Below are 54,269 nucleotides of genomic sequence, written 5' to 3'. Positions count from 1 at the left end.
CGCTGAAGAAATTACAAGCGACGCATCATCCGATGCAGGAGCGGCAATCCGCGTGGCACGCGCGATGCTCGATAGCGACATGCCGGCTGCGCGCCGGTGCCCTGTCGACACCGAGGAGGACGATCATGATCCCGACGCACGCGACAAACGCGACACCGAACGACGACGATATGACCGACACGCCGGACATTCCGCCACCGGAGCGCGACGACCGTCACGACGACCTGCCCGACTTGCCGGACCCGACCGAAGTGGGCGAGGACGGTTAGCACGCACGTCGCCGCGGCGCGCGTTGCCGGTCTGCGCGTCGCGCGAAGCGAAGTGCGCGGCCCGCATCACCTTACTGCTTGTTGCCCGGTTCGCGCGTTCGCTCGCCGTACGTGTCGTTGCCGCAATGCGGGCACTTCGGGATCGGGTGCCCCGCCTGCACGTGCGTCGACCGGTTGCATTTCTCGCATCGAAAGTCCCCGGTCTTTTCCGCCTTTTCGCCTGCATGCGCCGTCATCGTCGTCCTCCTTCCGGCTCTGCCTTACCCGCGCTTCACCGCGTACGCCGCCTTTCATGCGCGACCTCGCCGGTCGGCACCGCATCGACGTCCTGCAGCGGGTCGCCCGGAATGCGGCGCTTCGCGGACTGATCGACCGGCGAATCGGCCGTCTGCCCGACGCGCCCGTCCGCGCTGCCGCCCTCGGCATCGAGCTGCTGCTCGGCGCGCTGCCAGTATTCGTCGGCCCGGCCGTCCGGCGCGCCATCCGCCTGCCACAGCCGATACGCACGCTCGCGGACCTGCGTTTCCCTGTCTTCGTTCATGTCGTTCTCCGTGTCTGTCATGGCACTTCACCGATCCGGGCGCGCCGGCGCCGACACCGCGCCGAGCGTCGACGACATCGCGCCGTCCGCGGCCGTCGCCAGATCGCCCAGCGCGACGATGCCGACCAGCCGCTTCTGCCGGTCGACCACCGGCACGCGGCGAATCTGCGCATCTTCCATCTTCTTTTGCACCACTGAAATGTCGTCGTCCTCATAACACCAGTTCGCGGGTCCGCTGACGACGCCCTCGATCGACTCGTTCGGCGGCACGCCCATCGACACCGCGCGCACGACGATGTCGCGATCCGTCAGCATCCCGATCAGCCGCGTGCCATCGCAAACGGGCAGCGCGCCGACGTTCAACTCGCTCATCAGCCGGGCCGCCTCGCGCAGGCTCTGCGTTGGGCCGATGGTCGCGGCGTCGCGTGTCATCACCTCCGATACACATGTCATGTTTCGCTCCTGGGTAAGCCGCCCACGGCGGCCTGCTGCACGAGCATCGCGCGTTCCAGCGGCCGCGCGCGTCAGTTCTCCGTCGAGCAACGGACCGACGTCAGGCCCGCGGATTCGACGATCCGCATCAACTGCTTCAGCATCACGTCGGCGCTGGCCGCTTCGCGCCACTGCACGAACAGTTCTTCCTCGCGCACCGTGCGTGCAGCCGTTTCGCAAAAGCTTTTCGTCCGGCACGTGAATCCCGCCCCGCACAATTTCGCGATCAGTTGTTCGCGCGCAACCGAGCCCGGCGGATATTCGATCGTGACCAGCGCGGTCCGGACGCGCCGCAAACGCTGCTCGACCAGCCGCAGCGGCCAGACGACGAGCAAGGCGAGCACCAGCCCGAGCGCGCCGAGTGACAACTGGCCGCCGCCGACGCACAGCCCGATGATGGTGACGAACCACAGCGTCGCGGCCGTGGTGACGCCGGATACGAGGCCATCGCGATGAAGGATCGCGCCGCCGCCGATGAAGCCCATTCCGGTCAGGATGCCGAGCGGCAGCCGCATCAGATCGAGCACCGAAAACGCCCCCTCCGGCTTGCCCGCCTGCAGCAGCAGCGCATTGACCTGCAGCATCGACAGGCATGCGGCGAGACAGACGAGGATCGTCGTTCGCAGCCCGGCCGTCTTGCCGGATTCGCTGCGATCGAGGCCGATCAGCCCGCCCGCGACGAGCGCCAGCGCGATCCTGACGAGAACGTCGTGCCACTGCAGTACGACCGGCATCGGTTCCATGCGCGCCTCCCGTGCAAATCGTCATGTGGCGGGGCGCGAACGCCGCCGCCGACGCCTGCCCGGCGCAAGGACCGGGCCTGCTTTTCGGGTGCGGCGGCGCCTGTAGTACGTCGGACGGAATTGTAGAAAGGGCGTGCGGCGCGCACCGTGCCACGGTGGTGAAGGTGTTCGGCGCTCGTCCGCGGAATGATCGTGCGTCGCCACGCCGGGCGCAGACGGCGACGAACCGACTGCCGCCCACGAACACCGCCGGGCGCTCGCTCCGTATCCGATCAGATACGGGAACGGCTCTCAACGGCCGTTTCCAGACAATCTGTTCCCGATCGGGTACGAAATGCCGTCCCCCGGGCCTCGGAAGCATCTGTTCGTTCCCGTGCGAATACGAATCACCGCTCGACTTGGCGAGTTATGCGATACTGTTCCCGCTCAGATACGAAGCACGGAGAACGTCATGTCGGAGTCCCGGTCCGTCGACACGATCGGCGCGCTCGCCCACCTCATTCGCTCCGCGCGGATCCAGCAGGGGTTCACGCGGGACGAACTCGCCAACGCGACCGGCCTGTCGCCGAAATTCATCAGTCAGGTGGAAGCCGGCAAGCCGACCGCGCAAATCGGCAAGGTCATGCTGCTGCTGGCCGAGCTCGGCGTGCACCTGTACGCCGAGTCGTCGGTCGAGATATCCGAAGCCACCGCGCTGAAGGCCGCGCAACGCCGCAGGAGCAGCCATGGCGGCTAGAACGCTGATCGCATCCGCCAACGGCGTGCGCATGGGCACGCTGACCGACGATAAAGGCATCTGGTCGTTCGCGTACGACCTGCAATGGCTCGCGTCACCCGCCGCGTATCCGCTGTCGCCGGCGTTCCCGCTGCGCGCGGGCGTGTTCACCGACACGTCGACCGATCGTCCAGTGCAGTGGTTCTTCGACAACCTGCTGCCCGAGGAAGGCATGCGCACGTCGCTCGCGCGCGAGGCGAAGGTCGATGCGGCCGACGCGTGGGGCCTGCTCGCGTACTTCGGCCGCGAATCGGCCGGCGCGCTGACGCTGCTGGCCGATGGCGAACGCGAAGCGCCCGGCGGCCTGCAGCCGCTGCCGCTCGACGAGCTCGAACGGCGAATCCAGGCGATGCCCGAACGCGCGCTGACGGCTACCGCACCCAAGCGCATGTCGGCGGCCGGAGCGCAGCAGAAGCTGCTGCTGGTGCTGCGCGGCGACGCGCCCGACTACGCGCTGTTCGAGCCGGTCGGCAGCGAACCGTCGATGCACCTCCTCAAACCCGACATGCGTGCTGCCGGCTATCCGCATTCGGCGATCAACGAGTTCTTCTGCATGCGGCTCGCGAAGAAGATGGGGCTCGACGTACCGGACGTGCATTTCCTGCGCGCGCCGTCCGCGTGCTACGTGATCGACCGGTTCGACCGCGATGTCGCGTCCGAACCGGCCGCGCGCGTGCATACGATCGACGCGATGCAGTTGCTCAACTACGACCGCGGTTTCAAATATCAGCGGGCGAACGCACAGGAACTGGCCCGCGCGATCGAGCGCACCAGCACGAGAGCGCTCACGCGCCTGTCGGTGTTCCGCTGGACCGTGTTCAACGTGGTGGTCGGCAATGCCGACGCGCACCTGAAGAACCTGTCGTTCTTCGTCGACGCGCGCGGCTATCGGCTCGCGCCGTTCTACGACATCGTCAGCACGGTCGTGTATCACACGCCGACGCACCGGCCCGACCATCGCGGCGATCACTGGCCGCACTGCGAGCTGACGATGCCGCTCGGACATGCGACGCGGTTCGCCGATATCGACATGGACGCACTGGTCGTGTTCGGCCAGGCGCTCGGGCTCAGGGAGAAAGCGGCCGCCAGCGAACTGCGGCGCTTTCTCGAACCGCTCGATCGTCTCGTCGTGCAGGCGCTCGATGAAGTGCGGCACATCGCGCATCCGGACGCCGGGGAAATGCGATTGCTGAATTCGATCGTCGCGATGCCGATCGCGGAGATGGGGCGCGCGCTGCGGTAGACGTGCGGATAGGCTGCCGCGCGCGGATGTCGTGCCGCCGCCGGATACCCCCGCGGCGCCCGGCCCGGCGAATACCTAGGCGTCAGCGCCGCACGGCAAAGGCATCGACGCCCGTCGCGGCCGCGGACCACGCCCACAGCCGCGCCGCTTCCTCCGGATCGATCGCATGCGGCCGCACGCCTGATTCCTCGTTGCCGCGCGTCACTGTCGCGACGTCGCAATCCTCGCAATAAACACCGCCGAGATCGGCAACGCGCGGCGACGTCGCCGCCCATACCTGGGTTGCCGCACCCTGCTCAGGTGTCTTGAAAGTCGGATCGATCGGCACACCGTGCTCGTCCACCCAACCTTGCGCCATCATTTCCTCGCGCGTCAGATGGCGCTGCAGCGGCGTCGCGATCTTGCCGGGATGCAGCGAATATGCGCGAACGCCGAATGGCGCACCGAGCACGTCGAGCTGCACCGCGAACAAGGCGTTAGCGGTTTTCGACTGTCCGTACGCCAGCCATTTGTCGTAACCGCGCGTGAACGCGATATCGTCCCAACGGATCGGCGACAGCCGGTGCCCGAGCGACGACACCGCGACCACACGTGCGCCGTCGCCGTGCGCGAGCGCAGGCCATAGGCGGTTGACGAGCACGTAGTGACCGAGGTGATTGACGGCCATCTGCGCTTCCCGACCGTCGCCGACGCGGGTCTCGGGGCAGGCCATGATGCCCGCGCTGTTGATGACGATATGTACGTTGCGCCGCGCGTCGACAAACCGGGCCGCGAATGCATCCACGCTCGCGGGGTCCGCGAGATCGAGCGTCGCGATCTCCACGCCGGCGATGCCGCGCGTCGCCTCGCGCGCGGCCGCGACGCTCCGCGCGCCGACGACGACGCGCGCGCCGGCTTGCGCCAGTGCACGCGTGGTTGCGAGCCCGAGACCCGAATGGCCGCCCGTGACGATCGCGGTCTTGCCGCGCAGGTCGAGACCGGCCAGGACGTCGCTCGCCGTCGATGCAGCGTCGAATCCGGAATAAAGGGGGTGCTGCCTGCTCGTCATTGAAAGCTCCAGGAACGGCGTGCGAAGCACGCGGCCGCCCATCGGCCGCGTCACTGCATGAGCCCATTCTCCGGCCGCGCATCCGGACTGTGAATGCAATAGAATCCGGTTTTTCGTCGAGATCGTCCGGGATTGCGCGTGGACCCGCTATCGGAAGTGCTGTCGCTGCTGGAAACGCGCGACTCGTTTTTCACTGGCCTGCGGGCCGGTGGCCCATGGGCCGTCGACCTGCCCCCGCCCGACGGGATCAAGTTCAACGCGGTGGTCGAAGGCAGTTGCTGGCTGACCGTCGACGGTGCGGGGCCACCCGTCCGGCTGCGCACGGGCGACTGCTTCCTGCTCGCCGCGCCGCGGGCATTTTCGCTGGCGAGCGATCCGTCGGTCGCGCCGGTGCCCGCCGCCGACGTGTACCGACATGTCGACCGCGGTATCGCGCACTATGGCGAACCGGCCGATTGCTTTCTGATCGGCGGCCGCTTCGCCTACGAAGAACGGATGCCGCTGCTGCTCGGCAGCCTGCCGCCCGTGGTGATCGTGATCGGCGACTCCGAACCGGCGGCGGTACTGCGCTGGTCGCTGCAGCAACTCGCACGGGAGTTCGTCGCGGCGTCGCCGGGCGGCTCGCTGATGGTTCGGCATCTCGGACACATGATGCTCGTGCAGATCCTGCGGCGCTATGTGGACGCCGGCGCGAACGGCGACGTCGGGTGGCTGGCCGGATTCGCGGATCCGCGGGTGAGCGCGGCGCTGGCCGCGATTCACGCGGCGCCCGAGCGACGCTGGACCGTCGACGCGCTGGCGGCCTGCTGCCATGTGTCGCGTTCGACGTTCGCGCTGCATTTCAAGCGGCGGCTCGGGTTCGGCCCGCTCGAATACGTGCTGCGGTGGCGGATACAGCTGGCGATGCGCGAACTGCGCCACTCCACGGCGTCGATCTCGGCGATCGCGCAGCGGCTCGGCTACGACTCGGATAGCGCGTTCGGCCATGCGTTCAAACGCATCGTGGGCTGCTCGCCGCGTGCCTATCGTCATGACGTGACGAAGGGATCGGGCAACTAGCGTCGTTACGGCCCTCCTCGGGCACGCGGTGGTGCGAATACGTCAACGCCCGGCACTTGCATCGCGGCCATCGGGATAAGTATTCTTATCACAATACACCGATTCCATTTACAAACTCGGCCGAGCAGCAATGCGTCGGCGCATCACCCGCTCGTATGCCGCAATTCCCCTTCGATGTGCTGCGGCAGCCTCAGCAAATTGAAGATCGGGCACACCGCTTCGACCGCCTGATGCAACGCCCGAATGACCTCCGGCGGCTCCGGCGACACGATGTCCAGCGTATAGCGGATGTTGTGCGGGAATACCGGAACGTGCTCGAACCCCGGCTGCTGCGCGAGCGGATGCTGGTCGCCGGTGACTTCGACTTCGATCGCGTCGATCTTCAGGCCCCGCTCCGCGGCCTGGATCAACGTGATGTGCGTGAGGCAACTGCCGAGCACGCCCAGTTGCAGTTCCGGCGACGCAGGCCCGAGGTTGTAGCCCGCGAAATCGGGCGGGCTGTCGCTGATCACCTGGAAGTCGCGAATCCGGATCTCGCGCACGCCGCTGCGACCGAGCGCGCGCACGGTCGCCTTCAGCGGCGTCGCCTTGAGATCGGGATCGTTGCGGGCGGCCTGCTGCTTCGCTCGCCAGGCGTCGCGCTTTTGTACGAGATAGTCGTTCAGGGTCGTCATGGTCGAGTCATGGGTAGGCGGCACGCAGGCGACGGATCGGTTCGTTGCGCGCCAGGGCGATTACTCGGCCGCCGGAATCCACGCGGCCGTCGCCGCGTCGCTCGCGCGGAACGCCGGAAACCTCGCGCCGAGTTCGGCGACGGTATGAATGTCGTTCTTCACGAGATCGTCGCGCGTAATCAGCGTCGGCTTGACCGCGATGCGCGCGCCCGGGTTTTGCCCGGCCACCAGCAGCGCCGCGGCTCGGACCGACACCGCGCCGACGACCGCCGGATTGGTCGCGGCCGTCGCGACCCACGCGCTGTTCGGCGCGCGAATCGCCTCGATGTCGGCCGTCGATACGTCCGCGCTGTAGATGCGCAGCTTCGACGACAGCCTGGCCTCGTCCGCCGCGAGCTTTGCGCCGCGCGCGAACTCGTCGTACGGCGCGAACACCACACGAATGTCGGGATTGGCGCGATACGCCGCGGCCGCCTGGTTCGCGACCGATTGCGCGATCGGATTGTCGACGGTGCCCCAGCGCGCCTTTTCCTTCACCTTCGGGTGCGCACGCTTGAAGTCGCGCCACGCGGCATCGCGCCGGTCGAGCGGCGCGAATCCGGCCACGTACACGTACCCTGCCGCGAACGCGTCGCCGTTGTCCTTCACGGCCTGATCGAGCAGCAGGTTTGCGAGGTCGCGATCGTTCTGCTCGATCTGCGGCACCTTCGGATTGGCGAGATCGACGTCGAACGCAACGACCTTGATGCCTTTGTCCAGCGCACGCTGAACGACGTCCTTCAGCGATTCCGGCAAGCCGTGATTGACGATGATCGCGGACACGCCGATGCTGATCGCCTGCTGAATCTGCTCGCGCTGCTCGGCCGCGTCCTGCCGGCCTTCGTAGATGCGCAGATCGACGCCGAGCGCACGTGCCTGCTTCTGCGCGCCAGCTTCGTAGGCCTGGAAGAAATCGCCGGTCGACAGGTAGTTGACGAGCGCGATCTTCACGCCGCCCTTGTCGAACGGCGCCGGCGCGCCCTTGAGCGGGCCGGCGTACGCCGCGGGCACACCCAGCACGAGCGCGACGCCCAGCGCGAGCGCGCCGAGTTTCGGTTCGATGCGTGACTTTCGGCGAAGCAATGAGCGCATGGCGCGTCTGTCTCCATATAGAACGATATCGGTTCAATCTATCAGCGCGACACGCAAACTCAAACCGACCGATTCGGCAATCGATATTACTTTGGATAACAAACAGCCCAGCCTGAAGATTCTTCGAATCCGTCCATGCCTGATCCGAGTCTCGGCGACCTCACCCATCACGCCCGGGCATCCGCACGCCGCCCGATGCCGAACGTAAACGCCAAGGCCAGCACGAGCAGCACGCCCTTGATGAAATCCTGCATGTAGTACGGTGCGTTCAGCATCGTCAGCCCGTTGAGCAGCACGCCGACGAACACCGCGCCGACGACCGTGCCGAACACGTTGGGCCGCTTCGCGCCCCACACCGCGTAACCGATCAGCGCGGCGGCCACCGCGTCGAGCAGCAGCGAGTGCCCCGCGCTCACGTCGCCGCGGCCGACCCGCGCGGCGATCAGCACGCCGCCCAGCGATGCGATCGCGCCCGACACGACATATGCGGCGACGCGGTAGCGCGCGGCCGGTGCGCCGGCCAGCCGCGCGGCCGTTTCGTTGCCGCCGATCGCATAGATCACGCGCCCCCAGCGCGTCGCTTCCATCGTGATGCAGGCCAGCACCGTCACGGCCGCAAGCACCAGCACCGGCAACGGTACGACGTCGAACACGCGCAGCCGGCCGAGCGCGAGAAACGCGTCGGGGAACACGCCCGTCGCATCCGTGCCGTCGGGCAGCACGGAGCCGGTCGCCAGCGAACGGCCGCCGGTGGGGATCAACTGCAGGCCGGCCAGCAGGAACAGCGTGCCGAGCGTCGCGAGCTGGTCGGGCACGCGCAGCCGCGTAATCAGCAGGCCGTTGAACAATCCGGCGGCCACGCCGAGCGCGACGCAGGCGATCACGGCCGCCCACGCGCTGCCGTGCCAGACGACCAGCACGTAGCTCGCGACCATCTGCGCGGTCGCGGCCACGCTGCCGACCGACAGGTCGAAACCACCGGCCGCGAGCGTGACCGTCACGCCGACGCCGAGCAACGCGACGATCGACACCGCCTGCAGGATGCTGAACAGGTTGTCGAGGTTCAGGAACGCGGGCTCCCTGATCGCGAACACGACCACGAGAGCGGCGAGCACGAGCAGGATGCCGGTTCGTTCGAGCGCATCGCGGATGCGCGCCGGCCCGGCGCGCGACGATCGTTCGACGGATGCGGCATGACGTACATCGGAAGAAGTCACGGGTTTCATGAGCAAGCACCCACGATGGGAGCAGTCGGAGGCAGACCATCGAGCGTCGCACGATCGAACCGCACGATACGGTCGGCGATCTCGGCGGCTTCCTCGAGATCGCTGACGAACACGATCGTCGCGCGCTCATGCGCATGACGGCGCAGCGTATCGACGATATCGGCGCGCGCGCCCGCATCGATGCCCTGGAACGGTTCGTCGAGCAGCAGCAGCCGCGCCGGTTCGGCGTGCCAGCGCGCGAGCACGACCTTCTGCTGGTTGCCGCCGGACAGGTGCGCGACGCGATCGTCGGGCCCCTCGCAGCGAATGCCGAACCGCGCGATCGCTGCCGCGGCCGCCGTGCGTTCGCGGGCTCGGCGCACCGCGCCGCTCGCGAACCAGCGCGACAGGAACGGAAAGCCGATCGTGCCCGCGATCGACGCGAACGGCACGCTATCGGGAAACAACGACGTGCGCCAGCGATCCTCGCCGGCCAGGAATACGCCGGCGCGAATCGCGTCCGCCGGCGAACGCGGCCGCCACGGCCGGCCGTCGAGCGTCATCTCGCCGGCCGCCGCCCGCACCGCGCCGAAGATCGTCCGTGCGAAGCGCGACTTGCCCCCGCCGACCGGGCCCGCGATCGCGACGATCTCGCCGCGCCGGACGTCGAGATCGAACGGCGTACTGGTCGGCGTCAGCCGGATCTGCCGCACGCTGAAGCCTGAACCGACCTCGGCCCCAGATCCGGCCAGCCCGGCACGCTCCGGCGCCGCCGCACGCGTACGCGGCAGCGGCCGGCCGATCATCGTTTCCACCGCGGCGTCGAAATCGATCGGCGCGGCCAGATCGGCAACGATCCGGCCGTCGCGGACGATCGCCGCACGATCGGCGATGCGACGCAAATCGCCGAGCCGATGCGATACCAGCAGGATGGCGACGCCATCGCGGCGCAATGCGTCCATCAGGACGAACAGCCGTTCAGCCTCCGCGGCGGACAAGCTGGCGGTCGGCTCGTCGAGAATCAGCAACGACGGCTGCCCGGCCAGCGCGCGCGCCAAGGTCACGCGCTGCTGGTCGGCCAGCGACAGCAAGGCCAGCGGCGCCGCCAGATCGACGTCGAGCCCGACCCGTGCGGCGAGCGACCGCGCCGCGGCACGCCGCGCGGCCGGCGGCACGCGCCACGGCGAGGCCGGATCGCACAGCCGGTCCAGCAGCAGGTTGTCGGCGATCGACAGCGTTGGCACGACGGCATCGGCCACCGACTGGTGCACGGTCGCGACGCCGAGCCGCTTCGCCGCGTGCGGCGAACCCGGCCGATACGGTTCGCCGTGCAGCGTCAGCGTGCCGCTGTCCGCTTGCAGCGCGCCGCTCAGGATCTTGACAAAGGTCGACTTGCCCGCGCCGTTCGCGCCCATCAGCGCGACGACTTCTCCGGCGCCGATCGACAGATCGAGCGCCGCCAGCGCGACGGTCGCGTCGAAGCGTTTCGCGATGCCGGCGGCGCTCAGGACGGGCGGCGACGCCGATCGATGCGATCGATCTTCGCGCCGCGTCGTGTCCATGGTTTCGTTCATCGCGCCATTCATGCCCGAAGATTCCGGTCGGCACGATGCGGTTGCAGCAGGAACAGTACGTCGTCGGTCATGTCATGCAACTCCGCTGAGAGTCGTCCGGTATCGATCTGCCGGTCAGCCCGCTTCCGGCACGGGAAACCGGAACGAAGCGCCGTAGGCCGTATCCGGCAGGCGGTCGCGGCCGCCCAGCCGTGAACGGAAGGTGCCGCTCGCCGGCGTCGTGCGGTACAGGCCGCGCTTCTTCAGTTCCGGCACGATCAGTTCGGCAAAATCGTCGAGCGTGCCGGGGCTGATCAGCGGATTGAGCATGTAGCCGCTCGTCGTCGACTGCCGCGCATGCTCGGCGAGCTGGTCCGCGATTTCGTCGGGCGAGCCGACGAGGATCAGGTCGGTGCCGCGCGTGACGCTCGCGAACTTGCGCCGCACGTCGCCGGCGGTGAGCGGCTTGCCGCTGCCGTCCGGCCGCACCACGTAGGACGTCAGCCCTTCCGTGTGCGTCGTCAGCGGCTCGTCGTCCGCATAGCGGTCGATGTCGATGCCGGTGTCGCCCGCATAGCTGACGAGTTGCGCGTGCCGGTGATAGTGCTGCTGCAGCGTGTGATATTTCTCCTTCGCGTCGCTCGACGAGCGCGCCGTCACGATCCGCAGCACCGTCAGCGACTTCACGTCGTCCGCCGCCCGGCCGCGTTCGGCCGCGAGCCGCCGAATCTCGTCGAGGCCCGCGCGAATCTCGTGCGGATTCGACTTCGCGACGAACACCACCTCCGCGTGCTTCGCCGCGAACGCGCGCCCGCGCCCCGACCAGCCGGCCTGGATCAGCACGGGCGAGCGCTGCGGCGACGGCGCGCAGACGTGCGGCCCCTGCACGCGATAGTGCGTGCCTTCGTGCGCGATCGGCCGCACGCGGTCGCCACGCGCATAGCGCGGCGCGTGCTTGTCGGCGACGACCGCGTCGTCCGCCCAGCTCCCTTCCCACAGTTTGTACACGACGTCGAGAAATTCCTCCGCGCGCGCGTAGCGTTCGTCGTGGCCGATCATCCGGTCGAGCCCGAAGTTGCGCGCCGCGCTCGTCAGGTAGGACGTCACGATGTTCCAGCCGATCCGGCCGTTGCTTAGATGATCGAGCGTGCTGAAGCGGCGCGCGAGCGCGAACGGATGCTCGTAGGTCGTGCTCGCGGTCACCCCGAACGCGAGCCGCTCCGTCTGCGCGACCAGCGCCGGGATCAGCATCATCGGATCGTTCGCGGGCGCCTCGACCGCCCACTGCAGCGCCGCGTCGGCCGACCCGCCATAGACGTCGTACAGGCCGAGCACGTCCGCGAAGAACAGCATGTCGAGATCGGCCTGTTCGGCCGTGCGCGCGAGGTTCGACCAGAACCCGAGCGTATTCGCGCGGAGCCGTTCATCAGCCGGATGGGTCCACAGGCTCGGCGCGCCGCCGCAGCCGACGCTGGCTTGTTCATACAGGGAAAACAGCAAGGGGCGAGGATCGGACATCGTGGAATTCGTTACCAGGGCAGGAATCAGTTGGGCGCCGCCCACGCGCCCGACGACGCGCGGCGGCGCCGGGCGGGCATGCGTTCGTCGGGCGCGCGCGTCAGGTAGCGATTGACGCGCTGCTCGAGACGGGCGGCGGGAATGGTCAGCAGCGCGACCAGCACGACATAGACGATCGCCGCACCGGCCAGCGGTTCGTACACGCGCAACGTCTCGAAGCGCAGCGTATTGGCCGTGCCCATCACGTCGAACACGGTCACGGTGGACGCGAGGACGGTCGATTTCAGCAGCAGGATCGCCTCTCCGGTGAGCGCGGGCAGCGCAAGCCGCCACGCTCGCGGGCCGACGATGCGGCGCAGCACCTGCACGCGCGTCATCCCGTATGCGTGGCCGGCCTCGATCTCGCCGGCCGGCACGCCGGCGATCGCGCCACGCAGGATCGTCGCGACATACGCGCTCTCGTTCACGCTCAACGCGACGATCGCGTACCAGAACGCGTCACGCAGCAGCGGCGACGCCCAGCTGTCGCGCATCCACTCCCGCGGGACGATCTGCCCGAATCCGTAGTACAGCAGATAGAGCTGAACGAGGAGCGGCGTGCCGCGGATCAGCATGAGCCAGCCGCGCGCGGACCAGCGCACCGGCGTATGGCGTGCGCCGGCGGCGAGCGCGAGCGGCACGCCCAGCAATATGCTGGCCGCACCCGACAATAGCGTCAGCGCCAGCGTCGTCGGCACCGCGGCGAGCAGCTTCGGCATTACCGTGTCGAGCAGGAAAGGCAGCGAGAAGATCATGTCGTCGCACGCCTCGTGCCGCGATTCGCGTGCCGTTCGAGCGCCGCGAAGATGCCCGCCGACGTGACGCTCAGCAACAGGAACAGCGCGGCCGTGACCACATAGAAGAATACGTAGTGCCGCGTCGCGCCGGCCGCGAGCTGGCTCGCCTTCAGCAGATCCGTGAACGAACCGAGCACGCTGATGAACGACGCGTCCTTCGTCGCGTTCAGCCACACGTTGCCGACGCCCGGCAGCGCGAGCCGCGCGGCGGCCGGTAGCCGGATGCGCGCGAACGTCCGCCATGGCGTCATCCCGTACGCATGCGCGGCTTCGATCTGGCCGACCGGCACGTTGACGAGCGCCGCGCGGAAGATGTCGGTGAGATACGCGCCCTGGATGAAGCCGAGCGACAGTGCGGCGACGACGAACGGGTCGAACGCGAAGTCGGCGGGTACGATGCCGCTGCCGCGCAGCGCGTTCTCGATGGCCGGTGCGACCGCGTAGAACGCGAGCAGCAGGCACAGCAGCTCGGGCAGCGCGCGCACGAGCATCGTATAGAGCCGCGCCAGCCACACGAGCGCCGCGTAACGCGACAGCTTGCCGAGCGCGCCGGCGATGCCGAGCAGCACGCCGGTGCAGAACGACGCGGCCGCGACGCCGAACGTCAGTGCGAACGCGCTCGCGAACACGCGGCCATAACCGCCGTCGCCGAAGGCGAGCCAAGCGAGCAGCGAATCGTCCGCGGCCATCGGTTCAGCGGCCCTTCTCGATCGTGCCTTTCAGGTTCGGATAGCGGGCGGTGATCGCATCCCACGTGCCGTCCTGCTGCAGTTGCGTGATCGCGGTCGACAGCTTGCCGCGCAGCTCATCGCCGTGGCGCACGCCCGCGCCGATGCCGAGGCCCAGCACCGGATCGTCCGCGCACGTGGCCTTGACCTCGAAGTCCTTGCCGTCGCGCGACGCGAGGAACGCCGTGAACAGCCCCTTGCCTTCCTGCACGTAGTCGACGCGACCGGACACCAGATCGGCGAGCGCGTTGTCGAACTTGTCGAACGCCTTGATCTGCGCGTCCTGCTTGAAGCGGGCATCGAGGAATGCCGAGAAGTTGGTGCCGGCCTCGACGCCGATCACGCGGCCCTTGAAGGTCGCGGGGACCGCACAGTCGACGCGGCGCCGGTCGCTTTTCGCGCCGACGAACACCGTCGGCGATTCGTAATACGCGCGGCTGAAATCGATGGCTTTCTGCCGTTCGCCGGTGATCGTCATCGACGACCAGATCACGTCGATCTTGCGGTTCTGCAACGCCGGAATCAGGCCGTCCCACGCAATGTCGGTGAGCTCGCATCGCACGTTCAGCTTGCCGCACGCGGCATCGAGCACGTCGACTTCCCACCCCTTCCACTTGCCGGTCGCGTCCTTCGAAAAGAAAGGCGGATACGACTCGGCGTCGATGCCGACGCGCAACGTCGGCTGAGCCGCATGGGAAACCGGCACGAGGCCGAGCACGAACAGCGCGGCCGCTGCGGTGCGGGCCCGGGAGTAGAGCAGTCGATTCATCAGGCAGGCTTCTGAAATAGTCTCGAAATCGCCGGCATCGCAACCGGCAGCAGGATGCGAGACTGTAGAGCCTGCCGATGTGTGTACCAAATGGTTATTTTTTCGATGAATATCTGATCCGGCGATATACGACGAGTCAACCGATCCGCATACCACACGCGGAACGCAGCGCCGCTCGCCGAGTGCCCCGCCTGAAACGGTACGAGCCGCCGTTGAGGCGAAGGCGGCACGACGCGGCATCGCCGGCCCGAACCGCCCGCCCCCCGCCCGAAACCCGCGCGTCACCGCCCGATCGGCAACCCCGTCGGCTCGATCCAGCCGAGCTTGTACGCGATCAGCAGCGACAGAAACAGCGTGACCGACAATCCGACGCGCGCGGCGAGCGACCACGCCATCCGCTTGGACTTGCCGCGATCGTGATTCATGAAGTACAGCGCGAAGATCAGGCTCGCGATGATCATCGCGAATGCCACAGAAACCAGCAGGGTTTTCATTGCCGTTGCCTTTGAAGATCCGAATCGGCCTGAATCAGTTCGGCCAGTTTTTGCCGCTCGTCGGCGACGCCGCCGACGCCCGACGCCGGCCAGTCCAGCGCGACGCCGTTGCCCAGCGAATCGCGCACGAGCGCCTGGTAGCGCCGGTCGTTGATCGTGCCGTGCGCCATCGTGTCCGAGATCTCGCGCCGGAACTGCAGCGGGAAACTCGTGTACGCACGCGACAGCGCCGCATATTGTCTCGCATCGATCTCTTTCGATGATGGAATGACGGTCCAGACCACCACGGCGACGATGGCCGTGAACGGGATCGCCGTGTAGCGAAGGATGAACTTGATCGGGGTCATGAAGCGGTGGGCAGAAGTGATCAGCGCCGCGCGGCGGCGAAACAGCCGGCCGGCGGCGCCTTCCGTCATTGTACTGAATGCACCATCCGGCCAACAGAGTATGATAATGACATTATCATGTCCATCACATGATTCGACAGCCCCGGCATCCGGCGCAAGCGGCGGGCCCGCCACGCCCTCCGGCACCGGTTTTCCGCCTGTACCCGCGAATCCGCGACGATCGAGCGAAGCCCCTATGCCAGCGCAGTACTTTCGAAACCTGACCGGAAAACACCGCAGCGCGGACGCCAACCGCCAGCTCGGGTTTTCGCTCGCGTTCGTCGCCGGCGCGGCCAATGCCGGCGGCTTTCTCGCGGTCAAGCAATACACGTCGCACATGAGCGGCATCGTGTCGGCGATCGCCGACCAGACGGCGCTCGGCGACGTGCGGCTCGCGCTCGCCGGCATCAGCTCGCTGGGGTCGTTCCTGATCGGCGCCGCCTGTTCGGCGATCCTCGTCAACTGGGGCCGCCGCCGCGGGCTGCACAGCCAGTTCATGCTGCCGCTGCTGGTCGAAGCCGCGCTGCTGTTGCTGTTCGGGCTGCTCGGCAGCCATCTCGCGCTGTGGGAAACGTTCTTCGTGCCGGTGACCGTGACGCTGCTGTGCTTCATCATGGGGCTGCAGAACGCGACGATCACGAAGTTGTCCGGCGCGGAAATCCGCACGACGCACATCACCGGCATCGTGACCGACCTCGGCATCGAGCTCGGCAAGCTGTTCTACTGGAACCGCTCGGCCATCGACGTCGACGCCCACGCGGTAATCGCCAACCGGTCGAAACTGCGGATACACGCGACGATGCTCGCGTCGTTCTTCGTCGGCGGCCTGGCCGGCGCGATCGGCTTCAAGCACGTGGGTTACGTGTCGACCGTGCCGCTCGCCGCGGTGCTCGTCACGCTCGCCGTCGTGCCGGTGATCGACGATCTGCTCGCGCTGGTGCGCAGCAAACGCTGATCGTGCGGCGCTTGCCGCGGTAACGCCGAAAACGGATCGATTATAATTTGATTAACATATCGACCACCCTCGCCCCGTCATGGAAACGAAAACCGCCCGCCTGACCGTCCTGATCGATCCCGCGAAGAAGGAAGCCTTCGAGATGCTCTGCGCGGAGCAGGATCTTACGCCGTCGCAAGTCGTGCGGCAGTTGATCCGCGACTATCTCGACCGGCACGGCGTCACGTACAAGACCCGCAGCGCGATCGGCAAGCGCGTGAAGTAAGCACGGCCGCACAGGCCGAGCGCGGCCCGCCCCTCTCGGTACGGCTACGCGCCGATCTCCCAACGTTCGTGCGACTGCGCGCGCCAGACCAGCCGCCGCGAATCGATGCCCTCGCCGTGCTTCATGCGTCTCGCGGTGGCGGCCAGCTTCAGTTCACCGGCCTGCGGGCACGCGAGCGCCCGCTCCAGCAGGATACGCAACGACGGCAACCGGCTGCCGTCCTTCCATGCGAATGCAACGAAGTTGTTGTCGTCGCCGCACGGCACCAGCGCATACGACGAACCGAATACCGATCGCAACTGCTCGAGGTGCTGCGGCAACGCCGGATCGTCGTCCATGAAGTTGATCGCGAGCACGCCGGATTCGCTCAGGCGTGCGCGGCACGCATCGAGAAAAGTGGCACCCGTACAGCGGCCGCGCATGCCGTCGGCGACGAACGCATCGTGCAGGATCACGTCCGTGCGGACGTCCGCCCGCTCCAGATGATCCGCGCCGTCGGCGCACACCACGGTGAAGCGCGCATCGTCGGCAGGAATCCTGAACGTCTCGCGCAGCGCGATCACCGCCGGATTGATCTCGACCGCATCGATCGCCGTGCCGGGCAGGTGGCGGTAGCAGTACTTCGCGAGCGACCCGCCGCCGAGCCCGAGCATGCAGATGTGTGCGGGCTCGGCCTGCAGCAGCAGGAAGCCCATCATCACGCGCGTATAACCGAGTGCGAGCCGCACCGGATCATGCAGCGACATGAAGCTCTGGGTGCCGAAATGATCGAAGTGCAGCGAGACCGCGTGCTGCGTCTCCAGCACGAACGGTCGGCCGTCGTTCAGCGGCGTCGCCAGGAACCTGACGAACGCGTCGTAGGCAGTGCGATCCTCGGCCATGTGCGGGTACTCGAATGAAAAAAGCAGCGGCTGAAAACGCGGATGCAACGGTCGCCTGACCGTGCGCTCAGACCTTCTTCAAGTAGCACGCCTTCAGCATGAAGCCGCCCATGTCGGTCTTGCAGTCGACTTCGTGATCGCCGCCGACGAGCCGGATGCTCTTGACCTTGGTGCCCATCTTCAGCGTGATCGACGAACCCTTCACGCGCAGGTCCTTGATCAGCACGACCGAATCGCCGTCCGACAGCACGTTGCCGTTCGCGTCCTTGACGACGTCGCCCGCCGGTTCGTCACCGGCCTCGGCGCCGGCGTCGGCCGACCATTCGTGGCCGCAGTCCGCGCACACGGTCAGCGCGCCGTCGGGGTAAGTGTTTTCCATCGCGCATTGCGGGCAGGCAGGGGCATTCATTGCGGCTTCCATTCGGGAGGAGTTCGGGTCGGTCGACGATGCCGGGCGAGCAGGTTGCGCGCCCGGATACGCCGAGACTCGCCCGCCGGCAACGCCGCGGGCCGGCATCGGCGCACACGGCATTATAATGTAATTCACATGATCTGGCCGATGCATTATAATCACCCACTTTCCGACAATCCGCGAACTTGAATACGCCTTCGCAGCGGATGTCGGCATGTTCGCGCCGAATGGTGCGCACAATGCACCCGGCCGGCACCCGCGCCCCTGCGGAAATTCGTGACATGCCAGCCGCCCGATGTCCGCTACACGTGCGTAACCCTGCATGTCGCGCGCCGCCCCGCCCACTTGTCCGGAGGCTTTCCAGCATCGTGGCAACCGTTGTGTACGTTGAAATCGGCCCCGCATGGAACCGCAATCGCGGCCGCGCCGCGCGCGATGCGACCGTCGACGCGGCACGCCGCTTCGACAGCGACATCCTGCTGATCGCGAACGGGCACGGCAGCAACGCAAAAGACAGCGGCGCGATCGCGTCGCTGCAGGTCCACGGCGGCACGTCGGCCCAGGTGCTCGCCACCGGCCCCGACGAGGAAGCGGCGCTGCACGCGCTGCTGCCGTTGTTGCAGGCAAGCTGATGCTTGCGCCTCCCACCGTCCGGCCGTGTGCCGCCCATCCCGAAACGCCATTTCCCGAGGAAGCCATGAACGATACGCTCACGTCCAACACCCCCAACCTGTCGGCCTCCGCGATCTGGGCGCTCGAACGCCTCGCCGACGTTCGCTACGGCCGCGATGCGCCGGCGCTCGGCTGGTCGATCGCGCGGGAGCTCGTCAACGCCGGGTTCGTCAGCCATCCCGCGCACGGCCGCTCCGGCGCATCGATCACGGCCGAAGGGCGCTCGTTCCTGAAAAGCCGCAAGTAACGCCATCCGGCACGGGCGCGATCCCGCGTTGCGCGCAACACGCGGGCGCGGCGATGACCACCGTCAGGAAGCAGGCCGACCGCTCGCCGCGGCCGGGGGTTCGCTACAGGCATTCGCCACACGGCGACGAACGGCCGCATTCGTCGAACGCCCCGCGCGATGCACCCGACCGCGACGTCGTCACGCGAGCCGGTCCATGCGGGCACCGCCGGCCGTCCGCGCGATGCGGTCGCATGCCTCGATGCGGGTGGGGAATTGCGTCCACGTCGCCGTTTACGCGGTATCGTACGAGACCCGAGCGCGGCGCCCTGCGTCGCCGCCCCTTCCTCATGGAACGCCCGATGACATTCAGCGCCGTGCCCCCCGTCTCGTCTCCGCCCGTTCTCGACACGCCCCGTCTGATCCTTGAAGGCCACCCGCTCGGGGACTTCGACGCACTCGCCACGATGTGGGCGGAACCGGGCGTCGTCGCGCACATCTTCAACGGCACGCCTTCCACGCCGCGCGACTCGTGGATGCGCATGCTCGCGTATCGCGGGCTGTGGCCGCTGCTCGGCTATGGTTACTGGGCGATTCGCGAAAAGGCGTCGGGGCGTTACGTCGGCGATCTCGGCTTCGCGGATTTCCACCGCAACATCGACCCGCCGATCCGCGGCGTGCCGGAAGCCGGCTGGGCGCTGGCGACGTGGGCGCAAGGCAACGGCTATGCGACCGAGGCGCTCGCGGCCGCGCTCGCATGGCTCGATGCGCAACAGCGGTTCGAGCGCAGCGTGTGTCTGATCGCGCCGACGAATGTCGCGTCGATCCGGGTCGCGGAGAAAGCCGGGTACGGCGAGCCGCGGCGCATCCGCTTCAACGACGCCGATTCATTGATGTTTTCACGCAAGCGCCGGTAGGCGCGTCGAACCGGCGGCCGAGTCAGTCGGCGACCGGTTCGTAGCGATGCATGAAGAGGCCGTCGTCCATCGGCCAGCAGTTGCCGGATTCGTCGCGCACGATCCAGTCGCCCGGCTTCACGGATCGCCAGCCTTCCGGCGTCGCGATCGCCCACAGGCCGTGACGGCGCTCTACCCGTTCATGGTCGCCCTCGGCGAACCACCGTGTTGCATCGACCTGACTGGCGCGTTCTCTGAATTTCATGCCATCACCAAAGGAAACTGATTTCAGTGTCGCGTGGCCGCGGCGCCGGCATCGAGCGACCGCTGCCGCGCCCTCAGCGCGTTCGTCGTCGCGCGGGCCGCGTGCAACGCCATCCAGCCCTCCGCGATGAGCGCCTCGAGCGTGTCGCGCGCGACGGTGGAAATCCGGACGTCGATCTCCTGCACTTTCATCAGCGCCGACACGACCTCGTCCGGTTGATCGGGTGCAAGCGCAACGATGAACGCCGAACGCCTCTCGGCGGCCCGAACGGCCTCGCTCCAGTCGGCGCGCGCCACCGCCGCTTCGATCGCATGCGTGAGTGCGTCGAGACTCTGGACGACTTGCAACGGCGTCATTTCGCTTCCCCCGTCAGTAATCGATAGCATCCGCCCGACTGCCCATCGGAGCCGGCGCGGCGGCGACCCGACTCGCGCGCATCCGGTTCGTCACGTGAGCGACATGATTCGACGCTTCGCCGAGATCGGCAGCCGATACGATCGCGAAACACGCGCAATGCGCGACGCGCGGATCAGGTGTGTGGATTGTAGGGAGCGGAACGCGGCGACGTCGGTAATATTTTGTAATGATATGTCGACTAACCTTGCCCGGCCTGGTTTCGGGCGGTGCGGGAACGGTGCGCGGCGTCGAAGTGGCGCAAACGTTTTCGTCTGACGGATGCGCGGGCGCGCATCGTCCCGAGCGCCGCGCCGGCTCTCGCATCGAACCGTTTCAGCCTCACGCGCGGCGTCGCGCCGCTTGCCCCGCGCGTTTCCTCTGATGGCGGCGATTGGCGCGTAGATAAGCTCACCGAACGATTCAGATTTCCCCACATTCCATCAGAATGTTGCGCAGTATCATCCACGTCGCTTCGGCCACGACACGCTCGGACTGGGCCTGACCGCTCGCCACCTTCCCGTTTTGCCCCTTCGTTTAGCGATGCCCATCCGAATCCTGATCGTCGAAGACGACGTCCCGCTGTCCGCGCTGATCGCCGAGTACCTGCGCACGCATCATTATCAGGTGGACACGCTGTGCGACGGCGCCGGCGCGGCAGCGGCGATCGTCGCGAGCCGCCCCGACGTGGTGCTGCTCGACATCAACCTGCCGGGCAAGGACGGCTTCGATATCTGCCGCACGGCGCGCATGCAGTACGACGGCATCGTGATCATGGTGACGGGCCGCGACGAGCCGTTCGACGAATTGCTCGGCCTGGAACTCGGCGCGGACGATTTTCTCCGCAAGCCGCTCGAACCGCGTCTGCTGCTCGCGCGAATCAAGGCGCAGTTGCGGCGCACGCGCGTGCCGGCGGGCGACGCCGTGCCGGATTCGCCGCAGCGATACGTGTTCGGCAAGTTCTCGATCGACCGGGCCGATCGCCGCGTGCATCTGCCCGACGGCAGCATGCCGCGCCTGACGTCGACGGAATTCGATCTGCTGTGGGCCCTCGTGTGCCGCGCGGGCGAGGTAGTGAGCCGGGAAGACCTGACGCTGCTGCTGCGCGGCATCGCGTTCGACGGCCTCGATCGTTCGATCGACGGCCGCATCTCGAAGCTGCGCCGCAAGCTGCGCGACGACGCGAACGAACCGAAACGGATCAAGACCATCCGCTCCAGGGGCTATCAGTTCAGCAAGCACGCATGGGATTGAGGCCGCGCGGGCCGACGGACGGCGTTGCGCGAGCGCGGCAACCGATGCCCGCCGCGCGCGCGAGGCTACTGCGCGCGCGCCGTGCCGGTATCCTCATTCGCGGCCGGCCCCGCCTGCCAGCCGCCGCCGAGCGCCTTGTACAGCGCGACGAGATCGGTGGTCGTCTGCAACGCGCCCTGCTCGGCCTGCTGCCGGCCCTCCGACCATTGCCGCTCGGCATCCAGCACGTCGAGGAACGGCGACAGGCCCTTCCGGTAGCGATCGCGCGCGAGGTCCAGCGCGCCCTGTTCGGCCTTCACCGCGTCGTCGAGCGCGGCCGCGCGCGCCTGGTCGGTGCGGTACACGGCCAGCGCATTGTCGACGTCGCGCAGCGCGACGAGCACGGCTTGCCGGTAAGCGAGCGCCGCTTCGGCCTGGCGCGCCTGCGACAGCCGCAGGTTCGACACGAGCGCGCCGCCGGAAAAGATCGGCAGCGACACGGCCGGCCCGAACGCGTAGAACAGATGCGACCAGTGCGCGAGCTCGCGCACGTGCGACGCGCGCAGGCCGACCTGCCCCGTCAGCGAAATGTCCGGATAGAACTGCGCGACCGCGACGCCGACGTCGGCGGTGGCCGCATGCAGTTCGGCCTCCGCACGGCGGATGTCGGGGCGCCGGCGCGCGAGCGTCGACGGCAGGCCGACCGGCACGGTCGGCGGCACCGCGGGCAACGCGCGCGGGGCGGCCAGCCAGTCGTCGAGCACGCCCGGCGCGCCGCCGACCAGATAGGCGAGACCGTTGCGCAGCAGCACGATCTGCTGGTCGAACTGCGGCAGTTGCGCGCGGATCTGCGCGAGCCGCGCGTCGGCGCTGCGCACGTCGAGATCGCTCGCGAGACCGTGCGCGGCCTGCTCGCGCGTCAGGTCGAGCAATTCGCGCTGCGCGCGTTGCAGGTCGTCGGCCAGCGCGCGCTGCGCTTGCGCGCCGCGCAGTTGCAGATAGGTCTGCGCGACTTCGGCCTCGAGCGACAGCAACGCGTCGTCGCGGCTCGCGACTGCGGCGCTCGCCTGCGCGCCGGCCGCTTCGACCGAGCGGCGCACGCGGCCGAACAGGTCCAGTTCCCACGATGCGTCGAACCCGGCCTGCCACAGGTTGACCGGCGATTCGAGGGCATCGAGCGCGCCGCGCGCACCTTGCTGCACGCTTGCCCCGGTGCCTGCCCCGAACCGGTCGAGCGGCGAGCCCGGCGCGCCGAGACGATCGACGCGCTGGTCGATGCCCTGCTCCTCGACGATGCCCTTCAGGCCGAGCTGCTCGCGCTGGTAGCTCGCGTTCGCGCGCACGTTCGGCAAGCCCTGCGCGGCGGCCGCGCGCACCTGCGCGCGTGCCTGCGCGATGCGCAGCACGGCCGCCTGCACGTCGAGGTTGTCGTGCGCGGCGCGCTCGACGAGCCGGTCGAGCAGCGGATCGCCGAACGCGCGCCACCAGCGCGGATCAGGATCGGCGTCGATCGTGGGCGACGACCGCGCGGGCACGCCGGATGCGGGAGACGCCGCCGGCCCGTCCGCCTGCATCGCATGCCAGGTGGCCGGGACGTCCGCGTGCGGCGGCTGGTAATCGGGGCCGACGGTGCAGCCGGCGACGATCGTCGTCATCGCGCCGCACACGATGCGGCGAATCAGGCGGTGGCTGCGATTGTCGCGGCGCATGCGCATGTCAATGCCCTCCCGCGCCGCGCGCGGCCTTCGCCGGCGAGAACAGGAATGTCAGCGGAATGCTGAACGCGCAGAACACCGCGAGGATCGCGAACACGTCGATATACGCGAGGATCGTCGCCTGCGAGACGAACGTTTCGTAGAGCCGGCCGGTCGCGGTCTGCAACGCGGCCGGCGGCGGCGCGCCCGTCAGCGCGCCGATCGCGCGCGCATTCTCCCGCAGCGCATCCTGGAAGTTCTGCGACAGCGTCGACATGTGCGTGGACAGGTGCGCCATGCGCGCTTGCGTGCGCTCGCGGATCAGCGCGGTCGACACCGAGATGCCGATCGAGCCCGCGACGTTGCGGAACATCGTGAACAGCGCGGACGCGTCGTCGTTGAGCCGCCGCGGCACGGTCAGGTACGCGAGCGTCGTGATCGGCACGAACATGAAGCCGATCGCGAGCGACTGCGCGCACCGGATCATCACGAGGTGCTTGTAGTCGATGTCCGGCACCAGCATGCGCGAATAGATCAGCGCGCCGCACAGCAGCACGAAGCCGAACCCGACGAGATAGCGCGTCTGCACGTGCGGCATCAGCCGGCTCACGAGCGGAATCTCGAGCGTGATCAGCAGCGCGCCGGGCGACAGCACGAGCCCCGCGAGCGTCGCCGTGTAGCCGAGATGCTGCTGGGCGAGCTGCGGCACGATCACCGCGCTGCCGTACAGCACCGCCGCGAACGTCGCGATCGTCACGCAGCCGAGCGCGAAATTGCGGTCGCGCAGGCACGACAGGTCGACCACCGGTTTCTTCGTGCGCAGCAGCCACAGCGTCGCACCGATCAGCCCGAGCGCGGACAGCACCGCGAAGACGCGGATGAAGGTCGAGCCGAACCAGTCCTCGTCCTCGCCGCGATCGAGCATCACCTGCAGGCAACCGAGGCCGATCGCGATCAACCCGATGCCGATGTAGTCGATCGAGATCCCGCGTTCGGCGTCGCGCCGCCACGGCGGATCCTCGACGAGCTGCATCACCGCGAGCACGGTCAGCGCGCCGATCGGCACGTTGAGCAGGAACACCCAGCGCCACGAGAAATGGTCGGTGATCCAGCCGCCGAGCGTCGGCCCGAGCACCGGCGCGACGACGATCGCGATCGCCGAGATCGAGAACGCGCGGTTGCGCTGCTCGGGCGGGAACGTATCGAGGATGATCGACTGCTGGTTTGGCTGCAGCCCGCCGCCGAACAACCCCTGCAGCACGCGGAACACGATCAGTTCGCCGAGGTTGGTCGCGACGCCGCACAGGAACGAGCACACGGTAAATGCGGCGATGCACAGCAGGAAGTAGCGCTTGCGGCCGAGCAGGCGCCCGAGGAAGCCCGAGATCGGCAGCACGATGCCGTTCGCGACGAGGTACGACGTGAGCGTCCAGGTCGCCTCGTCGTAGCTCGCCGACATCGTGCCGGCGATGTGCGGCAGCGCGACGTTGACGATCGTCGTGTCGAGCACCTCCATGAACGCGGCGAGCGTGACGACGATCGCGATGAGCCACGGGTTCGCGGCGGGGCGCCATGCGCCGCCGGACGCGCCGCCGCGGTCGGGCGGCCGGTTCATCGGCGGGCCTCGCGAGGCGGGAACGGCATGTGGGTATCGAGCATCGGATCGCTCCGGTCGACGCCGGCCGCGGCACGGCGGCCGGTCATTTCAGATGGACGGTCGGCTCGACCGACAGGCCGAGACCGAGCGGCGGACGGGTCGGCAGCGGGCCGTCGAGCACGATCTTCACCGGCACGCGCTGCACGATCTTCACGAAGTTGCCGGTCGCGTTCTCGGCCGGGAACGCGGAGAAGCGCGAGCCGCTGCCGAGCTGGATGCTGTCGACGTGGCCGTGCAGGTCGAGATCGGGATACGCGTCGACCGACACGTCGACGCGATCGCCGACGCGCATCCGTTCGAGTTGCGACTCCTTGAAATTCGCGGTGATCCACACGCGCGGCGTGACGATCGAGAAGATCGACGTGCCGGCTTGCAGGAACGAGCCCAGTTGCACGTTGCGCCGCGTGACCCAGCCGTCGGAAGGCGCGCGCATCTCGCAGTACGACAGGTTGAGGTTGGCCGTCTCGAGCTGCGCGCGCGCCTGCAGCACCTGCTGTCGGCGTTCCTCGACGGCCGTCTCGGCCTGCCGGATCTGCTGCGGCACGAGGCTCGCGGTGCGCGCCTGCGCCTGGGCCATCGCGACGTTCGCGTCGGCGGTCGCGCGTTGCGCGTCGGCCGCATCGATCGCCTGCTGGGAAGTTGCGCGCGCATCGACCGCCCGCTGCCGCGCCTGCGCGGCGAGCGCCTGCCGGTACGCGGCTTCCGCCGACTCGATCTGCGCGCGCGCCTGCCGATACTGGGCCGGATACTGCACACGCGCGATATCGAGCTGCACGCGCGCCGCGTCGAGCTGCGCCTGTGCGAGACCGAGCTGCGCCTGCGCCGCGTCGACCTGCGCGCGGTAGTCGCGCGGATCGATCTCGACGAGGACGTCGCCGCGCCGCACGAAGCTGTTGTCGTCGACCGCGAGCCGCGTCACGTAGCCGGACACGTGCGGCGCGACCGCGATCGCGTTGCCGTCGGTGTACGCATCGTCGGTGCTTTCCTGGTTGCGCGTCGCGAGCCACCAGACTAGCCCGCCGACGAGCAGCACGACCAGCACCACGCCGAGAATGATCAGCGTTTTCTTACTGGGCCGCTTGCGTTCGCCTTCGCCGTTGTTGCCGTCCCCGTCTCCGTCGCCGCCGGTGCGGCCGCCACGATCGTCGTGCGGATGGCCGTCGCCGCCACCGCCGCCCGGCGCGTCGGTCGGGTGCTCGCCGTTGCGGCCCGGCGCGGCGCCCGAGCCGCTGCCGCCGCCCGACTGGTCGTCGCCCGCGCGGGCGACGACGGCCGGCCAGCGGGTAGGCAGCGGCGTCGACAGTACGACACCGGCCACCGCCGGCGCGAACGCATCCGGCGCGCCGGTGCCGCGCCGTCCGTGTGTCGACGCGCGCCGCAGTGCGACGCAAGATCGCTCACGAACGGACCACGGGCACAGGATCGCATCGGACATGAAACGGGGCTCCAGGCGGCGGCCGCGGGCGCCATTGCCCGCGCCGACCTCAAGCGCGCGATCGAGCAAACAGCGGGCCCGGCAACGCGCGTCGTCCACCGCGGCATGCGCGATGCGCGACGTGTACGCCTCGACCGCCCCGACAGGACTCGCGAACCATGACACGCTCGACCCCGCTCGACACCGACACACGCGACGAAGATCGCGGCGACAGCACGCCCGGCCCCGAAGGCAAGCGCCGCGGCACCGCCACACCACCGCCGCGCAGCGCGCACGACCCGGCCGAAGGCAAGCCGGCCGCACCGCCAAGCGGGGCGCCGCCGCGTCGCACGCCCTCTGCCGAACGCGGCGACGCGTGATCGACGCGCGTCGCGCCATACCGCCGTCCCGCTCGCGCGAAACGGCCGCAGCGGGCGGCGGCAGAAATGACAAGCCGTTGAAAAATCGCGGACGAAGGCCGGCCAGCGGGCCCGAAACACTCGCACGAGGGCACATGCGACAGCGAAGCGGGAACGCACGTTGCGGCAGGGGGCGCATGGATCTTTCGCCCATCTGCCGCGTGCCCTGCATGACGCTACCCGACCCGTCCGATTTCCCCGTTCGCGCGGTACCGCTCGCGCCGCTGGCGAAGGAACGCGCCACGATCGTCTGCCATCGCAACCGGCGCGTGCTGCTGGTCGCCCGCGGGCGATCGTCGCGCTGGACGCTGCCCGGCGGCGTGATCCGGCGCGGCGAATCGGCGCTCGACGCCGCGCATCGCGAACTTCGCGAGGAAACCGGGCTCACCGGTCTCGAACTCGCGTATTTCTTCTACGTGGACGGCAGCGTGAAGCGTCATCACGTGTTCGTCGCGAGCCTGCCGCGCGGCGCGCACGCTTGCCCGGGCCGGGAAATCGCGCTGTGCCGCTGGGTCGGCATCGACGCGGTGCCGCACTGGCCGGCGAGCGCGCCGACGCAGCGCATCATCCGTCAGTTCGCGGGCCTGTGCGTGGCGAGCGATCCGCGGCCGGGCGCGGTCACGCGTCTTTCGCCGTCTCGCTGAGCCCGGCGACGGGCGGCTGCGGATCGCGCGCAAGCCCTTGCGCGAAGACCTTCAGCCCTTCGAGCAGCGGCGTCAATGCATCCCACAGCGCCTCGTCGTGCAGCAAGCGGTAGACGCCGCGAACGCCGGGCGCGACGTGCGGGTGCTGCGCCGGTTGCCATGCGCCGACGTGATGCAGCGCGTCGGCCGCCGCGAACGCGGCGCGGCCGAACTGTTCCGGCGGAATGCGCGAGAGCGCCGTCACGAGCATCGCGAGATTCTGCATGCCGCTCTGCATGCCGGGCTTGTCGAGCGCGTCGACGAACGTGTCGGCCAGCCGCGCGTTCGCGCTGACGACCTCGTTCGCGAAGCGCAGGAAGCCATGCCGATGCAGGCTGCCGAGCAGATGTTCGAGCGCGTCGTGCGCGCCCGGCTCCTGATGCGCGGACGTCGTGTCGGGAGGCTGGCGTTCGGTCATGGGTGGCTCCGGTTGAGGCGCCAGGCTGCCGTCGTTCCGGCAGCCGTGCGTGCGCCGAATGCATGTCGTACTCGTTCACCGGCCCCCGCCGGGGCGGGCAGCCGCGGCCGCATCACTGCGAATGACCGTCGGTCGGCGCCTTGTATTCGCTGCGTGCGCCCATCGCGTCTTCGACGCGATGCACGCCATGCAGCGCGGCAACGCCGTCGATCAGCGCCTGCCGTTCGGCCTCGTCGACCTGTCCCGTCAGGCACACGTTGCCGCGCTCGACGCTCACGTCGATGTCGCGCGGGCGAGCGACGAGCCGGCCGAGCGCCGCACGCACGCGCTCGGTGACCTGCACGTCGTTCGCGTCGCCCGCGAGCCAGTCGGCCCGCAGCCCGGCGATCGCGCCGCGCGCATGGTCCGCCGCCCGCTTCACCTGCGTATTCGCATAATCGGCCACATCGTGCCGGCCCGCGGCCGCCTTGTCGCGCAGATACGCGCGGCGGCGCCGCCCGGACGCAGGATCGAGGAAGTACATCGCGGCCGCCCCGCAGGCGACGGCCACCGCAAGATTCAACAACGGATTCGACGGGACTCTGGAGTTCATGGCGGCACCTTAGGCTATACCCGGAACGACCGGGCTTCGTTTCGGCATGCAGCACGTGCCGTTCCCCGCTGCGAGCGGCGCGTACGAGCCGTCGCGCCGCGATGCGGCGCCCGAAACGACAAGCGTTTGAAAAATCATCGGGCCGCGCATCGCTCGATCGCGAAATCAGGATTCGGGCGGCGTGTCGGCCGTTTTCGTGTCGGCCGCTTCCGCCCGTTTTCCGCCCGGCTCGTCGTCGCCGCGCTCGGCCGCGCGCTGCGCCATTTCGACGTAGGTCTGCGCCAACGCGCGCAATTCCTCCTCGGATGCATCCTCGATCCCGATCAGCCGGTCGCTTGCGGCGCGCGTGACGGCGAGCAGTTCGTCGAGCTTCAGATGCAACGCCACGCTGTCGCGATTCTGGTTGCGCTGCAGCAGGAACACCATCAGGAACGTGATGATCGTGGTGCCGGTATTGATCACGAGCTGCCACGCGTCGGAGTAGTGAAACACCGGCCCGCTCACGAGCCATATCGCGGTAATCGCGACCGCGCTGCCGAATGCGACCGGCGACCCGGCCCAGGTGGTCACGCGCGACGCAAAACGTTCGAACGCACGGGTAACGGCGTGCCCGGCCGGCCCGGAACCGGCGCCGCGCTTGCACGCCGTGTCGCGACGGTCGCTCGGTGGTTCGTTGAGTTCGCGCATGAATGCCTCCCGGATCGATAGTCTGTTTGAATGCGCGCATGAACCGCGTCGCCGCCCGCCGCGAACCGCACGCCAGCGGCCGCTCGGGGGTTCGGTCCCGCGTGCGCGCCGTCGGGAGAAGCATCACGCGTGCCCGATCCGCACGCCCGTGCAACGCCGGCTTTAGCGCGGTGCGTGCGTGTCCTCGTCGTCCGGGAAATAGCGCGTGTCGGTCAGTTGGGCGATGCCGTCGAGATCCGGAAAGATCGTCGCGATGCTCACGCCGACGCCGGCAAGCTCCTGCCGGATCGACGCGAACCGGGCGCCCGGCACGGCGATGCGCACGAGGCGGCCGGCGAGATCCGCGTCCTCGTCGAGCGGCACGAAGCGCCCGCCGCGCGCGTCATAACGGTGAATCGTGAACCAGCCGTCCTGCGCGGTGATCCTCGGCATGACGTGACGCGGCCGGAACACCTTGGTGCGCGTGACCTCCAGCGGCGCGCGCCGGTCCGCGGCGGTCGCGATGTCGTCGGCGTCGTGCGACAGGCACCACACCACGCCGTCGCCGCCCGATTCGCCCGCGCGCCTGACCGCGAACCACAGCGCCGCCAGCGCGTTGCCGGACCAGTCGAGCAGGCGCGTGCGCATCCCGTGCTGCTGCGCGAGCGCGAGCCAGTCGCATGCCTCGAGGTTCTGCCCGGGTTCGAGATGCGGCAGCGCGCGCCGCGTGAATTCGTCGAGCATCCGCGCTTCGACGTCGGGCGACGCGTGCTGCCGCGCGATGCCCGGCGCGAGCGGCCAGCCGGCATTGCACTGGCCGCGAAAAAGCCGCAGCGCCATCGTCTGCCGCTGCGCGCCGATCATGGTCATGTAGTCGGCGACGCTATCGATCGAGCGGCCTGTGCTCTCGCGCTTACCGTCCATGCATCGCGCCTCCCGTCGTGCCTGCCCGTACACGCGGCCATCGGCTCGGCGCGCGTCCGACGTCGCCGCTTGCCGGATGCGGAACCACCGGTACGGTCGCCCGCGTATCGCCGTCTCGCATCGCGGTTCACGGCGTGCTGCCGTGCTCCTTCTGCCAGCGCTCCATCAACGCGATCTCGTCGCGCTGCGCGGCGACGATCCGGCTCGCGAGTTGCCGCAGCGTCGGATCCTTGCCGTATTTGAGTTCGACCTGCGCCATGTCGATCGCGCCCTGGTGATGCGGCGCCATGTGCGCGACGAAATCGCGGTCGGCGTCGCCCGTGTACGGCGCGCTTTCCATCGCTTCCATCATTTTTCGGTCGGCGCGCTTGAACGCCTGCGTGGACGTGTCGGGCACGCTGACCGGATTGGCCGGGCGCAACTGTGCGGCCGCGGGCAGCGCCGACGCGCACGCCGCGAGCAGCGCGCTGGCGGCACAACGGCGTATGGATGAACGGTTGAATGCACGCATGAGACGAATCCTCGACAAGAAAGTGAACGGTCCACGTGCGTCATCCCCCTTCCGTTCGCACGCATTGAAACGGCTGAGGCCGCGCGACCCGCGTTACCGCCACCACGCACGCGCGTCGCTGGGCGCGACCAGCGTGCGAATGCGACCATCGTTGCGCTCCGGTCAGCTTGCTCGTTGCTCGCGGATGCCGCGTGCAACCGCCGTGCCCGACGCACGCGGCGCGGCACGTGCCTTGCGCGGCAGCCCCGCATCGGCTCATCCCGAACCAAGGAGAAACGGCATGGCGACAGTGGCGGATTTCATCATCCAGCGGCTGTACGACTGGGGCGTGCGCCGCATCTACGGCTACCCGGGCGACGGCATCAACGGCTTTTTCGGCGCGCTGAACCGCGCGGACGGCAAGATCGAATTCATCCAGGCGCGCCACGAGGAGATGGCGGCCTTCATGGCGTCCGCGCATGCAAAATTTACAGGCGAGCTCGGCGTATGCGTCGCGACCTCGGGCCCCGGCGCCACGCACCTCGTGACGGGCCTGTACGACGCGCGGCTCGACCACATGCCCGTGCTCGCGATCGTCGGCCAGCAGGCGCGCGCGGCGCTCGGCGGCCACTATCAGCAGGAAGTGGATCTGCCGGCCCTTTACAAGGACGTTGCGGGCGCATTCGTTCAGCTTGCGACGGTACCGGGCCAGGTGCGGCACCTGGTCGACCGCGCGGTGCGCACCGCGCTCGGCGCGCGCACGGTCACCGCGCTCGTGCTGCCGAACGACCTGCAGGAGCTCGACTACGCGCCGCCGAAGCGCGCGCACGGCACCGTGCATTCAGGGGTCGGCTATACGGCGCCGAAAGTCGTCCCGTACGCGGACGACCTGCGGCGCGCGGCCGACGTGCTCAATGCGGGATCGAAAGTCGCGCTGCTGGTCGGCGCCGGCGCGCTGAAGGCGACCGACGAGGTGATCGCGGTGGCCGACCGGCTCGGCGCCGGCGCCGCGAAGGCGCTGCTGGGCAAGGCCGCGCTGCCGGACGACCTGCCGTGGGTCACCGGCTCGATCGGGCTGCTCGGCACGAAGCCCAGCTACGAGCTGATGACCGAATGCGACACGCTGCTGGTCGTCGGCTCCGGTTTTCCGTATTCGGAGTTCCTGCCGAAGGAAGGCCAGGCGCGCGGCGTGCAGATCGACCTGAAGGCCGACATGCTGAGCCTGCGCTATCCGATGGAAGTCAATCTGGTCGGCGACAGCGCCGAGACGCTGCGCGCGCTGCTGCCGCTCCTGAACGAGCGGCGCGACACCGCATGGCGCGACCGGATCGCGAAATGGAACCACGACTGGCGCGAGACGCTCGCCGCCCGCGCGGCCGCGAAGGCCAGCGCGGGCCGCGGTGTGAATCCGCAGCGGGCGTTCACCGAGCTGTCGCCGCGCCTGCCCGACGACGTGATCCTGACGAGCGATTCGGGATCCTGCGCGAACTGGTATGCGCGCGACCTGATGATGCGGCGCGGGATGATGGGATCGCTGTCCGGCGGCCTCGCGTCGATGGGCGCCGCGGTGCCTTACGCGATCGCCGCGAAGTTCGCGCACCCGGTGCGCCCGGTGATCGCGATGGTCGGCGACGGCGCAATGCAGATGAACAACATGGCCGAGCTGATCACGGTCGCGAAATACTGGCGCCAGTGGCCCGACCCGCGCTGGATCTGCATGGTGCTGAACAACGAGGACCTGAACCAGGTCACGTGGGAGCAGCGCGTGATGGAGGGCGACCCGAAGTTCGACGCGTCGCAGCAGATCCCGAACGTGCCGTACTACCGCTTCGCGACCCTCCTCGGCCTCAAGGGCATCTACGTCGACGATCCGGAACAGCTCGGCGCCGCGTGGGACGAAGCGCTCGCGTCCGACCGGCCGGTCGTGCTCGAAGTGAAGAGCGACCCCGAGGTGCCGCCGTTGCCGCCGCACGTGACGCTGCAGCAGGCAAAGCATTTTGCCGAAACGCTGGCGAAAGGCGACCCGCGTGAAGCGAACGTGATCGTCGAGACCGCGCGGCAGGTGCTGTCGGCCGTGCTGCCCGGCAACGGCGAACACGGCGACAAGCGCGGCAAGGAAGGGAAAGGCGAATCGTAAGGCAAGCGCGCGGGACGGTGCCGGCCGATGTCGGCGTCGTCTCGCCCGTCGCCCGGCCGTGCGAGCACCGCCGAGCACCGTGTTTACGACGCCTGACTTGCGCGAGTGTGAACGGGAAATCCCGCACATGCGCCGCGCCCTCACGTCGTATTCCTCGGATCGCAGCCCGACATCGTCACGCACGCCGAGTGGCCGTTCGAACAGCGCGTGCGCGTCGTCGTCGCGCCGCTGTATCCGGTACACCTGCACGAGCCGGAAGCCGGCCGCGGAAAAGCGCGTTCGGCGACGTGAATGGCCGCCCAATTTACAAGCCGGCTGTAACGCACCGGCCGTCGTGCACGTCATCCCGCCCTTCCACAGCCGCATGCGTGCGAGCCGCGTGCGCATGAAATTTGCTCGGCCGCGAACGGCCGTCGTCATGCCGCCCAACCCGGCAAGGAGTCGCGTTGCCCGTTCCGCCGTTCCTGAAAACCCGTCATGCCGCATGGATCGCACCGGTCGCATGGACGATCGTGCCGATCGTCGCGCGCGCGGCCGCCGCGCCTGCCGAGCCCGGCAATCCGTCCGCCCCATTGCCGCTCGCGTACGTCGTGCACGCGGCCGGCCCCGCGGCGCAGCCGGTCTTCGTGCTCGGCTGGGCGCTGCTCGCGCTATGCACGTTCGTCTGCGTCGCGATCGCGGTGCTGCTGCTGATCGCGCTGTTTCGCCGTCGCGCGCACGCGGGCGCCGGCCACGGCAGCGGGCTGACGATCGTGACCGTGGGCACCGCGATCTCGATCGTGCTGCTGTTCGGCGCGCTCGTCTACATGCTGCGCGTGCTGGGTGCCGTCGCGGCGCCGCCGCGTCCGCCCGCGCTGACGATCACCGTGACCGCGCAAGACTGGTGGTGGGCCGTGCGTTATCCGGACGATATTGACGGGGCCGGCTTCGTCACGGCGAACGAGATCCATATTCCGGTGGGCGAGCCCGTTGCAATCGAACTGAAGAGCGCCGACGTGATCCACGCGTTCTGGGTGCCGCAACTCGCCGGCAAGACGCAGACGATACCCGGCCAGACCAATCGCCAATGGCTGCAGGCCGACCGGCCGGGCGTCTATCGCGGGCAGTGCTCGCAATACTGCGGCGCGCAGCACGCGCACATGGCGTTCGAAGTCGTGGCCGAGCCGCCGGCCGCGTTCCGTGCGTGGCTCGCCGCGCAGCGCCAACCGGCTGCGGCCCCCGCAGCGAGCGCCGAACGCCGCGGCCAGCGCGTGCTCGCCGCGCGCTGCGCGGGCTGTCACGCGGTGCGCGGCACCGACGCGGCCGGCGACGCGGGCCCCGATCTCACGCACGTCGGCACGCGCCGGCTGCTCGCGGCCGGCACGCTCGACAACACGCCCGACAACCTGCACCGCTGGGTCGCGCATGCGCAGCAGATCAAGCCGCAGTCGCTGATGCCGTCGATCGCGCTCGCGCCGCGCGACGCCGACGATCTCGCCGCGTATCTGGCGACGCTGCACTGAATCGAGGATGCCGATGGCCATTGCCCGCGACACGCCGGCCCCGCTCAACCGCGTACCCGATCTCGGCGAAGCGCCGCCCGGTTCCGCGCACGAGCGCGCGCTGGCCGAGTTGTGGGAATCGGAACCCGGCTGGCGCGGCTGGCTCGGCACCGTCGATCACAAGCGCATCGGGCTGCGCTACATCGTCACCGCGTTCGCGTTCCTGCTGCTCGGCGGCGTGGAGGCGCTCGTGATGCGCATCCAGCTCGCACGACCGAACGCGACGCTGCTCACGCCCGCGCAATACGATTCGCTGTTCACGATGCACGGCGTCACGATGATCTTCCTGTACGCGCTGCCGGTGCTGTCGGGCTTCGCGAACTACCTGTGGCCGCTGATGCTCGGCTCGCGCGACATGGCGTTCCCGCGGCTGAACGCGTTCTCGTACTGGTCGTTCCTGTTCGCCGGGTTGTTCCTGTACGCGAGCTTTCCGCTCGGCGCGGTGCCGGACGGCGGCTGGTTCAACTACGTGCCGCTCACGTCGCTCGACTACAGCGCCGGCGCGAACATCGACATCTATGCGCTCGGGATGATCCTGCTCGGCATCTCGACGACCGGCGGCGCCGCGAACTTCGTCGTCACGCTGCTGCGGATGCGCGCGCACGGCATGTCGATCGACCGCGTACCGATCATCGTGTGGGGCACGCTGACCGCGTCGGTCGCGAACCTGGTGGCGGTGCCGTCGGTGAGCCTCGCGTTCCTGCTGCTGTGGCTCGACCGCAATGCGGGCACGCACTTCTTCGACGTCGCGCATGGCGGCCGGCCGCTGTTGTGGCAGCACCTGTTCTGGATGTTCGCGCATCCGTGGGTGTACGTGGTCGTGCTGCCGGCGATGGGGATCGTATCCGACGCGCTGCCGACCTTCTGCCGGCGACCGCTCGTCGCGTACGAGGCCGTCGCGGTATCGACGGTGGCGACGATGCTGATCGGCTTCGAGGTGTGGGTCCACCACATGTTCGCGACCGGCATCGCGCCGCTCGCGCTCGCGTTCTTCGGCGCCGCGAGCATGCTGATCTCGATCCCGAGCGCGGTCGCGGTGTTCGCGTGGATCGCGACGATCTGGACCGGACGCCCCGTGTTTCGCACGCCGTTCCTGTATTTCGCGGGCTTCGTGCTGATGTTCGTGATCGGCGGCGTGTCGGGCGTGATGACGGCGGCCGTGCCGCTCGACTGGCAGCTCACCGATACGTACTTCGTCGTCGCGCACCTGCATTACGTACTGCTCGGCATCAACGTGTTCCCGGTGCTCGGCGGCGTCGCGTACTGGTTCCCGAAGTTCACCGGGCGGATGATGAACGAGCGGTTCGGCCGCTGGACCTTCTGGGTCGTGCTGATCGGCTTCAACCTCGGCTTCTTCCCGATGCACGTTTCCGGGTTGCTCGGAATGCCGCGCCGCATCTATACGTATCCATCTGGAATGGGCTGGGACACGTCGAACCTGCTGACGACGATCGGCTCGTTCGTGTTCGGGATCGGCATCGTGATGTTCGTCGTCAACGCGCTCGCGAGCGCACGGCGCGGCGTGCGCGCCGGCGACAATCCGTGGGGCGCGGCGGGCCTCGAGTGGTCGGTCGCGTCGCCGACGCCCGTGTACAACTTCGCGGTGCTGCCGCTCGTCGCGTCGCGGCATCCGCTGTGGGAAACGCGCGACGATCCGACGCGCACCAGCCTGCGGATCGGCTACCGGCTCGCACACGGGCGCGAGGCGCTCGCGGTCACGCCGCTCGCCGCGGCACCGAGCGCGATCCTGAAGATGCCGGACGACAGTTGCGTGCCGTTCGTGCTCGCGCTGCTCGCGACCGCCGTGTTCGCGGCGATGCTCGCGCGCTCGCCAACGCTCGTGTGCGTGGCCGCGGCCGGTTGCGCGGTCGCCACCGCCGTGTGGCTGTGGCCGCGCCGCGCGCTCGGGCAACGTGCTCAACTGCCCGCTCGCGCGAACACGCAGGCACCTGCCGCGGCCGCCGGGGCGCGCCCGGCCGAACCGCCGTCGGCCACGGTGCCGGCCGGCGCGCCGGCCGCCTGCCTCGACCCGCTGCCGATCGGCAGTTGCGGCGAACGCGCGGGCGGCTGGTGGGGTGTGCTCACGCTGATCGTGACCGAGGCCGGGCTGTTCGGCTATCTGCTGTTCTGCTATTTCTACCTGCAGTCGCAATGGTCCGCGCCGTGGCCGCCCGAAGGGATGCCGAAGATGGGGCTCGCGGCCGTCAACACGGTCGTGCTGCTGTCGAGCAGCGTGTTCGTGTGGCTCGCCGAGCGCGCGGTGCGGGCCGAGCGGCAGGCCCGCGCGGTCGCGATGCTCGTCGTCGCGCTGGTGCTCGGCACCGCGTTCGCGCTGGTCCAGCTTCACGAATGGCGCGACCATCCGTATGGCCCGACCGCGCACCTGTACGGCAGCCTCTATTTCACGATCACCGGGTTCCATCTCGCGCATGTCGTGGCCGGCCTCGCGATCCTCGCGCTGCTCGCGGGGTGGACGGCCGCCGGTTTCTTCAGCCGCGAGCGACGCGTCGCGCTGACGGTCGGCGGGCTCTACTGGCACTTCGTCGACATCGTGTGGCTGTTCATCTTCACCGCGCTGTACGTATCGCCGTTCTGGCTGAGGAGCACGGGATGAGCGACGCCCGACGCGCGTGGACCCCGCTGCTCGCGATCGCGGCCGGCCTCGTCGGCGCGCCCGCGCTGTGGTTTGCGCAGATGCTCGTGTCCGAAACGCTCGCGTCCACCGCATGCTATCCGCTCGGCGTCGCGCAGGCCGCGCCGCGCTGGACGCATGTCGGCGTGTGGCTCGCACTGATCGCCGCGGGCGCGTTCGCACTGGCCGCGGCCTGCGCGACGTGGCTCGCGCGGGCGTGGCGGCACCGATATCGACGCGATGCCGATGCGCCCGCCGTGACGCGCGACGACAGTACGCGCTTTCTCGCGCGCTGCGGAATGCTCGCCGCGCTCGGCTTCGTGATCGGTCTCGTGTTCACGGGAATCGTCACGGCTTTCGTGGGGCCTTGCAGTCCATGGCGCTGATCTCGTTCGCTTCGCGCTGCGTGCCCGGCCGCCGTGCGGGTGTCGCGCTCGCGCTGTGTGTCATGCTCGGCGCGTGCGACATGCAGCCCGACGACAACGCAGCGGCAGCCGGCGATACGGGCGGCGCCGCGTCGGCGGCCGACGCGCCCGAGCCCGCGTCGGGCTGGCGGTTCGTGCGGATTCACGCGTCGGCGGCCGATGCCGGTGCGTCGATGTCCGCTCGTGCGAGAGAGGATCCGCGGCTTTCACGCCGGCGGGAGGCGAGTGTCGCCAATTCGGCAGCGTCCGGGGCTTCCGCTTCGACCGCCCGCCGCCCGGTCATTGCCGCGGCGGCGGCGAGCGCCGACGCCGCGACGATCGCGCGCGGCCGCTATCTCGCGCTGGCCGGCGATTGCGCCGCGTGCCACGACGCGGCCGACCATACGCCGTACGCGGGCGGCCAGCCGGTGAATTCGCCGTTCGGGCCGATCTATGCGCCGAACATCACGCCGGACCCGACGCACGGGATCGGCCACTACACGCTGCGCCAGTTCGACGACGCGTTGCGGCGCGGCGTGCGCGCGGACGGCAGCCGGCTGTATCCGGCGATGCCGTACCCGTCGCTCGCGCACCTGACCGACGACGACGTGCGCGCGCTGTACGCGTATTTCATGCGCGGCGTCGCGCCGTCCCCGAACGCGGCGAAGCTCACGCAACTGCCGTTTCCGTTCAACCAGCGCTGGGCCCTCGGGCTGTGGAGCCTCGCGTTCGCGAACCGCGACCGGTTCACGCCCCAGCCGTCGCAATCAGCGCAATGGAATCGCGGCGCGTATCTTGTGCAGGGGCTCGGCCATTGCGGCGCATGCCATACGCCGCGCGGGCCGGCCTACAACGAACGCGGCTACGACGAACGCAGCCCCGCGTTCCTGACTGGCGGTATCAACGATCACTGGTTCGCGCCGAACCTGACCGGCGCGGACCCGGACGGCCTCGGCCGCTGGTCGACCGACGACATCGCCGCGTTCCTGCGCAGCGGCCATGCGGCGCGCGGCTCGGTGTTCGGCGCGATGGCCCCGGTCGTCGGCGAAAGCACCGCGTTGCTGACGGAGGACGATCGTCGGGCGATCGCCGGGTACCTCAAATCGTTGCCCGCGCAACCGACCGCCGCGACGAATCCGCTGGGCGTCGGCGTGCCGCGGTTGACGCCCGCCGGCCCGCGCCCGGAAAGCGGCCAGCAAGCGCCCGGGGCCGGTGTGTATGCGGGGTTCTGTGCGCGTTGCCACGGCGCGGACGGCACGGGCGTGCGCGATCACGGGCCGGCGCTCGCGAGCAGTTCGGTCGTGCTGGCCGCCGATCCGACGAGCACGATCCGGATCGTCGTCGAAGGCGCTCGGCCGGCGCCGGGTGAAAACGGCCCCGTGCAGCGGATGCCGGCGATGCGCGGCACGTTGACGAGCGGAGAAATCGCGGCGGTGGTCAGTTACGTGCGCGGCGCGTGGGGGAATCGGGCGGCGCCGGTGTCGGAGCAGGATGTGAGGCGGTTGCGGCGAGCGATCCATCGGTAGCCGCGTGCCGCATGCAGGGCTTCCCGCACGATGCCGACCGGGCGACACGAATGGGCCGGCGCGACTTCCGGCCCGCCCCTGACGGTATCATCCGTGAGCCGCCGCGCGTGCGTGCGCGCGCTTGCGAAGAATCGGCTCAGCTCCGGATGCCGCTTCGGCGGTCTGCGTGATTGGCGCAACGGTCAGATGCAATCCCAACGCGGCGACAACCTTCATGATCGTCGCAAACTCCGCGTTTCCGCCTTCCGACAGCGCACGGTAGAGCGCTTCACGCTTCACGCCGGACTCGCGCGCCAACGCCGTCATCCCACGCGCTTTCGCGACGTTCCCGAGCGCGGCCTGGATCAGTCGAGGGTCCCGATCTTCGAATGCCTGCGCCAGGTAGTGACGAATCGCTTCCTCGTCCTTAAGGTACTTCGAGCCATCGAATTCAGCCAGTTCGCTGATTTTCATATTCGCGCGATCATCAGAGGCTCCGGCGCTACCGCTACCGGCTCGCAACGGCCTCGGCCTCCGGCGCCTGCCATCCTCCACCGAGCGCCTTGAACGCCGCGACCGCCGCACGCGCCGATTCGGTTCGCGCCTGCACGCGTTCGTCGGACGCGCGCAGCAAGCTTTCGTCGGCCTGCAACACTTCGATCAGGCTGACGACGCCTTTCTGGTACGCCGCGAACGACGCGGCCCGCGCGCGGCCGAGCGAATCCACGCCGCTGGCCAGCACGGCCGCCTGTTCGTCGCGCTTGACGAGCGCAGAGAACGCATTTTCGACATCCTCGGTGGCGTGCAGCGCCGCGAGCCGATACGCGGCCAGCATTTCGGCTTCCTTTCCTTTGGCGTCGGCGATCTGCGCATTGATCCGGCCGAAGTCGAACAAGCGCCAGCGCAGGCCGAGCACGCCGGCCGCCTGGTTCGCACCGCCGGCAAACAGGTTGCCCGCGCCCATCGTCGTCGCGCTGCCGAGCAATCCGCTCAGCGAGAACTTCGGGTAATACTCGGCAATCGCCACGCCGATGCGCGCGTTCGACGCCGCAAGCCGTCGCTCGGCGACCATCAGGTCGGGCCGCCGCCTGAGCAATTCGCCCGGCGTGCCCGTCGCCGCGATCCGCGGCGCCACCGGCACGTCGCCGCCGTCGAGCAGTTCCGCGCGATGCGTGCCGGGCTGCGCGCCGAGCATCACGTCGAGCGCATTCATCGCCGTGTCCAGCGCCGCTTCGAGCACCGGCACCGTCGCACGAACCTGCGCGAGCGCACCTTCGGCCTGCCTGACCTGAAGCTCCGCCGCGAGCCCCTTCCCGTACAGCAGATTGATCGTCGACAACAGATCCTGCTCGGTCCGCACCTGATGCCGCGCGACCTTCAACCGGCCCTGCAACCCGCGAATCGTGATGTAGATGTCGGCCGTCTGCGCGGCGACGGCCAGGCGCGTGGCGACCGCCGCCGCTTCGGACGCCTGATAGTCGGCAAGGGCGGCTTGCCGCCCGCGGCGCAGCCCGCCGAACACATCCAGTTCCCAGCTCGCGTTGAAATCGGCTTCGTAGGCGCTCCCGTGACGGTCGAAACCGGGCGTCGAATTCAGAACGCGCCCCAACGGCGTTTCGACCGACTGATAGACGCGCGCGGCCTGGCCGGTCACATTGCCAGACGGCAACAGCGCCGCATCGGCCGCCCCGAGCCCGGCACGCGCTTGCGTGACGCGGGCCGCGGCCTGCGCGAGATCGAGGTTCCGTGCAAGCGCGAGCGTGACGAACCGGGTCAACTGCGGATCGCCGAAGCCCGTCCACCACGTCGCGAGTTCGGCGTCGGCCGCCGCGCGCCGCTGCTCCACGGCGCTCTGGCCCTGGAAGCGCTGCGGCATGGCGACGTCCGGCCGCACGTAGTCGGGACCGACGGCGCATCCGGCAGACAGGAGCGCGGCGAGCAGCGCGGCAACGATGGGTTTCGGTAGCATGACGGTTTCAGTCAAGATCAGGTAGTGACTATAATACCAAATAGTCACTCGTTGTCCATCCCTGCCAGCCGCAACCCATGAAAGAAAACACCGCTTCCCCCGCGCCCGCACGCGGCCCGGCCGATCACGACGTGCGCGACCAGATCGTGGCCGCCGCCACCGAGCACTTCAGCCGGTACGGCTACGAGAAGACGACCGTGTCCGACCTCGCGAAGTCCATCGGCTTCTCGAAGGCCTATATCTACAAGTTCTTCGAGTCGAAACAGGCGATCGGCGAGATGATCTGCGCGAACTGCCTGCATGAAATCGAGACCGACGTGCGCGCCGCCGTCGCCGAAGCGGAACTGCCCACCGAAAAGCTGCGGCGCATGTTCAAGGTCTCTACCGAAGCGAGCCTGCGGCTGTTCTTCCGCGACCGCAAGCTGTACGACATCGCCGCGTCGGCCGCCACCGGCAACTGGCAGTCGGTGCAGGCCTATGAGGCCCGTGTGCAGAAGCTGCTGCAGGAGGTGCTGCAGGCAGGCAGGCAAAGCGGCGAGTTCGAGCGCAAGACGCCGCTGGACGAAACCGCGACGGCGATCTACCTCGTGATGCGGCCGTACCTGAATCCGCTGCTGCTGCAGTACAACCTCGACACGACCGACGCCGCGCCCGCGCAGTTGTCGAGCCTGGTGCTCCGCAGCCTCGCCCCATGAACCGACACCGTTTGTGACCGTTGACTATTTTGGTCACTAGATACACAATGAAGGCCCCGATCACCTCGTCAGTGGGTCTTTCATGGTCCGGCGTCGCCTCGCTCTCCTTGCAGTCGCTTCCGCGCTGCCCCTCGCGCTAGCCGCCTGCAGCGGAAAAACGCCTTCCGATCCGCGCACGGAAGCGCCGCTCGTGCGTACCGCCATCGTGCACGCAGCCGCGCCCGCGTCGCGGTCGTTTACCGGCACCGTCGCCGCCCGCGTGCAGAGCGACCTCGGGTTCCGGGTGTCCGGCAAGGTGCTGGAGCGGCTCGTCGATACCGGGCAAACCGTCCGCCGCGGCCAGCCGCTGATGCGCATCGACCCCGTCGACCTGAAGCTCGCGGCGCGCGCACGCGACGAAGCCGTGGCCGCGGCACGGGCACGCGCGCGGCAGACCGCCGAAGACGAAGCGCGCTACCGCGACCTGCGCGGCACCGGCGCGATATCGGCATCGGCCTATGACCAGGTCAAGGCCGCGGCCGACGCCGCGAAAGCCCAGTTGAGCGCCGCCGAGGCCGACGCCGACGTCGCGCGCAATGCGACCGGCTACGCGGAACTGGTCGCGGACGGCGACGGCGTCGTGATGGAAACGCTCGCGGAGCCCGGCCAGGTCGTCAGCGCCGGCCAGCCGGTCGTGCGGCTCGCGCACGCCGGCAGCCGGGAAGCGGTGATCCAGCTGCCGGAAACGCTGCGCCCCGCGGTCGGATCCATCGCGCAGGCAGAGCTGTTCGGCAAGCCGGGCGCGAGTGTCCCCGCGACGCTGCGCCAGTTGTCCGACACCGCGGATGCGCGAACGCGCACGTTCGAAGCGCGCTACGTGTTGCAGGGCGCGCTGGCCGCCGCACCGCTGGGCGCGACCGTCACGATCCGCATGCCGGACGACGCGCGCGCGGCGCCGCAAGCCGGCCTGCAGGTACCGATCGGCGCGCTGCTGGATGCAGGCAAAGGGCCCGGCGTGTGGGTCGTCGCGGGCGATCCGGCCAAGGTGGGATGGCGGCCCGTCACGGTCGAGCATCTGGACGACGACAGCGCACGCGTGTCCGGCGCACTGAAGCAAGGCGAGCGGGTCGTCGCGCTCGGCGCGCAGTTGCTGCGCGACGGCGAAGCGGTTCGCGTGGCCGCCACGACCGCACACGAAGGAGCACGGCCGTGAGCGAACGCCGCTTCAACCTGTCGGCGCTCGCGGTGCGCGAGCGCGCGATCACGCTGTTCCTGATCTGCCTGATTTCGCTCGCGGGGCTCGTATCGTTCTTCAAGCTGGGGCGCGCGGAAGACCCTGCCTTCACCGTCAAGGTGATGACCATCGTCACCGCATGGCCGGGCGCGACCGCGCAGGAAATGCACGACCAGGTGGCCGAAAAGATCGAAAAGCGATTGCAGGCGTTACGCTGGTACGACCGCACCGAAACCTACACGCGCCCCGGCCTCGCGTTCACGACGCTGACGTTGCTCGACAGCACGCCGCCGTCCGAGGTGCAGGAGCAGTTCTATCAGGCGCGCAAGAAAATCGGCGACGTCGCGAACGATCTGCCGGCCGGCGTGATCGGCCCGCTGGTCAACGACGAATACGCGGACGTCACGTTCGCGCTGTTCGCGCTGAAGGCCAAGGGCGAACCGCAGCGCCTGCTGGTTCGCGATGCGGAGACGCAGCGCCAGCGGCTGCTGCATGTGCCGGGCGTGAAGAAGGTCGACATCATCGGCGAACAGGCGGAGCGCATCTACGTGCAGCTGTCGCACGACCGGCTCGCGACGCTCGGCGTGAGCCCGCAGGACGTATTCGCCGCGCTCAATGGCCAGAACGCGCTGACGCCGGCCGGCTCCGTCGAGACGCGCGGGCCGGAGATCTTCATTCGCATGGATGGCGCGTTCGACAAGCTGCAGAAGATTCGCGACACGCCGATCGTCGCGCAGGGCCGCACGTTGAAACTGTCGGACATCGCCACCGTCGAGCGCGGCTACGAAGACCCGTCCACCTTCATGATCCGCAACAACGGCGAACCCGCGCTGCTGCTCGGCGTCGTGATGCGCGACGGCTGGAACGGGCTCGACCTCGGCCGCGCGCTGGACCGGGAAGTCGGCGCGATCAACGCGGAGTTGCCGCTCGGCATGAGCCTGACCAAGGTCACCGACCAGTCCGTGAACATCAGCTCGGCCGTCGACGAGTTCATGGTCAAGTTCTTCGCCGCGCTGCTCGTCGTGATGCTGGTGAGCTTCGTCAGCATGGGCTGGCGCGTCGGCCTCGTCGTCGCCGCGGCCGTGCCGCTGACGCTGGCCGTGGTGTTCGTCGTGATGGCCGCCACCGGCAAGAACTTCGATCGCATCACGCTCGGTTCGCTGATCCTCGCGCTCGGTCTGCTCGTCGACGACGCGATCATCGCGATCGAAATGATGGTCGTGAAGATGGAGGAAGGCTACGACCGTGTGGCCGCGTCGGCTTACGCGTGGAGCCATACGGCCGCGCCGATGCTGGCCGGCACGCTGGTCACCGCGGTCGGCTTCATGCCGAACGGCTTCGCGCGCTCGACCGCCGGCGAATACACGAGCAACATGTTCTGGATCGTCGGGATCGCGCTGATCGCATCGTGGGTCGTCGCCGTCGCGTTCACGCCGTATCTCGGCGTGAAGATGCTGCCGAACCTCAAGAAGTTCGAAGGCGGTCACGATGCGATCTACGACACGCCGCGCTACAACCGTTTCCGACAGGTGCTGACGCGCGTGATTGCGCGTAAATGGCTGGTTGCGGGGTCCGTCGTCGGCCTGTTCGTACTCGCCATTCTCGGCATGGCCGTCGTCAAGAAGCAGTTCTTCCCGATCTCCGATCGCCCCGAGGTCCTCGTCGAGGTGCAGATGCCGTACGGCACGTCGATTTCGCAAACGAGCGCGGCCACGTCGAAGGTCGAAGCGTGGCTCGCGAAGCAGAAGGAAGCGAGGATCGTCACCGCGTACGTCGGCCAGGGCGCGCCGCGCTTTTATCTGGCGATGGGGCCGGAGCTGCCCGATCCGTCGTTCGCGAAGATCGTCGTGCGCACCGACAGCCAGGACGAGCGCGACGCGTTGAAGGCACGCCTGCGGCGGGCGATCGCCGACGGCCTCGCGCCCGACGCGCGCGTGCGTGTGACGCAGCTCGTGTTCGGCCCGTATTCGCCGTTCCCGGTCGCGTATCGGGTCACGGGCCCCGATCCGGACACGCTGCGCGGCATCGCGGCCGACGTCGAGCGCGTGATGGCCGGCAGCCCGATGATGCGCACGGTCAATGCCGACTGGGGCACGCGCGCGCCGGCGCTGCATTTCACGTTGGAGCAGGACCGCCTGCAGGCCGTCGGGTTGACGTCCAGCGCGGTCGCGCAGCAGCTGCAGTTTCTGTTGACCGGGGTGCCCGTCACCGAAGTGCGCGAGGATATCCGGACCGTGCAGGTGGTCGCACGCTCGGGCGGCGATGCACGGCTCGACCCGGCGCGGCTCGACGACTTCACGCTCGCCGGCGCGAACGGGCAGCGCATTCCGCTGTCGCAGGTCGGCAAGGTCGACGTGCGCATGGAAGAGCCGATCATGCGCTGGCGCGATCGCGTGCCGACGCTCACGGTGCGCGGCGACATCGCCGACGGCCTGCAACCGCCGGACGTGTCGGCCGCGATCACGAAGCAGCTTCAGCCGATCATCGCCGCGCTGCCGAGCGGCTATCGAATCGAGGAAGCCGGCTCGATCGAGGAATCCGGCAAGGCCACGAAGGCGATGCTGCCGCTGTTCCCGATCATGCTGGCGGTGACGCTGATCATCATCATCTTCCAGGTGCGCTCGATCTCCGCGATGGTGATGGTGTTCCTGACGAGCCCGCTCGGCCTGATCGGCGTGGTGCCGACGCTGATCCTGTTCCGGCAGCCGTTCGGCATCAATGCGCTGGTGGGCCTCATCGCGCTGTCGGGGATCCTGATGCGCAACACGCTGATCCTGATCGGCCAGATTCACCAGAACGAACAGGCTGGGCTGGATCCGTTCCACGCGGTCGTCGAGGCGACCGTGCAGCGGGCGCGCCCGGTGATCCTCACCGCGATGGCGGCCGTGCTCGCGTTCATACCGCTCACGCATTCGGTGTTCTGGGGCACGCTCGCGTACACGCTGATCGGCGGCACGTTCGCCGGGACGATCCTCACGCTGATGTTCCTGCCGGCGATGTACGCGATCTGGTTCAGGATCCGACCCGGTCATTCCGCCACCGCCCGCCACGGCGGCCATGAACCGGCGGCGCCCGCCACGACCGCACTTCAGCCCGCGCTGGATGCGCGCGATTGATATTCCCCATTCCCCGTATCGAAGGAAACAGCCATGTCGAATTCCACCGTTGTCGTCGTGACCGGCGTGTCGTCGGGCATCGGGCGCGTCGCCGCAGAACGATTCGCCGGACGCGGCTGCCGCGTGTTCGGCACCGTGCGCAGCATCGCGCAAACGGCGCCCGTCGCCGGCGTCGAGCTGATCGAGATGGACGTGCGTGACGACGCGTCCGTTCGATCCGGCATCCGGACGATCATCGAGCGCGCCGCGCGTATCGACGTGCTCGTGAACAATGCGGGCATGAGCCTGATCGGCGCGGTCGAGGAGACGTCGGTGGACGAAGCCGAGGCGTTGTTCGACACCAATGTATTCGGCATCCTGCGTACGACCCGTGCGGTACTTCCGCACATGCGGGCGCAACGGCGCGGCCGGATCGTCAATGTCAGCTCGGTGCTCGGCTTTCTGCCGGCGCCGTACATGGGGCTTTATTCGGCGTCCAAACACGCGGTTGAAGGTTTGACCGAATCGCTCGATCACGAGCTGCGCCAGTTCGGCATTCGCGCGACGCTGGTCGAGCCGTCGTTTACGCGGACCAACCTGGACGTCAACGCGCCGCAGGCGAGCGCGCCGATCGCCGATTACGACCGCGAGCGCACGCTCGCGGCGCGCGCCGTCGGCGACAGCGTGAAAGCCGCGCCGCACCCCGAGGGCGTGGCCGCCACCGTCGTCGACGCGGCGCTCGGCGCATGGCGGATGCGGCGTACGCCCAACGGCGAGGCGTCGCTGCTGCGCAGGTTGCGGCGCTTCATGCCGGCCGGCCCGGTCGATGCGAGCCTGCGGAAAAAATTCCGGCTCGCGTGACGCGGCCGGCCGACGAAACGTCCGTGGACGAGGCACCCGCCAGGGAAATCGGCATCATCGGAACCGACAATATCGGCCGCACGCTTGCGCGCCGGCTGTAGGCGGCAGCCGGAACGGCCGGGGCGCCTCGCGGTGACGGTCGCCGGGATCGAAGGCGATGCGAAGCAAGCCGCGACGCCGATACTCACCGCTGCAACACCGCCACCGCCTTGATCTCGACGAGATAGCCGGGTGCGCCGCCCAGCATGTGCGCGCCGACCGCCGTCCACGCCGGCTTCGGATGCGCGCGGAGGTAGCGGTCGCGCACCTGCATGAACAGCGGCAGGTCGCGCATGTCGGTGTGGAAGGTCGTGAGATCCACGACGTCGTCGAGCGACGCACCGCCCGCTTCGAGCACGCACTTCAGGTTCTCGAACGCCTGCACGATCTGTGCTTCACGGCCTTCGACCAGTTGCATCGCCGCGTCGCGGCCGATCTGGCCGGACACGTACAACGTATCGCCCACCTTGACCGCCGGCGCATAGCCGATTTTTTCGTACACGGCTTCCATGCCGGCCGGGACGATCGCTTCGCGTTGTTGCATGAGTGTCTCCGTGGCCGGACTCGCAGCGCCGGCCGATTGTTCGTGTGAGGATCGGTGCGCGCGCCGCTCAACCCGTATCGCCGCCCGCCACCGGCAGCACCGTCCCGGTGATATAGCTCGCTTCATCGGACGCGAGAAACAGAATCGGCGCGATCTGTTCGTCGAGCGTGCCGTAGCGCTTGAAGTACGTCGAGTCGGTCACCTGCCGCACCGCTTCCCTCATCCACGCCTGTTCCTGCTCGGTGTCGCCGGCCGCATTGCGCGGCACGCGGCGCGGCGGTGCGCTGGTGCCGCCCGGCGCGGTGGCGACGACGCGGATGTTGTGTTCCGCGTACTCCATCGCGAGCGCCGACGTCAGCGCGTTCACACCGCCCTTCGCGGCCGAATACGGCACGCGGCGAATCCCGCGCGTCGCGTTCGACGAGATGTTGACGATCGTGCCGCCGCCACGCGCGATCAGGTGCGGCAGCACGGCATGGCAGGTATAGAGCGTCGGCATCAGCGAACGGCGGATTTCCGCGTCGATCTGCGCGGGCTCGAACTCGGCGAACGGCCGCATGCGAATCGCGCCGCCGACGCCGTTGATCAGGATGTCGACGCCGCCGAACGTCCGCACCGCGTGCGCAATCGCCGCATGCGCGCCTTCGTACGTTTCGAGATCGGCGACGAAGCCTGCCGTGTCGCCACCCCTCGCTTCGGCCGCCACCTCGGCGACGAAATCCGCGCGATCGACGAACAGCACCCTGCCGCCCTCGGCCGCCGCCCGCAGCGCGACGCCGCGGCCGATGCCCTGCGCCGCGCCCGTGACGACGACGACCTTGCCGGAGAATCGTTGCATGATCATGCCGCCTTTGCCGTGACGTTGGGGGTGAACTTCTCGTAGTGGAAGCTGGCCGGCTTCACGCCCGCTTCGTCGAAATACTGGCGCACCGCATCGACCATCGGCGGCGGGCCGCACAGATACACGTCGACGTCGCCGTCGTTCAGCGCGTCGGCCGGGATGTGCTGCGTGACCCAACCCTTGCGCGGATGGCTCGACGCGGCGTCCGCAACGACGGTGGCAAAGCTGAAGTTCGGCAGCTTCGCCGCAACCGCCTCGATCGCGTCGACCAGCACGAGATCCAGATCGCGCGTCACGCCGTAGACGAGGTGCACCTGCTGCCGCGACCCGCTGCGCGCGAGCACGTCGAGCATCGACAGGAACGGCGCGAGGCCCGTGCCGCCGGCGAGGAACAGCAGCGGCCGCTGCACGTCGCGCAGGTAGAAGCTGCCGAGCGGCCCGTTCAGTTCGAGCGTGTCGCCGGGTTTCGCCGATTCGAGCCACGTGCTCATCACGCCGCCCGGAATCTTCTTGATCAGGAATCCGACCTTCGTATCGCCCGGCGCGGACGAGAACGAATACGAGCGATGCTGGCCGCTGCCCGGCACGCCGATGTTCACGTACTGGCCCGGCAGGAACGCCGGTGCGCTCGCGCCGACATCGAGCTCGAGCACGACGGCCGCATCGTTGTGCTGCTCGACCTTCGTGACCGTCGCGGCGAAGCTGCTCTGCCCGGTCTTGCACGCGACCGACGACGTCGGCACCGCGATCACGCAGTCGCTTTGCGGCACCATCTGGCACGTCAGCACGAGGCCACCGTCCTTTTCGTCATCGGTGAGCGCATCGTCGATGTAGTCGTCGCCGAGGTCGTAGCGGCCGCTTTCGGCGCGGCACTTGCAGGTGCCGCACACGCCGTCGGAACAATCCATCGGCAGGTTGATCTTCGCGCGGAAAGCCGCATCGAGCACCTTCTCGCCGGCCTTGCAGTCGATGAAGCGGGTTACCCCGTCCTCGAAATTCAATGCAATCTTGTAGCTGGACATCGCGTCACCTCCACTTCCTTTCATGGCAAACAACGGGCGTCAGACGTGATAGACGTCGAGCACCTGCCGGATGTAGTCGTTCTTCAGCACGATCTTCTTGTGCGAGATCAGCAGCGCGTCGCCCGCCTGCCGCAGCGTGACGAACACCGTGCCGAAGAAGTGGTCGGTCACGCGGTAGCGGTGATTCAGCGTGTGAAAGTTGTAGCGCACGTCGACCTCGCCGTCGCGTTCGGCCAGCACCTCGACGTTCGTCACGTTGTGGCTGGTGCGCGGTTCGGGCGTCGATGCACCGCTGCGCTCGGTCTTGATCCGGAACACGCGATCCTCGAGCCCGCCGCGATCCGGGTAGTACATCAGCGAAATCTGGCGCTGCGGATCGTCGGTCGGCCGATCGTCGTCGTCCCACGCGGGCATCCAGTACGTGACGTCCTCCGTGTAGCAGGTCAGCCATGCGTCCCACTCGCGATCGTCGAGCAGACGCGCCTCGCGATACAGCGTCGCGCAAATCGTCCGGTAATCGAAGCTCATGCCGCCACCTCCCCGCGTTCCTTCTTCAGCGCATCGCGCATCACGTGCACCCAGTGTTCGTGCTGGCACACGAACAGCCCTTCGTCCTCGCTGCGCTCGCCCGAAATGCGCGGGTTCAGCCCCATCTTCCTCGCGTTCTCGTCGGGCCCGTCGATCCACAGCGGCGCACCGCGCGACAGGTCGTTCCACATCGCCGTGATGCCCGCATAGCCGGCCTGGCACGCGCGGAACTCCTCGAGATCGTCGGCCGTGCCCATGCCGGTCACGTTGAAGAAATCCTCATACTGGCGGATGCGCGTCGTGCGGTCGGCTTCGCTCTCGCCCTTCGGCGCGAAGCAGAAGATGCTGACTTCGGTCTTGTCGACCGCGAGCGGACGCACCACGCGGATCTGCGTGCTGAACTGGTCCATCAGGAACACGTTCGGATACACGCACAGGTTGCGCGTCTGGTTCACGATGAAATCGGCCTGCACGTCGCCGACGCGCGCCCGGATCTCGTCGCGGTGCCGGTACACGGGCCGCACTTCCGGGTTCATCGTCTTGGTCCACAGCAGGATGTGGCCGTGGTCGAAGCCGTACACGCCCGCGACCGACTTGCTCCAGCTGTTCGCGTCGACCGCCTTGGTGCCCGCTTCCTTGCGGCGGCCCATCGTCGCCGCATAGTTCCAGTGCACGGTGCTGACGTGATAGCCGTCGCAGCCGTTCTCCATCTGCATCTTCCAGTTGCCTTCGTAGATGTAGGACGAGTTGCCGCGCAGGACTTCGAGCCCGTTCGGCGCCTGATCGACGATCTGGTCGATGATCACGCGCGCTTCGCCGAGGTAGTCCTCGAGCGGCAGCACGTCGGCGTTGAGGCTGCCGAACAGGAAGCCGCGATAGTTCGCGAAGCGCGCGACCTTCTTCAGGTCGTGCGAGCCGTGCGTGTTGAACTGCACCGGATACTCGGTCGTCTTCTCGTCCTTCACCTTCAGCAGCTTGCCGGTGTTCGAGAAGGTCCAGCCGTGGAACGGGCACGTGAAGCTGCCCTTGTTGCCGTGCTTGCGGCGGCACAGCATCGCGCCCTTGTGCGCACACGCATTGATCACCGCATGCAGCTCGCCGGTCTTGTCGCGCGTGATGACGATCGGCTGGCGGCCGATCCACGTCGTGTAGTAATCGTTGTTGTCGGGAATCTGGCTTTCGTGCGCCAGATACACCCAGTTGCCCTCGAAGATATGCTTCATCTCGAGCTCGTACAGCGCCGCGTTCGTGAAGATGTCGCGGCGGCAGCGGAAAATGCCGGCCTCCTTGTCATCCTGCACGGCGGTCTCCAGCAGGTGATCCAGTTCGTTCGTAGCGTCGATCGTGACGGACATGATGGCTCCTTCCATGCGCGTGCCGCGTCCTGCAAGCACGCTCGCATCGGTATCGGTTGAGTCTCGGGGGGACCGGCCGGCAGCGGCGACGCGTCTCGCGCCGCCGTGCCGCCGGCGGTCAGGCCGTGGCGGACGCGCGCAGGCGTTCGACGATCTGGTTGTCCTTGCCCTGTACGAGCGGGGTCAGCACGAAGTCGAATTCGATGTCCTGGTACGCGTCGGCCTTGAGCCCGAGCGCCGTGCCGCCGGTCTTCTGCGTGACGGGCGGAATCAATTCCTCGCGCGTCGCATACGCGAAGTCGTCCCAGATCAGCGGATCGCCGTCGATGTTGAACTGCGTCGTGAGCTTGCGGTGGTCGTCGCTCGTCACGAAGAAGTGCACGTGCGCGGGACGGTTGCCGTGACGGCCGAGACGGTTCAGCAGTTGCTGCGTCGCGCCCTGCGGCGGGCAGCCGTAGCCGACCGGCATCAGCGTGCGGAATTCGTATTTGCCGTCCGCGCCCGTCCTCACCGCGCCGCGCAGGTTGAAGTCGGTCTGCGCGCCGGTCGGATCGAAGTGCGAATAGAAGCCGTGCGAATTCGCATGCCAGCATTCGACCAGCGCGCCAGTCACCGGCTTGCCGTCGAGATCCTTCACCGTGCCGTGGATCACGAGCGGGCCCGCGCCTTCGTCCGCGTCGAGGTCGATCTTCGCGACGCCGTCGCGCACCGGAGCGCCCGCCACGTACAGCGGCCCCTCGATCGTGCGCGGCGTGCCGCCATCGAGGCCGATCGCCTCGTCCTCGGCATCCATCCGGATGTCGAGATACTTCTCGAGACCGAGGCCGGCCGCGAGCAGCGCCGCTTCGCCATCCTGACCAAGCTTGTTCAGGTAGTTCACGCCGGCCCACACTTCGTCCGGCGTGATGTCGAGATCGTCGATCGCCTTGAACAGGTCGCCGAGCAGGCGCAGCACGATCTGCTGCGTACGTGCGTCGCCCTTCGAGCCGTTTCCGCCGCTCCCGCTCGCGTTCGATGCGGCCTTCAGCAGATCCTGCACTTCGTTCGTGTCGAAAACCTTGACGCTCATGATGCTGTCTCCATGTGTATTGGGGGATGACGGTCTTTGCCTGACTCGATTACCGCACGACTTTCGTCAGCCCGTCGCGGGTGAAGCGCCTGACCTTGTCCTCGTCGAGCGCGATGCCGAGACCGGGGCCGTCCGGCACGGTCAGTTCGAAGTCGCTGTAGTCCAGCGGCTGCGTCAGGATTTCCTCGGTGATCAACAGCGGACCGAACAGTTCGGTGCCCCACTGCAGGTTCGCGACGCTCGCGAACAGGTGCGCGGACGCCACCGTGCCGAACGCGCCTTCGAGCATCGTGCCGCCGTACAGCTCGATGCCGGCCGCGTCCGCGATCGCCGCGACGCGTTGCGCGGCGAACAGGCCGCCACTCTGTTCGATCTTGATCGCGAACACGTCGGCGCCGTGATGCTTCGCGATCTCGAATGCGCTGTCCGGGCCTTGCAGGATTTCGTCGGCCATCAGCGCGACCGGGAAGCGGCGCATCAGGCGCGCGAGCGCCGCGGCCGACGCGACGGGCTGCTCGACCAGTTCGCAGCCCGCATCGGCGAGCGCCGGGATCGCGCGCGTGGCCTGCGTTTCGCTCCACGCCATGTTCACGTCGACGCGCACCGACGCGCGCTCGCCGAGCGCCTGCTTGATCTCGGCCACGTGGCGGATATCCGTTTCCGGCGCTCTCGCGCCGATCTTCAGCTTGAATACGTTGTGGCGGCGCAGGTCGAGCATCCGCTCGGCTTCGGCGATGTCAATGGCCGTATCGCCCGACGCGAGCGTCCATGCAACCGGCAGGCGGTCGCGACGGCGGCCGCCGAGCAGTTCGCTGACCGGCACGCCGAGACGCTTGCCGTGCGCGTCGAGCAGCGCGGTTTCGAGCGCGCTCTTCGCGAAGTGATTGACCTTCGCGAGCTTGCCGACATGCGCCATCAGCGCCTGGACGCGCGTCGCGTCACGGCCGACGATCGCCGGCGCGAGGTACGCGTCGATCGCGAGCTTCATCGCTTCCGGGCTTTCCGGGCCGTAGGCCATTCCGGCGATCGTCGTGCCTTCGCCGATACCGGTCACGCCGTCGCTGCAGAACACTTTCACGAGCATCAGCGTCTGGCCGTGCATCGTGGCCACCGACAGCTTGTGCGGGCGGATCGTCGGCAGATCGACGAGGCGGGTTTCGATGCGTTCGATGGTCGCGGAGGACATGGGGTGCGCTGCGTGGGGGTGGTTCATGGGACGGATTTATACGCGGCGGGGAAACGGGGCGTCCAATACTTTTAGGCGGGATTTTCGATACCTAGCAGGTATTGAAACCGCACTGGCGGCGCGAAATATGGCGGTGCGCCATACCTGTTTTGGATAGGTATGCTGGCTGGGAGGCTTGCTGGCGCGCGGTCGCGCGGGCTCGGGGTGGTGTTTGAGCGGAAGCTTATTGCTACTGCTTTTGGCAGCCGGAAAGCCCGCTGAAACCGGTGGCCTGTCGAGGCGATCAGGGTTTTCCTGATGGGAAAAAGGGTGGGGCTGGTCGCCCGGTCTTCAGCTTCGGTGTCGGTTGCTGCGAATGATCGGAAGGAAGTGGGTAGGCGGATATCGACGTTCTTGAACGCCCTCGTCGTCTGTCAGAAGCCGACGGGCGCTATCGCCCAGAAAGCGACCTTCGTTCGCGGCCTAGATGCCACCGTGCGCGGCAATGAACATGGCGACGGCCGACCGGCAATAGGACTCGATTTCGTCGTCGTCCTCTGCGCGCGCCTCATCGAAGCGCGCGACAAGCAGAAGATCGGATCCTTTGAAAAGCGCGGCAAACAAGCGGGCGGACCGGTGAGCATCGGGCACGTTCAGAATCGCTTTCGCGTGCAACTGACGCAACACCGCCTCGATTTGAGCGATGACACGGGCCGGCCCGGCTTCGTAATGAAGCTTGCTCAACGACCTTTGATTCGTCTTGTCGGCCAAAACCATGGCTTCGACACTGCGGACGTCCGGGCTCAACAGCGTGCGAAGCAGCGATGATCCCACCGCCATGAGCTGATCTTCGACCGAACCGTCGACGCCTTCGGAAAGGGTCTGCGGTGCGAATTGATCGCAACGAGCCACCATGGCCGCGCTGAACAGCGCCTCCTTGTTCTCGAAGTGCCGATAGATGCTGAGCTTGGATATCTTCGCCCGCTGGGCGACCTTGTCCATGGTCGTCGCTTGAAAACCCAATTCCACAAAGAG

The 54,269-nt window shown here is 68.3% G+C and carries 58 protein-coding genes and 1 pseudogene (1 of these 59 only partly in view); 21 read left to right on the top strand and 38 right to left on the bottom strand.

Going from position 1 to position 54,269, the window contains the following annotated elements:
- Positions 1 to 125: 125 nt before the first annotated feature.
- Positions 126 to 269, top strand: coding sequence for a hypothetical protein (locus CFB52_RS34895; RefSeq protein WP_180278297.1), 144 nt, complete (start codon positions 126 to 128; stop codon positions 267 to 269).
- A gap of 71 nt (positions 270 to 340) precedes the next feature.
- Here CFB52_RS34895 and CFB52_RS32500 read toward each other — a convergent pair whose 3' ends face one another.
- The 4 genes from CFB52_RS32500 to CFB52_RS32485 form a co-directional block, all read right to left on the bottom strand.
- Positions 341 to 505, bottom strand: a complete 165-nt coding sequence (locus tag CFB52_RS32500) for an alpha helical protein (RefSeq protein WP_060011081.1) — start codon at positions 503 to 505, stop codon at positions 341 to 343.
- 35 nt (positions 506 to 540) lie between these two features.
- Positions 541 to 810, bottom strand: coding sequence for a DUF2934 domain-containing protein (locus CFB52_RS32495; protein ID WP_180278296.1), 270 nt, complete (start codon positions 808 to 810; stop codon positions 541 to 543).
- 27 nt (positions 811 to 837) lie between these two features.
- Positions 838 to 1,263: a CBS domain-containing protein gene (locus CFB52_RS32490; RefSeq protein WP_059575150.1), complete on the bottom strand. Its 426-nt coding sequence runs from the start codon at positions 1,261 to 1,263 to the stop codon at positions 838 to 840.
- Between the two features lie 71 nt (positions 1,264 to 1,334).
- A complete protein-coding gene (locus CFB52_RS32485) occupies positions 1,335 to 2,045 on the bottom strand; it encodes an MgtC/SapB family protein (RefSeq protein WP_060011083.1) in 711 nt (236 codons plus the stop codon).
- A gap of 451 nt (positions 2,046 to 2,496) precedes the next feature.
- Between CFB52_RS32485 and CFB52_RS32480 the strand changes: the two genes are divergently transcribed.
- Both CFB52_RS32480 and CFB52_RS32475 read left to right on the top strand, forming a co-directional pair.
- Positions 2,497 to 2,781 carry a helix-turn-helix domain-containing protein gene (locus CFB52_RS32480; protein ID WP_060011085.1) on the top strand — a complete coding sequence of 95 codons (285 nt, stop codon included), beginning with the start codon at positions 2,497 to 2,499 and terminating at the stop codon, positions 2,779 to 2,781.
- Entirely contained in the window at positions 2,771 to 4,063 is a 1,293-nt protein-coding gene (locus tag CFB52_RS32475) for a HipA domain-containing protein (RefSeq protein ID WP_060011087.1), read from the top strand. The genes CFB52_RS32480 and CFB52_RS32475 overlap by 11 nt, the downstream gene beginning before the upstream one ends.
- An 82-nt stretch (positions 4,064 to 4,145) precedes the next feature.
- Here CFB52_RS32475 and CFB52_RS32470 read toward each other — a convergent pair whose 3' ends face one another.
- Entirely contained in the window at positions 4,146 to 5,111 is a 966-nt protein-coding gene (locus CFB52_RS32470) for an SDR family NAD(P)-dependent oxidoreductase (protein ID WP_060011089.1), read from the bottom strand.
- Positions 5,112 to 5,249: 138 nt separating this feature from the next.
- Here CFB52_RS32470 and CFB52_RS32465 point away from each other — a divergent pair, with 138 nt between their 5' ends.
- Complete coding sequence (locus CFB52_RS32465; protein ID WP_060011090.1) at positions 5,250 to 6,170, top strand: AraC family transcriptional regulator; 921 nt, start codon at positions 5,250 to 5,252, stop codon at positions 6,168 to 6,170.
- A gap of 143 nt (positions 6,171 to 6,313) precedes the next feature.
- Here CFB52_RS32465 and CFB52_RS32460 read toward each other — a convergent pair whose 3' ends face one another.
- From CFB52_RS32460 to CFB52_RS32415, 10 genes are all read right to left on the bottom strand, one after another.
- Positions 6,314 to 6,844, bottom strand: coding sequence for an OsmC family protein (locus CFB52_RS32460; RefSeq protein ID WP_059575139.1), 531 nt, complete (start codon positions 6,842 to 6,844; stop codon positions 6,314 to 6,316).
- A gap of 60 nt (positions 6,845 to 6,904) precedes the next feature.
- Positions 6,905 to 7,975 (bottom strand): substrate-binding domain-containing protein, encoded by a 1,071-nt coding sequence (locus tag CFB52_RS32455; protein WP_089466175.1) that lies wholly within the window; start codon positions 7,973 to 7,975, stop codon positions 6,905 to 6,907.
- Between the two features lie 167 nt (positions 7,976 to 8,142).
- On the bottom strand, positions 8,143 to 9,201 hold the full coding sequence (locus CFB52_RS32450; protein WP_059575135.1) for an ABC transporter permease: 1,059 nt from the start codon (positions 9,199 to 9,201) through the stop codon (positions 8,143 to 8,145).
- Entirely contained in the window at positions 9,198 to 10,766 is a 1,569-nt protein-coding gene (locus tag CFB52_RS32445) for a sugar ABC transporter ATP-binding protein (protein ID WP_081066468.1), read from the bottom strand. The genes CFB52_RS32450 and CFB52_RS32445 overlap by 4 nt, the downstream gene beginning before the upstream one ends.
- Positions 10,767 to 10,868: 102 nt before the next feature.
- Positions 10,869 to 12,251 carry an LLM class flavin-dependent oxidoreductase gene (locus CFB52_RS32440; protein WP_059575134.1) on the bottom strand — a complete coding sequence of 461 codons (1,383 nt, stop codon included), beginning with the start codon at positions 12,249 to 12,251 and terminating at the stop codon, positions 10,869 to 10,871.
- A gap of 26 nt (positions 12,252 to 12,277) precedes the next feature.
- On the bottom strand, positions 12,278 to 13,045 hold the full coding sequence (locus tag CFB52_RS32435) for an ABC transporter permease (RefSeq protein ID WP_060011094.1): 768 nt from the start codon (positions 13,043 to 13,045) through the stop codon (positions 12,278 to 12,280).
- Positions 13,042 to 13,776, bottom strand: coding sequence for an ABC transporter permease (locus tag CFB52_RS32430; RefSeq protein WP_060011097.1), 735 nt, complete (start codon positions 13,774 to 13,776; stop codon positions 13,042 to 13,044). The genes CFB52_RS32435 and CFB52_RS32430 overlap by 4 nt, the downstream gene beginning before the upstream one ends.
- Before the next feature lie 4 nt (positions 13,777 to 13,780).
- The gene (locus CFB52_RS32425; protein WP_059575130.1) at positions 13,781 to 14,584 is read right to left on the bottom strand and encodes a transporter substrate-binding domain-containing protein; all 804 of its coding nucleotides are present in this window, start codon (positions 14,582 to 14,584) and stop codon (positions 13,781 to 13,783) included.
- A gap of 281 nt (positions 14,585 to 14,865) precedes the next feature.
- Entirely contained in the window at positions 14,866 to 15,078 is a 213-nt protein-coding gene (locus CFB52_RS32420) for a twin transmembrane helix small protein (protein WP_006489184.1), read from the bottom strand.
- Positions 15,075 to 15,425, bottom strand: coding sequence for a hypothetical protein (locus CFB52_RS32415; RefSeq protein WP_060011137.1), 351 nt, complete (start codon positions 15,423 to 15,425; stop codon positions 15,075 to 15,077). The genes CFB52_RS32420 and CFB52_RS32415 overlap by 4 nt, the downstream gene beginning before the upstream one ends.
- Before the next feature lie 235 nt (positions 15,426 to 15,660).
- On the opposite strand from CFB52_RS32415, the gene CFB52_RS32410 reads away from it, so the two are divergent.
- Positions 15,661 to 16,419 carry a YoaK family protein gene (locus CFB52_RS32410; RefSeq protein WP_059575128.1) on the top strand — a complete coding sequence of 253 codons (759 nt, stop codon included), beginning with the start codon at positions 15,661 to 15,663 and terminating at the stop codon, positions 16,417 to 16,419.
- A gap of 79 nt (positions 16,420 to 16,498) precedes the next feature.
- Complete coding sequence (locus CFB52_RS32405; RefSeq protein ID WP_059575126.1) at positions 16,499 to 16,684, top strand: ribbon-helix-helix protein, CopG family; 186 nt, start codon at positions 16,499 to 16,501, stop codon at positions 16,682 to 16,684.
- 44 nt (positions 16,685 to 16,728) lie between these two features.
- On the opposite strand, the gene CFB52_RS32400 is transcribed toward CFB52_RS32405, so the two are convergent.
- Together CFB52_RS32400 and CFB52_RS32395 are read right to left on the bottom strand one after the other, a co-directional pair.
- Positions 16,729 to 17,565, bottom strand: coding sequence for a spermidine synthase (locus CFB52_RS32400; protein WP_060011101.1), 837 nt, complete (start codon positions 17,563 to 17,565; stop codon positions 16,729 to 16,731).
- Positions 17,566 to 17,632: 67 nt separating this feature from the next.
- Positions 17,633 to 17,986 (bottom strand): zinc ribbon domain-containing protein YjdM, encoded by a 354-nt coding sequence (locus CFB52_RS32395; RefSeq protein WP_006498247.1) that lies wholly within the window; start codon positions 17,984 to 17,986, stop codon positions 17,633 to 17,635.
- Positions 17,987 to 18,345: 359 nt separating this feature from the next.
- Between CFB52_RS32395 and CFB52_RS32390 the strand changes: the two genes are divergently transcribed.
- The 3 genes from CFB52_RS32390 (at position 18,346) to CFB52_RS32380 (ending at position 19,792) form a co-directional block, all read left to right on the top strand.
- On the top strand, positions 18,346 to 18,609 hold the full coding sequence (locus CFB52_RS32390; protein WP_060011103.1) for an HPr family phosphocarrier protein: 264 nt from the start codon (positions 18,346 to 18,348) through the stop codon (positions 18,607 to 18,609).
- Positions 18,610 to 18,674: 65 nt separating this feature from the next.
- A complete protein-coding gene (locus tag CFB52_RS32385) occupies positions 18,675 to 18,896 on the top strand; it encodes a hypothetical protein (RefSeq protein WP_060011105.1) in 222 nt (73 codons plus the stop codon).
- A 329-nt stretch (positions 18,897 to 19,225) separates the two neighbouring features.
- Positions 19,226 to 19,792, top strand: a complete 567-nt coding sequence (locus CFB52_RS32380; RefSeq protein WP_059575118.1) for a GNAT family N-acetyltransferase — start codon at positions 19,226 to 19,228, stop codon at positions 19,790 to 19,792.
- Positions 19,793 to 19,814: 22 nt separating this feature from the next.
- Here the strand turns inward: CFB52_RS32380 and CFB52_RS32375 are convergent, their stop codons facing one another.
- The gene (locus CFB52_RS32375; protein ID WP_059575116.1) at positions 19,815 to 20,036 is read right to left on the bottom strand and encodes a hypothetical protein; all 222 of its coding nucleotides are present in this window, start codon (positions 20,034 to 20,036) and stop codon (positions 19,815 to 19,817) included.
- Positions 20,037 to 20,059: 23 nt separating this feature from the next.
- Positions 20,060 to 20,392, bottom strand: coding sequence for a hypothetical protein (locus tag CFB52_RS32370; RefSeq protein WP_099318462.1), 333 nt, complete (start codon positions 20,390 to 20,392; stop codon positions 20,060 to 20,062).
- Positions 20,393 to 20,972: 580 nt separating this feature from the next.
- Between CFB52_RS32370 and CFB52_RS32365 the strand changes: the two genes are divergently transcribed.
- Positions 20,973 to 21,683: a response regulator gene (locus CFB52_RS32365; RefSeq protein ID WP_059575110.1), complete on the top strand. Its 711-nt coding sequence runs from the start codon at positions 20,973 to 20,975 to the stop codon at positions 21,681 to 21,683.
- Positions 21,684 to 21,748: 65 nt separating this feature from the next.
- Here the strand turns inward: CFB52_RS32365 and CFB52_RS32360 are convergent, their stop codons facing one another.
- From CFB52_RS32360 to CFB52_RS32350, 3 genes are all read right to left on the bottom strand, one after another.
- Entirely contained in the window at positions 21,749 to 23,377 is a 1,629-nt protein-coding gene (locus CFB52_RS32360; protein ID WP_099318461.1) for an efflux transporter outer membrane subunit, read from the bottom strand.
- Position 23,378: 1 nt separating this feature from the next.
- Positions 23,379 to 24,971 (bottom strand): DHA2 family efflux MFS transporter permease subunit, encoded by a 1,593-nt coding sequence (locus CFB52_RS32355; protein WP_089466163.1) that lies wholly within the window; start codon positions 24,969 to 24,971, stop codon positions 23,379 to 23,381.
- Positions 24,972 to 25,056: 85 nt separating this feature from the next.
- The gene (locus CFB52_RS32350) at positions 25,057 to 26,448 is read right to left on the bottom strand and encodes an HlyD family secretion protein (protein ID WP_099318603.1); all 1,392 of its coding nucleotides are present in this window, start codon (positions 26,446 to 26,448) and stop codon (positions 25,057 to 25,059) included.
- A gap of 158 nt (positions 26,449 to 26,606) precedes the next feature.
- Between CFB52_RS32350 and CFB52_RS32345 the strand changes: the two genes are divergently transcribed.
- Both CFB52_RS32345 and CFB52_RS32340 read left to right on the top strand, forming a co-directional pair.
- A complete protein-coding gene (locus CFB52_RS32345; RefSeq protein WP_059575106.1) occupies positions 26,607 to 26,807 on the top strand; it encodes a hypothetical protein in 201 nt (66 codons plus the stop codon).
- A 209-nt stretch (positions 26,808 to 27,016) separates the two neighbouring features.
- Positions 27,017 to 27,490 (top strand): NUDIX hydrolase, encoded by a 474-nt coding sequence (locus CFB52_RS32340; protein ID WP_059575104.1) that lies wholly within the window; start codon positions 27,017 to 27,019, stop codon positions 27,488 to 27,490.
- On the opposite strand, the gene CFB52_RS32335 is transcribed toward CFB52_RS32340, so the two are convergent.
- From CFB52_RS32335 to CFB52_RS32315, 5 genes are all read right to left on the bottom strand, one after another.
- Positions 27,465 to 27,947 (bottom strand): hypothetical protein, encoded by a 483-nt coding sequence (locus CFB52_RS32335; RefSeq protein WP_099318460.1) that lies wholly within the window; start codon positions 27,945 to 27,947, stop codon positions 27,465 to 27,467. The two genes, CFB52_RS32340 and CFB52_RS32335, sit on opposite strands and share 26 nt — an antisense overlap.
- 112 nt (positions 27,948 to 28,059) lie before the next feature.
- Positions 28,060 to 28,539, bottom strand: coding sequence for a BON domain-containing protein (locus CFB52_RS32330; protein ID WP_099318459.1), 480 nt, complete (start codon positions 28,537 to 28,539; stop codon positions 28,060 to 28,062).
- A gap of 165 nt (positions 28,540 to 28,704) precedes the next feature.
- Positions 28,705 to 29,226 (bottom strand): low affinity iron permease family protein, encoded by a 522-nt coding sequence (locus CFB52_RS32325; protein WP_059637311.1) that lies wholly within the window; start codon positions 29,224 to 29,226, stop codon positions 28,705 to 28,707.
- 162 nt (positions 29,227 to 29,388) lie between these two features.
- A complete protein-coding gene (locus CFB52_RS32320) occupies positions 29,389 to 30,129 on the bottom strand; it encodes an FRG domain-containing protein (protein ID WP_059575096.1) in 741 nt (246 codons plus the stop codon).
- 127 nt (positions 30,130 to 30,256) lie between these two features.
- Positions 30,257 to 30,640, bottom strand: a complete 384-nt coding sequence (locus CFB52_RS32315) for a DUF305 domain-containing protein (protein WP_059575094.1) — start codon at positions 30,638 to 30,640, stop codon at positions 30,257 to 30,259.
- Between the two features lie 280 nt (positions 30,641 to 30,920).
- On the opposite strand from CFB52_RS32315, the gene CFB52_RS32310 reads away from it, so the two are divergent.
- Positions 30,921 to 32,756: a thiamine pyrophosphate-requiring protein gene (locus CFB52_RS32310; RefSeq protein WP_099318458.1), complete on the top strand. Its 1,836-nt coding sequence runs from the start codon at positions 30,921 to 30,923 to the stop codon at positions 32,754 to 32,756.
- Between the two features lie 23 nt (positions 32,757 to 32,779).
- On the opposite strand, the pseudogene CFB52_RS35475 reads toward CFB52_RS32310, so the two are convergent.
- Positions 32,780 to 33,029: pseudogene (locus tag CFB52_RS35475) on the bottom strand (glycoside hydrolase family 15 protein); the annotation flags it as partial.
- A 173-nt stretch (positions 33,030 to 33,202) separates the two neighbouring features.
- Between CFB52_RS35475 and coxB the strand changes: the two are divergent.
- The 4 genes from coxB to CFB52_RS32285 are packed head-to-tail and all read left to right on the top strand — an operon-like array spanning position 33,203 to position 38,859.
- The gene (gene coxB / locus CFB52_RS32300; protein ID WP_059575090.1) at positions 33,203 to 34,258 is read left to right on the top strand and encodes a cytochrome c oxidase subunit II; all 1,056 of its coding nucleotides are present in this window, start codon (positions 33,203 to 33,205) and stop codon (positions 34,256 to 34,258) included.
- Positions 34,259 to 34,271: 13 nt separating this feature from the next.
- Positions 34,272 to 36,911 carry a cytochrome c oxidase subunit I gene (gene ctaD, locus CFB52_RS32295; protein ID WP_099318602.1) on the top strand — a complete coding sequence of 880 codons (2,640 nt, stop codon included), beginning with the start codon at positions 34,272 to 34,274 and terminating at the stop codon, positions 36,909 to 36,911.
- Positions 36,908 to 37,315 (top strand): hypothetical protein, encoded by a 408-nt coding sequence (locus CFB52_RS32290; RefSeq protein WP_059575088.1) that lies wholly within the window; start codon positions 36,908 to 36,910, stop codon positions 37,313 to 37,315. The genes ctaD and CFB52_RS32290 overlap by 4 nt, the downstream gene beginning before the upstream one ends.
- On the top strand, positions 37,306 to 38,859 hold the full coding sequence (locus CFB52_RS32285; RefSeq protein WP_099318457.1) for a cytochrome c: 1,554 nt from the start codon (positions 37,306 to 37,308) through the stop codon (positions 38,857 to 38,859). Before CFB52_RS32290 ends, CFB52_RS32285 begins: the two co-directional genes overlap by 10 nt.
- 87 nt (positions 38,860 to 38,946) lie before the next feature.
- Here CFB52_RS32285 and CFB52_RS32280 read toward each other — a convergent pair whose 3' ends face one another.
- Positions 38,947 to 39,312 carry an addiction module antidote protein gene (locus CFB52_RS32280; protein ID WP_099318456.1) on the bottom strand — a complete coding sequence of 122 codons (366 nt, stop codon included), beginning with the start codon at positions 39,310 to 39,312 and terminating at the stop codon, positions 38,947 to 38,949.
- Between the two features lie 34 nt (positions 39,313 to 39,346).
- Complete coding sequence (locus CFB52_RS32275; RefSeq protein WP_099318455.1) at positions 39,347 to 40,807, bottom strand: efflux transporter outer membrane subunit; 1,461 nt, start codon at positions 40,805 to 40,807, stop codon at positions 39,347 to 39,349.
- Positions 40,808 to 40,884: 77 nt separating this feature from the next.
- On the opposite strand from CFB52_RS32275, the gene CFB52_RS32270 reads away from it, so the two are divergent.
- From CFB52_RS32270 to CFB52_RS32255, 4 genes are all read left to right on the top strand, one after another.
- Positions 40,885 to 41,502 (top strand): TetR/AcrR family transcriptional regulator, encoded by a 618-nt coding sequence (locus CFB52_RS32270; RefSeq protein WP_059575081.1) that lies wholly within the window; start codon positions 40,885 to 40,887, stop codon positions 41,500 to 41,502.
- 82 nt (positions 41,503 to 41,584) lie between these two features.
- A complete protein-coding gene (locus CFB52_RS32265) occupies positions 41,585 to 42,694 on the top strand; it encodes an efflux RND transporter periplasmic adaptor subunit (protein WP_099318454.1) in 1,110 nt (369 codons plus the stop codon).
- Positions 42,691 to 45,831, top strand: a complete 3,141-nt coding sequence (locus tag CFB52_RS32260; RefSeq protein WP_059575078.1) for an efflux RND transporter permease subunit — start codon at positions 42,691 to 42,693, stop codon at positions 45,829 to 45,831. Before CFB52_RS32265 ends, CFB52_RS32260 begins: the two co-directional genes overlap by 4 nt.
- Before the next feature lie 33 nt (positions 45,832 to 45,864).
- On the top strand, positions 45,865 to 46,671 hold the full coding sequence (locus tag CFB52_RS32255) for an oxidoreductase (RefSeq protein WP_099318453.1): 807 nt from the start codon (positions 45,865 to 45,867) through the stop codon (positions 46,669 to 46,671).
- Between the two features lie 184 nt (positions 46,672 to 46,855).
- Here CFB52_RS32255 and CFB52_RS32250 read toward each other — a convergent pair whose 3' ends face one another.
- The 8 genes from CFB52_RS32250 to CFB52_RS32215 form a co-directional block, all read right to left on the bottom strand.
- The gene (locus CFB52_RS32250; protein ID WP_099318452.1) at positions 46,856 to 47,254 is read right to left on the bottom strand and encodes a RidA family protein; all 399 of its coding nucleotides are present in this window, start codon (positions 47,252 to 47,254) and stop codon (positions 46,856 to 46,858) included.
- 67 nt (positions 47,255 to 47,321) lie between these two features.
- Positions 47,322 to 48,098 (bottom strand): benzoate diol dehydrogenase BenD, encoded by a 777-nt coding sequence (gene benD / locus CFB52_RS32245; RefSeq protein ID WP_099318451.1) that lies wholly within the window; start codon positions 48,096 to 48,098, stop codon positions 47,322 to 47,324.
- The gene (gene benC, locus CFB52_RS32240; protein WP_099318450.1) at positions 48,095 to 49,117 is read right to left on the bottom strand and encodes a benzoate 1,2-dioxygenase electron transfer component BenC; all 1,023 of its coding nucleotides are present in this window, start codon (positions 49,115 to 49,117) and stop codon (positions 48,095 to 48,097) included. Before benC ends, benD begins: the two co-directional genes overlap by 4 nt.
- A 39-nt stretch (positions 49,118 to 49,156) precedes the next feature.
- Positions 49,157 to 49,645: a benzoate 1,2-dioxygenase small subunit gene (gene benB, locus CFB52_RS32235; RefSeq protein ID WP_059637266.1), complete on the bottom strand. Its 489-nt coding sequence runs from the start codon at positions 49,643 to 49,645 to the stop codon at positions 49,157 to 49,159.
- Complete coding sequence (locus CFB52_RS32230; protein ID WP_060011141.1) at positions 49,642 to 51,000, bottom strand: Rieske 2Fe-2S domain-containing protein; 1,359 nt, start codon at positions 50,998 to 51,000, stop codon at positions 49,642 to 49,644. The genes benB and CFB52_RS32230 overlap by 4 nt, the downstream gene beginning before the upstream one ends.
- Before the next feature lie 118 nt (positions 51,001 to 51,118).
- Positions 51,119 to 52,069 (bottom strand): catechol 1,2-dioxygenase, encoded by a 951-nt coding sequence (gene catA, locus CFB52_RS32225; protein ID WP_059575065.1) that lies wholly within the window; start codon positions 52,067 to 52,069, stop codon positions 51,119 to 51,121.
- 49 nt (positions 52,070 to 52,118) lie between these two features.
- Positions 52,119 to 53,255, bottom strand: a complete 1,137-nt coding sequence (locus CFB52_RS32220; RefSeq protein WP_089466150.1) for a muconate/chloromuconate family cycloisomerase — start codon at positions 53,253 to 53,255, stop codon at positions 52,119 to 52,121.
- A 462-nt stretch (positions 53,256 to 53,717) separates the two neighbouring features.
- A protein-coding gene (locus CFB52_RS32215; protein ID WP_059575062.1) for a TetR/AcrR family transcriptional regulator crosses the window boundary here: on the bottom strand, positions 53,718 to 54,269 show its 3' portion. Its footprint extends 81 nt past the window's final position; only the last 552 of its 633 coding nucleotides appear in the window; its start codon lies off the right edge, out of view; it ends in the stop codon at positions 53,718 to 53,720.

This window comes from Burkholderia sp. AU18528, from assembly GCF_002223215.2.
In the GTDB taxonomy this organism is placed as follows: Bacteria; Pseudomonadota; Gammaproteobacteria; order Burkholderiales; family Burkholderiaceae; genus Burkholderia; species Burkholderia semiarida.
This window is presented reverse-complemented; position numbering and strand designations above follow the sequence as displayed.

Excerpts from the sequence above, each read along its gene's own strand:
- CFB52_RS32405 (WP_059575126.1), top strand. The coding sequence starts at position 16,499 with ATGGAAACGAAAACCGCCCGCCTGACCGTCCTGATCGATCCCGCGAAG.
- CFB52_RS32360 (WP_099318461.1), bottom strand. The coding sequence starts at position 23,377 with ATGCGCATGCGCCGCGACAATCGCAGCCACCGCCTGATTCGCCGCATC.
- CFB52_RS32385 (WP_060011105.1), top strand. The coding sequence starts at position 18,675 with ATGAACGATACGCTCACGTCCAACACCCCCAACCTGTCGGCCTCCGCG.
- CFB52_RS32470 (WP_060011089.1), bottom strand. The coding sequence starts at position 5,111 with ATGACGAGCAGGCAGCACCCCCTTTATTCCGGATTCGACGCTGCATCG.
- benC (WP_099318450.1), bottom strand. The coding sequence starts at position 49,117 with ATGTCCAGCTACAAGATTGCATTGAATTTCGAGGACGGGGTAACCCGC.
- CFB52_RS32350 (WP_099318603.1), bottom strand. The coding sequence starts at position 26,448 with ATGTCCGATGCGATCCTGTGCCCGTGGTCCGTTCGTGAGCGATCTTGC.
- benD (WP_099318451.1), bottom strand. The coding sequence starts at position 48,098 with ATGATCATGCAACGATTCTCCGGCAAGGTCGTCGTCGTCACGGGCGCG.
- CFB52_RS32410 (WP_059575128.1), top strand. The coding sequence starts at position 15,661 with ATGCCAGCGCAGTACTTTCGAAACCTGACCGGAAAACACCGCAGCGCG.
- benB (WP_059637266.1), bottom strand. The coding sequence starts at position 49,645 with ATGAGCTTCGATTACCGGACGATTTGCGCGACGCTGTATCGCGAGGCG.
- CFB52_RS32400 (WP_060011101.1), bottom strand. The coding sequence starts at position 17,565 with ATGGCCGAGGATCGCACTGCCTACGACGCGTTCGTCAGGTTCCTGGCG.
- CFB52_RS32255 (WP_099318453.1), top strand. The coding sequence starts at position 45,865 with ATGTCGAATTCCACCGTTGTCGTCGTGACCGGCGTGTCGTCGGGCATC.
- CFB52_RS32415 (WP_060011137.1), bottom strand. The coding sequence starts at position 15,425 with ATGACCCCGATCAAGTTCATCCTTCGCTACACGGCGATCCCGTTCACG.
- CFB52_RS32445 (WP_081066468.1), bottom strand. The coding sequence starts at position 10,766 with ATGAATGGCGCGATGAACGAAACCATGGACACGACGCGGCGCGAAGAT.
- CFB52_RS32495 (WP_180278296.1), bottom strand. The coding sequence starts at position 810 with ATGAACGAAGACAGGGAAACGCAGGTCCGCGAGCGTGCGTATCGGCTG.
- CFB52_RS32330 (WP_099318459.1), bottom strand. The coding sequence starts at position 28,539 with ATGAACTCCAGAGTCCCGTCGAATCCGTTGTTGAATCTTGCGGTGGCC.
- CFB52_RS32475 (WP_060011087.1), top strand. The coding sequence starts at position 2,771 with ATGGCGGCTAGAACGCTGATCGCATCCGCCAACGGCGTGCGCATGGGC.
- CFB52_RS32285 (WP_099318457.1), top strand. The coding sequence starts at position 37,306 with ATGGCGCTGATCTCGTTCGCTTCGCGCTGCGTGCCCGGCCGCCGTGCG.
- CFB52_RS32370 (WP_099318462.1), bottom strand. The coding sequence starts at position 20,392 with ATGACGCCGTTGCAAGTCGTCCAGAGTCTCGACGCACTCACGCATGCG.
- CFB52_RS32265 (WP_099318454.1), top strand. The coding sequence starts at position 41,585 with ATGGTCCGGCGTCGCCTCGCTCTCCTTGCAGTCGCTTCCGCGCTGCCC.
- CFB52_RS32435 (WP_060011094.1), bottom strand. The coding sequence starts at position 13,045 with ATGATCTTCTCGCTGCCTTTCCTGCTCGACACGGTAATGCCGAAGCTG.
- CFB52_RS32325 (WP_059637311.1), bottom strand. The coding sequence starts at position 29,226 with ATGCGCGAACTCAACGAACCACCGAGCGACCGTCGCGACACGGCGTGC.
- CFB52_RS32345 (WP_059575106.1), top strand. The coding sequence starts at position 26,607 with ATGACACGCTCGACCCCGCTCGACACCGACACACGCGACGAAGATCGC.
- CFB52_RS32220 (WP_089466150.1), bottom strand. The coding sequence starts at position 53,255 with ATGTCCTCCGCGACCATCGAACGCATCGAAACCCGCCTCGTCGATCTG.
- CFB52_RS32460 (WP_059575139.1), bottom strand. The coding sequence starts at position 6,844 with ATGACGACCCTGAACGACTATCTCGTACAAAAGCGCGACGCCTGGCGA.
- CFB52_RS32375 (WP_059575116.1), bottom strand. The coding sequence starts at position 20,036 with ATGAAATTCAGAGAACGCGCCAGTCAGGTCGATGCAACACGGTGGTTC.
- CFB52_RS32480 (WP_060011085.1), top strand. The coding sequence starts at position 2,497 with ATGTCGGAGTCCCGGTCCGTCGACACGATCGGCGCGCTCGCCCACCTC.
- CFB52_RS32430 (WP_060011097.1), bottom strand. The coding sequence starts at position 13,776 with ATGGCCGCGGACGATTCGCTGCTCGCTTGGCTCGCCTTCGGCGACGGC.
- CFB52_RS32250 (WP_099318452.1), bottom strand. The coding sequence starts at position 47,254 with ATGCAACAACGCGAAGCGATCGTCCCGGCCGGCATGGAAGCCGTGTAC.
- CFB52_RS34895 (WP_180278297.1), top strand. The coding sequence starts at position 126 with ATGATCCCGACGCACGCGACAAACGCGACACCGAACGACGACGATATG.
- CFB52_RS32380 (WP_059575118.1), top strand. The coding sequence starts at position 19,226 with ATGGAACGCCCGATGACATTCAGCGCCGTGCCCCCCGTCTCGTCTCCG.
- CFB52_RS32310 (WP_099318458.1), top strand. The coding sequence starts at position 30,921 with ATGGCGACAGTGGCGGATTTCATCATCCAGCGGCTGTACGACTGGGGC.
- CFB52_RS32425 (WP_059575130.1), bottom strand. The coding sequence starts at position 14,584 with ATGAATCGACTGCTCTACTCCCGGGCCCGCACCGCAGCGGCCGCGCTG.
- CFB52_RS32485 (WP_060011083.1), bottom strand. The coding sequence starts at position 2,045 with ATGGAACCGATGCCGGTCGTACTGCAGTGGCACGACGTTCTCGTCAGG.
- CFB52_RS32320 (WP_059575096.1), bottom strand. The coding sequence starts at position 30,129 with ATGGACGGTAAGCGCGAGAGCACAGGCCGCTCGATCGATAGCGTCGCC.
- CFB52_RS32290 (WP_059575088.1), top strand. The coding sequence starts at position 36,908 with ATGAGCGACGCCCGACGCGCGTGGACCCCGCTGCTCGCGATCGCGGCC.
- CFB52_RS32455 (WP_089466175.1), bottom strand. The coding sequence starts at position 7,975 with ATGCGCTCATTGCTTCGCCGAAAGTCACGCATCGAACCGAAACTCGGC.
- CFB52_RS32420 (WP_006489184.1), bottom strand. The coding sequence starts at position 15,078 with ATGAAAACCCTGCTGGTTTCTGTGGCATTCGCGATGATCATCGCGAGC.
- CFB52_RS32490 (WP_059575150.1), bottom strand. The coding sequence starts at position 1,263 with ATGACATGTGTATCGGAGGTGATGACACGCGACGCCGCGACCATCGGC.
- ctaD (WP_099318602.1), top strand. The coding sequence starts at position 34,272 with ATGGCCATTGCCCGCGACACGCCGGCCCCGCTCAACCGCGTACCCGAT.
- catA (WP_059575065.1), bottom strand. The coding sequence starts at position 52,069 with ATGAGCGTCAAGGTTTTCGACACGAACGAAGTGCAGGATCTGCTGAAG.
- CFB52_RS32500 (WP_060011081.1), bottom strand. The coding sequence starts at position 505 with ATGACGGCGCATGCAGGCGAAAAGGCGGAAAAGACCGGGGACTTTCGA.
- CFB52_RS32395 (WP_006498247.1), bottom strand. The coding sequence starts at position 17,986 with ATGGAAGCCGCAATGAATGCCCCTGCCTGCCCGCAATGCGCGATGGAA.
- CFB52_RS32340 (WP_059575104.1), top strand. The coding sequence starts at position 27,017 with ATGACGCTACCCGACCCGTCCGATTTCCCCGTTCGCGCGGTACCGCTC.
- CFB52_RS32280 (WP_099318456.1), bottom strand. The coding sequence starts at position 39,312 with ATGAAAATCAGCGAACTGGCTGAATTCGATGGCTCGAAGTACCTTAAG.
- CFB52_RS32450 (WP_059575135.1), bottom strand. The coding sequence starts at position 9,201 with ATGAAACCCGTGACTTCTTCCGATGTACGTCATGCCGCATCCGTCGAA.
- CFB52_RS32440 (WP_059575134.1), bottom strand. The coding sequence starts at position 12,251 with ATGTCCGATCCTCGCCCCTTGCTGTTTTCCCTGTATGAACAAGCCAGC.
- CFB52_RS32355 (WP_089466163.1), bottom strand. The coding sequence starts at position 24,971 with ATGAACCGGCCGCCCGACCGCGGCGGCGCGTCCGGCGGCGCATGGCGC.
- CFB52_RS32275 (WP_099318455.1), bottom strand. The coding sequence starts at position 40,807 with ATGCTACCGAAACCCATCGTTGCCGCGCTGCTCGCCGCGCTCCTGTCT.
- CFB52_RS32270 (WP_059575081.1), top strand. The coding sequence starts at position 40,885 with ATGAAAGAAAACACCGCTTCCCCCGCGCCCGCACGCGGCCCGGCCGAT.
- CFB52_RS32365 (WP_059575110.1), top strand. The coding sequence starts at position 20,973 with ATGCCCATCCGAATCCTGATCGTCGAAGACGACGTCCCGCTGTCCGCG.
- CFB52_RS32335 (WP_099318460.1), bottom strand. The coding sequence starts at position 27,947 with ATGACCGAACGCCAGCCTCCCGACACGACGTCCGCGCATCAGGAGCCG.
- CFB52_RS32230 (WP_060011141.1), bottom strand. The coding sequence starts at position 51,000 with ATGTCCGTCACGATCGACGCTACGAACGAACTGGATCACCTGCTGGAG.
- CFB52_RS32315 (WP_059575094.1), bottom strand. The coding sequence starts at position 30,640 with ATGCGTGCATTCAACCGTTCATCCATACGCCGTTGTGCCGCCAGCGCG.